We start from the raw sequence: 57,671 nt of genomic DNA, 5'->3' as shown, positions 1-57,671 counted from the left end.
TTGTACCCCTCCATCATGCTGAACTACGACATCCAGCCCGCCGGCGACGCGCTGGATCTCTTTCCGCGTCTGCTGGACCGCCTCACCACGCTGCGCCTCGACACCAAATCCGCCATGCGCTCCGCCGAGGACGAGGAGGTCGAAAGCGAGCTGGATGCGCGACAGTCGTCGTATAAGATCTTAATAAACTCGTTTTACGGGATGCTGGGCTTCAGCCTGGCCGCGTTCAACGACTTTGCGGAGGCCGACCGCGTGGCGCGCATCGGGCAGGACCTTGTGCAGCAGATCATCGATGTGATTCGCGAGCGCGGCGGCACGGTCGTAGAGGTGGATACCGACGGCGTGTTCTTCGTGCCGCCGGAGGACGTGCGCGGGGCGGATACGGAGCGCGACTTCACGATCGGGCTCACCGACGCGATGCCGGAGGGGATTCGCATTGGGTTCGACGGGCGCTACAAGAAGATGCTCTCGTACAAGAAGAAAAACTACGCACTCCTCACCTACGACGGCGATCTCAAGTTCAAGGGCTCCTCGCTCATCTCGCGCTCGAACGAGCCGTTTGGACGCACCTTCGTGCGGCGTGCTATTCGCCGCCTGCTTGACCACGACATTGAGGGGCTGCACCAGCTTTATCTGGATACGCGGCAGCGCATCACCGACCGCACCTGGGAGCAGGGCGTGGACAGCTTTGCCCGCACCGAAACCCTGAAGACCAGCGTCGAAGAGTACGAAGCCGCGGTGGAAGCCGGGGAGCGTCCGCGTGCGGCGACTTACGAGCTGGCGATTCAGCGGGAAGAGGACACCGGGCAGCCCGTCCGTGTGGGCGACCGCATCTCGTACTACATCACCGGCGATTCGGCCAACGTGACGGCGTTTAAGCACTGCGCTCGCGCTGAGCAGTGGGACCCCGACGACCCCAAAGCGCCCAACGAAAACACAGCCTACTACCTGAGGCGCCTCGACGAATTCGCCCGCAAGTTCACGCCCTTCTTCTGCGAGGAAGACTTCGACCTGGTGTTCTCGCCCGAAGATCTATTTGGCTTCTCCGCCGAGGGCATTGAACTGGTGACCGAGGTGCACGAGTCCGAAGAAGACAACGAGACGACCGAGGTGCCGTTTTAGAACTTGGTATCGGGGGCCAGTTTTCGCCAGAAGCGCTGCAACGAGTTAGCTCACCAGCGGTGACTGGCAGAAACCTATCAACAAGATGGCAGAAACGCCACCCGTTCGGGCACATCGAGCCCCCTCCCCCCTTCACCCGCAGTAGCGCAGGGGTATAGCGCTTTCTGTATTCTCTTTCTATTTCTGACGCGGTCGAGAGAAGCGCACCTGCTCTTCGGTAACGACAACAAACCGGTCGTGGAGCCGGTCTGCGTACTCTGACAACAGATTTCGCAGCACGGATATCTTGTTTACACTCCGCTCGTTATCAAGGCGAAGCAAAACAACACCGTGATGCGGATACCTCTGACGGTAAACCTTCTCGCCAAAGTCCTTGTCGTTTGTAATCAGAATCCGACGCTCGTCGTACGCGCGGCGGATCACCTCTTCGTCGGATATGCCGGGCAACTCGTCGAACACCGAAAAGGCATCATGGCCTTGACTGCAAAGCCACTCTGCTACAGCCGGACCGGTACATTCGTCCACAAGAAAACGCATGTGCTATAAAACGCATGTGCTATGCAGCTGTCAGCGGCATGAAGCTCGACTCCGAGAGCGAGCGAGCGCTAAATAGCAAGCATGCCCGGATGTCCTCGCGGGTAAGGCTGGAGTACTCCTCAAGAATCTCTTCTTCGGTGGCCCCATGGGCCAGCACGTTCAGGACGTACTCCACAGTCAGGCGCGTACCTTTGATGACGGGTTTGCCCGTCATCACCTCGGGGTCGAGCGTGATGCGTTCCAAGAGTTGCTGATCATCCATAGCGCTGGGGGCGTTTTTTCCGGAATGAAACTAAACAGCTTGTTGCAAACCGGCACCTTCGCGACAAGTTTGCCCAAAGCGTTATAACGGCAAAGCTCTGTGGTAAAGGCACCGGTAACCTATCAAGCAGACACCAGAAGCGCCACCTATTTCGGGCCCACCGAGAAGCCCCGCGTCCTTCGCCCGCAGCAGCGTAGGGGCGTATGCATTCTATCTGCCTGCCACACACCGTCGAAACGAACTTGTGCCGCAGAATCAGGAGAAGAGAAACAGGAAAAGCGCCGTCAATGCTCCTATCAACGCAAACGTTGCAAGCAAGGCTCGGATGCCATTCCACGGCGTCGCCTCCGCGACCGGATCTCCGGCCTCTGCATCGATGTCCTCCTTGGAGCGCGGCAGCATTTCAGCCTCCTGCAGCGCCTCGTGGGCCTGCTGGGCTACATTGCCGAGCACGACGAGGTGGACCCCGTGGATCCCCTGCAGCTCCGGGTGCATGCCGCCGGCATCATCGACACGGATGGAGGCCGAGATGCCGGCATCGTCGAGGTAATCGCGGGCCATCTCGGCATCGTGGCGTGTTGGGTAGGAGGCAACCACGGTGGACTGCTGCTGTGTGGATTCGTCCTTGGTCATGGCTCTTGGGAGATGGGTATGAAAGGATGAGACATATGCACAAACCCGCCCGGTGCTATGCCAACAAAGTACACATCGCACGTTATGCGGGGCGGATGGCGCACAGAGTACCATGAAAGTATAGCCAAGCGATGGGCCGGGTGCAAGCCTCACATGGGGCGTTCGGGGAGGCGGCGGTGGTTGCCCCGCGAGCTGGAGCGTGTGGACGGGTGTGGATTGCCCGCGCGGGCTGTGCGGCTTTTGGGGCGCATCGGAGTGATGGGGCGCGGTGCGATCTGCACGTTGGGGCGCTGACTGGTGGCTTCCATCTGGCCCTGAATACGCGTCCTTCTGCCTGACGCTACAGCGCGTGGCGTGAGCTGCCGTTCTCTTCTTCATGGGCGGCACGCTGGAACAGTAGGGCGGCGCCTATCCACAGCGCGGCGAAGAACGCGTTTCCGAGAAGAAGCGCTCCCCATCCGCTTGCTGCACCGCCTATGTCAGCGATTATGGCCCCTGTGGTAATGGCCATCTGCGCCAGCGCCGTTGCGAACAGCGTCTGGGCTATGCCGCGTGCGCTGAAGCGCGCACCAAGCGCCCCGATGAGCGCGACAGCCAGTACGCCGCCATACATCAGGTTGGCAGTGTTGCCTGCTGCGTCGATGAGTCCGACCGCACCGTTCGCCCAGATGAGCAGGCATGTGGTGGCAAGGGCCGCTGCGCTGGCAGCGCGATACGCCGTGCTGGTGGTCGTTCGCATGGCACCCTCCAGGACCAATCCGGTGCCAACCAAGAGAACACCGGCGAAGGCGAAGTCACTTCCGGTCCAGTTGACTGTTTCGGTGAACTGCATCGCAATCAGCGGCAGAAGGAGCACGCAGGCAACCGTTGTCCAGGCAATGATCCGCCAGCGGCGCCTGCGCGCACTGCTTCTGCTTTCTGGATCCCCCTTTGCTGCGTTGCGAGCGTGGTCTGTCGTCATTGCTTGTGCATTGTATCTGATTGTGGGAGGCGCGTGAAGCTGCTTGATCGCGTCGGCATGGATAAAGTTCTTCCGGGTAGCCGACATGATGGGCTGCAGCGGAGAATTTGATGGGGCAGATTGATGCAACGCCCCGCGACGGCAGTTGGATGATCGGCTTCTTTGATGCAGGACACTTCCGCCCGCTCGATTCGTTATCCCAATGCTTCCCTCTTGCCTCAATCCCTCCGTATCCCTATGACAACGACCCTTTCGCTCCGCGACATTACGCTGCATGTGCGCGACACTGAGACCAACGGTCCGCCGCTGCTGATGGGACCGAGCTATCTGCTGACGCACCGCGTGTTTGATGCGCTGATTGAGACGCTGCAGGACGACTATCGGTGCATTACGTGGGACTGGCGCGGGCAGGGCGCCTCAGCGGTGCCTGATGACGACTATGGCATCCCGAGTCTGGCGGCGGATGTGACGGCGCTGATGGACACGCTTGATATTGAGCAGGCGACCTACCTGGGCCATTCAATGGGCGGATACGTGGGCTTTCGCCTCTTGCTCGACCACCCGGATCGCATTTCGCGGGCGGTGCTTATGAACACGCAGGCGCAGGCCGAATCGACGTTGCAGCGCATGAAGTACAACGCGCTCCTCAAGATTGTGGAGACGACCGGCTACGCGCCAGTGATTGACCAGGTGGTGCCGCTGCTCTTGGGCGAGCGCTACCGCGCGGAGCATCCTGAAGCGGTGAATGCCTGGCGCGAGCGCATGAAAAGCAACGCGCCCAGCGGTACCGTGCGACTGGGCCACGCGATCTTTGGGCGCGACAGTGTGCTTGCGGAACTGGGACGCGTGGCGCATCCGGTACTCATGCTGGCCGGATCCGACGACGCGGTCGTGCCCCTCGATAATGTACGCGCCACCCACGACGCGCTGCCGAACAGCACCATGGTCATTGCACCCGGAAGCGGACACAGCACGCCCATTGAGCAGCCCGATACCGCAATGAACGCAATCGCACGCTTCTTCGAAGAAACTGCCGAGACGACTACTCCCCAGCCGTAGTGGGTTGTCCGGCGGGAAGCACGGCTACGCGCACGCGGCGGTTTTCGCTGCGGCCCTCGGCGGTTTCGTTGGTCGCAATGGGCTGGTACTGACCGAAGCCAACGACCTCGAAGCGATTGGGGGCCAGTTCGTGCGTCCACTGCAGGTGGCGCACCACAGCGGAGGCGCGGGCAGCGGAGAGCTCCCAGTTACTGGGGAAGCGCTGACTGAGGCGATCGCCAATGGGTTTGTCGTCGGTGTACCCCTCCACGCGCACCACGCGCTCTGCGTACTCGCCCCGCAGACGCTGTGCGACATCCACCAGGCGCTCCACGCCTTCGCTGGTAAGCTGGGCGCTGCCGCTCTCGAAGAAGAGATCGGTAGAGAGCACCTCAATGGTTTCGCCGCGTCGCTGCTCCTGATCGGAGAGGCGGCTGCGCAAGCGCGAGTTTTCCTGACGCAGGTTCGACAGCTCGCGCTCCATCGACGCGATCTGGGTTTCGAGCTCGCTGATCTCGGATTCCAGGCTTTGCATCTCGGCAGGGTCGATGCCAGGCTCCGACGACTTGCAGCCGGTGGCAACGAGCATCACAAGGACCACGCTGACGCATCCAAGCATGCGTGCAAGGCCAGACAATGAAGAAGCAGAGCGGTTCATAGGAGAAGCCGGGTCGAGTATAAAGGCGGATGCAGAAGGTGTATATACGGCATGTGCGTACAACATGCAGATCGGGCGCGTCTTTTGCAATAGATAACACAATACTTTCGCATCCTTCTGGGCTTTCGTGAGCAACCGGGGCACAACACGCTGCTTACGCTGTACAGAACACATCCCCATGAAAAGGCCCTCTGCTGCTATGGCGCTCCCTCCCCGTCCGGCCCGGTCCCGCCCCCCATCGGTGCTGCAAGCCAGCGACATTGTGAACGAGCATCCGTGGACGCTGATGGCATCGTTCGCGTTTCTGACGTTGTTTATCCTGGCGGTGCCTATTGCGCACATCTTGCCCCTGCATCCGACCACCGAAATGATGGTGCTCTGCGGACTCCTGGCGGCCTGCCACATTATGAACTGGCCGATGCTGTCGCTGCGCTGGCGCCTGTGGTTTCGCGGACGCCTTTCGGTGCAAGCTGCGCTGCTGCTCACCTTCACCCTCATGGGTACGTTCGGCTTTCCGTTCTACATCCTGTTCACGAGCCTGACGGCAAGCTGATTCCAACGGGTTGGCCAGGGCCCTCTGTCGTTGCCCCCCCCCTGAGTCGCCGTTCAACGAGTGCGTGCAGTGTAACATCTTTGTCGCTTCAGTGCGTCCTCAAGTCAATATGCGGGGCGCGAAGCAAAGGGGCTACCTGTCCACCTTGCATTTCTGTGCCGCAGATGTAATTATCAAGAAGGAAGACGACACCGTTCTGTCGCCTCTCTTTCGAATCGCCTCTGCTACTTCCCCATGGTTGCCTTGAGCATAGGGGTCTGCACCGGCCTCGTTGTGTTGTACGCATTCTCTTCACTTCTCAGCACCTGTCATAGTACATGCCGACTCGGCGGAACACGCTGCACTGGATTGCCTGTCTTAGCGGCAGCCGTGCTGCTCCTGGCAGGAGGATTTGCCTCCAGCGTGCAGGCCCAGACCGTGTACCACGTCACCGAAGATGGCACAGGCGACGGCTCGTCGTGGAGCAACGCCACCTCGCTTTCGGATGCGCTAAGCACCGCCACGGGCAGCGATGCGATCGTCATTGCCACCGGCCGCTACCTGCCCACGGACGATGCCACCAACCGCAGTGCTCGCTTCACCATTGATGGCAGTCAGGACGGGCTGGCCGTCTACGGCGGCTGGAACGGCTCGGAAACGTTCACAGGGGTGGCTGATGTCGAAAGCCAGCTCGACAGCCGCGACCTGGAGGCCAACCCGACGGTGCTCTCGGGCGATATCGACAACAACGACGCCACCAATAGCGACGGCATCACCGAAACCGCCAGTGACATCAGCGGAGGCAACAGCAACACGGTGCTCTACCTGGACGGCAGTACGGGCGGCACGATTACATCCAGCACCGTGGTAGATGGGGTAACGCTTACCGGAGGACAAGAATCGGGCACGGCGGACCTCCCCACTCCTGAGCGTTCTGGAGGAGGCGCCTACTGCGACGGACAAGGAGCGGGAAACGAATGCAGCCCCACCTTCCAAAACGTCAACTTTATAGGGAACTCTGCTGATTTAGGGGCGGGTCTTCTCAACAACGGATTCGAGAGCGGTACCAGTAGCCCGCAACTGCAGCGTGTCATCTTCCGGCAGAACGACGGCGCAGCAGCGCTTTACAATCTGGGCGCGGAGAGCGGCAGGAGCGCTCCGGTGATCACTGACGGGCTCTTTGACAGTAATTCGGAACGCGCTGTATTTAACAATGCAGATTCGGGAGGAACGTCCAGTCCCACGTTCAGCAGAACAACATTCCGAAATAACTCCACTGATAGCGATGGGGCTGCCCTCTACAATACGAATGATGAGGCGGGCACCGCTCGTCCTGTGCTTACGAACGTCGTGTTTGCCAACAACACGGCCGACTTCAACGGCGGCGCTATTTACAATACCCCTAGCATCGACGGCACCCTCAACTTGCAGATCACCAATGGGCTGTTCGTCAATAACTCCGCACGCAGTGCCGGTGCGATCTTCCTTCGATTTGGTAATCACACCTTCACGAATGTAGCCTTCGTTGGCAATTCTGCTGAGCAAGACGCCGGTGCGATCTATGATGACGGGGCCGAGACCGACATTGTTAACAGCATCTTATGGGGCAATACCGCCTCGGATGAGGGCGCGTCTATTTACACGCTATCCTCCACCACCGAACTTCGCCATACCCTCATTGAGGGCGGCCTGGATGGGCCCAAGGTGGGTGGTTTAAATGATCTTGTTGACGGGGGCAACAATCTGAGCGATGCTCCGCGATTCTCGAATATAAACGATCCAGTAGGCCCCGATAACGTGTTTGGCACCACGGACGATGGGCTGCGCGTCCAGCTGGAGTCACCGGCTCTTGATGTGGGCGATGACAGCGCGCTGCCCAGTGGGGTTACGACCGACCTACTGGGTGCCAATCGCATTCAAGACTCAAACAGCGACGGCACTGCAGCCGTGTCGCTTGGTCCCTACGAGGAGGGCGTACCGGGCGCGAATCTACGCCTTGCAGCCCAGCCCGCTGAGGAAACCGCCCGTTTTACGCTGGCCAACCGGGGCACAGCGGGCGTCACCGACGCTGAGGTCGACCTCGGGCTTCCCGCGGGTGTGTCGGCCTCGTCGCCCAGCGGCGCGGGCACCGTCAGCAGTGGCGCATGGACGGTTGATGTCCCCGCCGAGGACTCGGTTTCGGTGACCGTGTCGCTCACCCGTGATGAAAGCGCCGAGAACGGGCTGCTGACCTCCACCGCCCAGCTTGACCTTGAGAGCTACACGGTCAGCGAGGGCGGCACCGACTCCACACGGCCTGAGGACGCCGAGGCCGACTGGACGCTGCTTGAGCCGCCCTACGGCTCGGGCACGGCCCTTGCGCTTGACCGAGACATCGAGACCTACTTACGTGCAGATGCAGTAAGCAGCGCGCTGGCTGATGAAGCCTTTACCATGGAAGCCTGGGTGCGCCCCACCGGCACCAACGACCAGGCCGAAGGCGTGCTCTCGCTCCACGACACCGATGGCAACGCGCAGCACGTGCTCTTCTACGAACCCAGCGGCACGGGAGACACCAGCACGGGCCGCTTTCGCTACGACGACCCCGATAGCGGCTCCATGTACAGCAGCGATGCCTTTGCGGCTGGAGAGTGGCACCACGTCGCCGTGGTCGTCCGCGATGACGACAGCGGCGCGCTCTACGTCAACGGCACCGAGGAGGCGACTTTCACCACCAGTACGCGCCCCGCCTCCGACGGGCGGTTTACCGTCGGGCAGGCCTGGAACGGCGACACCGCCAGCAATTTCTTCGGCGGATCCGTCGATGAGGTGCGCCTGTGGAGCACAGCCCGCACCGAGACGGAACTCCGCACCACCCAGCACGAAACCGTTGACAACATACAGCCCGGCCTGGCCGCCTACTATCGCCTGGACGCGGCCCAGTCCAACCAGCGCCGAGACGCGGATTTCTCGGGCACCACGGCCTATGACCTGGCTCGCGGACGCAATGCCACGCACGTAAACAGCCCGCAATGGACCGGGGACAGTGCCCCGCTTGGGCAGGAGAGCGTCGTGGTGTCCGCTGGCGAAACGGCATCGGTCGGTCCCACAAGTGCCGAGCTCACAGCGACCAGCACCACAGCCCGCACGACGCTCTACCGCTACGGCGATCCCGGCGCTGCGGTCTTCACCGGCGATGCGGTGCCCTTCCCGGGGGGCGAGCGCACCAACGTGGTGTGGGGCGCGGTGCCCACGGGCGCTGCCGACCTGGAGCTGGCATATGACAACGTCACCGTGCCCAACGCAGCCGAGGTCGGGCTGGGCGCGCGGCGCTCGCCCGCTGATCCGTGGCAGGTGCGTCCCGAGGATCCGGGCGGCGGGTCGGTTACGATCCCCAATCTGGAGGCTCCCGGCGAGTTGACCCTGTACGACAGCCGCCCGCGCCTCCTCTACGTGGATGAAAGTGCGTCGGGAGCGGGCAACGGCTCGTCATGGGACGATGCCTACCCCGAATTGGCCACGGCCTTTCGCCTGTCCACCGGAAACGACGTGATCGTGGTCGCTGAAGGGCGCTACCTACCCACGGATGACGCCACCGACCCCGATGCTGCGTTCGAAATCGAGGGCGCGAAAGACGGGCTTGCCGTCTACGGCGGCTGGGCGGGCACCGAGTCGTTCGATGGGCCCGGTGATGTGGAGAGCCAGCTCGATACGCGTGACATTGACGCCAACCCGGTGGTCCTTTCCGGCGACATCGACGACAACGACACGACCACCGACGGCGTCACCGAAACCGCCAGCGACATCAGCGGCACGAACAGCCACACGGTGCTGCACCTGGACGGGACCACCGGCGGCCCGATCACCGACGCCACGGTACTGGATGGGCTGGTGATCACCGGCGGGCAGGCCAACGGCGCTTCGGGTAGCGCCTCTACGCAGGGCGGCGGCGCGTATTGCGACGGCACTGGGGCCGGCAACGAATGCAGTCCCACCCTGGAGAACCTCACGTTTGCGGGCAACACCGCCTCCGATGCGGGAGGTGCACTGCTGAACAGTGGAACAAGCGGCGGGGTGAGTAGCCCGCGCATTACAAACGCTACCTTTACAGGGAATCAGTCCGGAGGCAACGGCGGCGCACTGCTGAACGACGGCAGCGATGGCGGCACAAGCAGCCCGCCGTTGACCAATGTCACCTTTACGGATAACGAGTCCGAGGGCGATGGCGGCGGTCTGCTGAATGATGGCAGCGAAAACGGCACGAGCAGTCCGGAGATTACAGACGTCACTTTTACGGGGAACCAGTCCGGGGGCGGTGGCGGCGCACTGCTGAATGATGGCAGTGATGACGGCACGAGCAGTCCGGAGATTACAGACGCCACCTTTACGAGTAACGAGTCCGGGAGCGATGGCGGCGCGCTGCTAAACGACGGCCGCGATGGCGGCACAAGCAGCCCGCCGTTGACCAATGTCACCTTTACAGACAACCTCTCTGGAGGCGACGGGGGCGCGATCTACAGCGTGGCTCGTACGGACGGGACCAGCCAGCTGGACATCACCGATGCAGTATTCGCCGACAACATCGCACGCGCAAAGGGCGGAGCCATCTACAGCAACGGCGAGTCGGGAGGCACCGTGCGGCTGCGCATCGACCAGGCACGCTTTACATCGAATGCTGCGGATCGCGGCTCCACCCCCTTTTTTAACACTGGCGGTGCGCTCTCCATCAGCGGCGCCGATGCGACGCTTGAAGTAACCGAAACGGCCTTCCACAACAACTATGCGGTCGGGGGCTTAGGCGGGGCCATTTACATGTCCTATATGGATGGTAGCACCGGACAGCTCCAGGTGGATCGCGTCACGTTTGTCGGAAACGCGACGAACGTTGGAGGCGCTCTGGCGGCCACTGTAGGCACGAACATCAACAGCAACGCCGATATCGACATCGATATTCAAAACGCCGCCTTCACAAGCAACGAAGCAGATTTCTCAGGGGGAGCCGTCCGGCTGGCAGCAACTGGAAGCAACGCAACCGTCACGGCAACAATTGCGAATGCCCTTTTTGCAGACAACGCGGCCATCAATCCCGATGAGGAATCATTGGGAGGCGCTTTTCGAATCAACACCGTTGATGAGGGTACAGTCAGCACCGAACTCATCAACACCACCTTTGCCACCAACAGTGCTGACAAGGGCGGGGCGCTGTATGCCCGGCGTGCAGATGCAAGCGGAGAGTTCGTCAATGTACCGGGCGGCCCGAACGAGGTCACGTTCACCAACAGCATCCTCTGGGGCAATACCGCCTCCACCAGCGGCGGCGCCACTTATAACGAGGGCGGCACCGTTGCTCTGGGGTACACCCTCATCGAGGGCGGTGTCAACGGCCCCAACACCGGTGGCAATGCCAACACCAACAACGGCAACACCCTCGATGCCGACCCGCTGTTTGCCGATGCGACCCGTCCCCCAGGCGCTGACGACTCGCTCCGCACCGTTGACGATGGCCTGCGCCTCCAACCCGGCTCCCCCGCGCTCAACGCCGGCGACACCAGCGCGCTGCCCTCGGGCGCCGATACCGACCTGTTGGGCGAAGACCGGGTGCAGGGCGGCACCGTGAGCCTGGGCGCTTACGAACGTTCGTTGTACGATGGGCCCGTCTACCACGTGGACGCCGACGCCTCGGGCACCGGCGACGGCTCTTCGTTCGACCTGGCGCTTTCGGATCTGCAGACCGCCCTCGACGCGGCCACGGGCGACGATGTCATTGTAGTCGCCGACGGGCGGTACCTGCCGACCAGCGATGCCTCCGGCCGCGACGCGCGCTTTGAAATCAGCGGATCCCAGGACGGCCTTGCTGTCTATGGCGGGTGGACTGGCACGGAGACGTTCACTGATGTATCCGACGTGAAGAGCCAGCTCGATAGCCGAGACCTCCGCGCAAACCCGACCGTTCTCTCCGGCGACATCAACGACAACGACGACACGAACAGCGATGGCGTGACGGAAACCACCGAGGACATTGACGGCGCTACTGATGTCGCCGACGGAGAAAACAGCTATACCGTGCTCTACCTCGACGGCGCTACGGGCGGCAACACAATCACGACCGATACCGTGCTCGACGGGCTGACCATCACCGGCGGGCAGGCCAACATGACCGGAAATCCTGCATCGCTATCGGGCGGCGGCATCTTTTGCGACGGAAACAACTCCGATGCGCCAAGCGCATGCAGCCCCACGATTGCTAACGCCGTCTTTGCGGGCAACTATGCCTCTACGTTTGGAGGAGGCTTGTACAATAATGGGCAATTTGGCACCAGCAGTCCGCATATTGCCAACACAGCCTTCACCCACAACGCGTCCAACTTTTCCGGCGGCGCGATCTACAACGACGGCACCCGCGGCGGCACGGCCAGTCCGCAGATCGAAACCGCGGTGTTCGCTAACAACGTTGCTGACTTCAATGGTGGCGCGATGTATAATTACGGCGGCGATACCACCGTGGAAGGCGGAACGAGTAGTCCATCCATCACAAACACGGTGTTCGTCAACAACACTGCCAACAGTGGAGGCGCACTCTACAGCATCGGACAGACGGGCGTGAGCAGCCCCCAAATCACCAACTCCACGTTCACGGGGAATTATGCCGACCGCGAGGGCGGGGCGCTCCTTAACTTTGGCGATGACGGCACCAGCACACCGGTGCTCACCAACAGCATTCTGTGGGGCAACGGGGCCGACATCAACGAGAAGCGAGACGGCGGCGAGATACGCAACAACAGCGCCTCGGCTATCCTGCAGTACACGCTCATTGAGGGCGGGGTGAATGGAGACGGCGTTGGGGGCGATCCCAACACCGACAGTGGCAACAACCGCGATGCCGATCCGCAGTTTGTGGATGCGAGCAATCCGCCCGGCGATGACGGCCGCTTCGGCACCTCTGATGACGGGCTGCGTCTGGGCGCGGGCTCTCCGGCACTGGCCCGTGGCAGCTTCGCTCCGTTTGCCACCGGTGGGATCGCCGAGGCCCTCACCAAAGACCTCGCGGGCCGATCCCGCATCTTCGGCGCCCGCCCCGACCTGGGCGCCTATGAGCGCACCGAGGTCGAGACTACCGACACGGACATTGCCGATGCCAGTGGACTGCTCGGCTACCTGGACCCCTCAGGATTCGAGGGTCTCGTGCTGCTGCGCGACAATGCCAGCACCACCGGCGGCCTCACGCTCACCCGCAGCAACACCGCTCCCAGCGACCCCGGCGGCGAGCTGCCCGAGAATGTGGCCCCCTTCACATGGACAGTGAACTCGGGACTCGACACCGTCCCCACATATGACCTGGTGATAAACACCGGATCCATCGAGGGCATTGGCGACTTCGACGCGCTCCAGCTCTACAAGTCCGACGACGGCGGCACCACCTGGAACCGCGTGGACAACTTGGGTGGCACAATCGTGCGCGATGCCGACCGGGGCGTCGTCGCCGTCCAAGACCTGACGGGCTTTAGCCAGTTTGCCCTCGCGAGCAGCGAGGACAGCAACCCGCTACCGGTTGAACTGGCCCAGATGGAAGCGACCTACGACGGCGGCGAGCAAGAGCGCGTCACCGTGCAGTGGGAAACTCGCTCCGAGACGAATAATGCGGGTTTCGAAGTGCAACGCCGTGCCGCCGATGGATCTGGGTCCGTAGAGACATCCCACCGGGGCGTCTCTACAGCCGAATCGTGGGAAACCATCGCGCAGGTCGACGGCGCGGGTACCACCGATGAGCCGCAGTCCTACCGCGTCGAGGACACGGACCTGCCCTACGCCGCCGATAGCCTGCGCTACCGCCTCCGCCAGCTCGACGCCGATGGCAGTGCTACACTCAGCGATCCGGTGACCGTAGCCCGGAATGTCGACCAGGCTGAGCTGCTCCCGACGTATCCCAACCCCACGCGCTCACAGGCCACCGTGCGATACGCCGTGCCTGAGCGTCAGGCGGTGGAGATTGCCCTCTACGACGTGCTGGGGCGGCGCGTGCGAACAGTCACTGACGGCCGGGCAGAGGGCCGCACCGAACAGACGATGGACGTGAGCGACCTGGCCAGCGGTACCTACTTCCTGCGCATGCAGACCGAGAGCCACACCGAAACGCAGCGGGTGACGGTGGTGCGGTAGACCGCTTCACGGTAACGTGCAAGGTTGGCCCTTCGCTTTCCCCCAAACAAGCCCCGATGCATAAGGCGCCGGGGCTTGTCTGTGAAGCACTTCCGGTGTGCGCGAGAGGCGCGTGCAAGCTACGCGAACTGGGCTTCTTCAGTAGAACCCTTCATCGCAGCCGTTTCTGACTGACCGCCAGTAATCGTGTTTTTGATTGTATCGAAGTAGCCGGTGCCTACCTCGCGCTGGTGCTTCGTGGCCGTATAGCCATCGGCTTCGCTGGCAAATTCGGACTGCTGAAGCTCCGAGTAGGCGGACATACCACGCTCGTTGTAGCCCTTCGCGAGCGAAAACATGCTGTGGTTCAGCGCATGGAATCCGGCCAGCGTGATGAACTGGAAGGCATAACCCATCGTGCCCAGCTCTTGCTGGAAGTTCGCGATGGTGGCGTCGTCGAGGTGCGCTTTCCAGTTGAACGAGGGTGAGCAGTTGTAGGCCAGCATCTTACCAGGATACTGCTCGTGGATGGCATCGGCGAAGGCCTTGGCCTCCTCCAGGTCGGGCTTCGAGGTTTCAAACCAGAGCAGATCCGCGTACGGTGCGTAGGCCAGGCTGCGGGCAACAGCCATTTCCAGTCCGCCTGAGATGCGGTAGAAGCCCTCACTGGTGCGCGTCTCGCTCGTTATGAACGGACGATCACGCTCGTCGACGTCGCTGGTGAGGAGCGTAGCGCTGTCGGCATCGGTGCGGGCCACAATGAGCGTGGGCACGCCCATCACATCCGCGGCGAGGCGGGCGCTGGTGAGCACCTCCACAAACTGCTGCGTGGGGATGAGCACCTTGCCGCCCAGGTGACCGCATTTCTTCTCGGCGGCCAGTTGGTCTTCGTAGTGAACCCCCGCCGCGCCCGCTTCGATCATGGACTTCATGAGCTCGTAGGCGTGCAGCACGCCGCCGTGTCCGGCTTCGGCATCCGCCATGATGGGCGCCATCCAGTAGGTGTCGTCGCCGTTGCCTTCGGCGTGATGCAGTTCGTCGGCGCGCTTCAGCGTATTGTTGATGCGCCGCACCACGTCGGGCGCACTGTTCGAGGCGTAGAGGCTCTGATCCGGGTACATCTGGCGCGACAGGTTGGCGTCGGCCGCCACCTGCCAGCCGCTCAGATAGATGGCCTTGAGCCCGGCCTTCACCTGCTGCATGGCCTGGTTGCCGGTGAGCGCACCAAGCGCCGCCACGTAGTCGTCGGTGTGGAGCAGATCCCACAGGCGGTTGGCCCCGCGCGCAGCCAGCGTGTACTCCATATCGAAGGAGCCGCGCAGGCGAATCACGTCTTCGGCGGTGTAGGTGCGCTCAATGCCATTCCATCGGGGATTGGTGGCCCAATCTTCCTTGAGCGCTTGTACGCGCTCGGCGTGTGTTGGAGTATTTGCTTGTGTCGTCATAACGAGTACCTCGTTGAGTGTGGTAAACAGCCCCCAATGGGGCGTCGATAGTTGATTTTTGGTGGGGCTCACAACTCGGAGCCAGGAGAGCCAGTGGGTCCGGCCAGACCGTATTGTTTGTGCTATTTGCCTACACGCAGGAGTCTTCTTCAAGCAGTGCTTCGCGGTGCGCCGCGTCGCCGTAGCGCTCGGAGGAGCACGTCAGGAAGGCGCGGAAGTCGTCTTCGAGGAAGATCTGCTCGGCGCAGGCCCGCGCGGTGCGAAAGGAGGCCTTCGTCGCTTCAACCGCGTCGTCGGAGGCGCCCTCCATGGCGTCTTCGACTTCGGATTCGATGACGGCGATCTCCTCGTCAAAGATGCGCGTGACCAGCTCGGGCGTCACCTCGGTGCCGTCGTCCAGCGTAATGCCGTGGTGTAGCCACTGCCACACCTGAGCGCGCGAGATTTCGAAGGTGGCCAGATCTTCCATGCGGTTGTCCCACGCTACGCATCCATAATCATTGCCCCAGCCCTGCATGTAGCCAATCGCCACACGCACATTCACGCGCACGCCGTCGAGGGTTTTGGGACTGGTGGATTTGGGAAGCAGGTCAGGCTGCTCGGGCAGATCCGGAATCACATCGAGCTGATGCGTGGTGCCCTTTGCCTCCAGCTTTTCGTTGAACGGCTGCATGGCCGGACCGATGAAGTATGGGTGCGACACCCAGCATCCATCGTGACCGATTGAGGCTTCGAACTCCTTGTCAGCAACAACCTTCTCAATCTGCTGCTGACGCATTTCTTCGGTGCGTCCCGGCGTTTGCGGCGCCATGCCGCCCATGCCGAACGCGCCGTGGGTGTGGCAGACGCGAATGAGCTGCTTCACATAGTTGGCCATCCACGGGCGATTCATGCCAATGGAGTTTCGGTCGGCCATGACGCGATCGTCGTGCGCCTTAAGCACCTTGATGTCGCTGAAAATCTTGTCCCAGCGTCCGCCATTCAGTCCAGCGGCGTGCGTGCGCATCTCGTAGAGAATCTCCTCCATCTGAAAGGCCGCCTCCAGCGTCTCAATCAGCAGCGTGGTCTTGATGGTGCCCTCGTCGATACCAAGCTCCCGCTCAATAAACGACAGCACCGCATTCCACCAGCGCGCCTCTTTGTAGTGCTCCACTTTGGGGATGTAGTACTTCGGCGTCTTGCCCTGGTCGATGAGCGTCTGCGCCGTGTGGTACGCCGTGAGCACCAGGTCCAGGAGTCCGCCCGAGACCGGGATGTTGTTCACGAGCAGGTTCGACTCGTAAAGATGCAACCCGCGCACCCGCACCATGAGGAGGGGCATGTCGTCGGGGTCGATGGCGTACTCCTTGAGTGCGTTGCCGTCGGCATCAGTTTTGGTGAAGCTAAGTGTCCCCTCGGCAGCTTCTTTCACGTTGTGCACGCCCTGCATCACGTTGGGCCAGGTTGGCTTCATGGCGTCCTCGAAGTCGAGCATGGCGGCGTCGGCGCGGTGGCCGTCGTCGGTGCGGCTGAGCATGTTAATGACCATCTTCGGGTCGTTCACCGGCCCGGTAATCTCCACGCGCCGCTGCAGGATATCGTCAGGCAGCGGGTCGACCTGCCAGTCGGTGTGCGCCTCGGGGTGCTCGTCTTGCGGCAGAAAGCCCGGCACGGCGCCATTGTCATACGCATCCTGACGGGTACGGCGCGCCGCAAGCAGCGTCTGCCGCTCGTGCTCAAAGCGCCGGTGCACTTTGGCCACGAGCGCCACGGCCTCGTCGGTGAGAATAGATTGCGCCTGTGGAGAAAGCGCTTCCTGATTGATTTCAACGCCGTCGGCGAGTTTGGTCCACGTCGTTGTGTTCGGTTGGACGTCGAGCGATGCGGTTGTCATAAGCCCTGTACGATTCTGCCCCTGAGGTTGTCGATCATGAATGCACTGTTATGAATACGAACAGCGAATCTACTTGTCAAGCGAAACTTCGCTACCAGAGGATATTATCTACACTACTTTTGGAGTATTCATGCCCCGTTAAAGAAACTTCGCTATGAGCGAATAATTGGAGCGCTGTCCACCTGCTGCTTCAAACCTGCTGTATCTGTATGGCCATGCGCCCGGAAAACCTGCGCTTCATTCTCGGTCTCAAGCTGCGCACGCTGCGGCAAGAGCAGAACGCATCGCTGAAAGAGGTGTCGGAGCGCTCGGGACTCTCGATGTCGTATCTGAGCGAGATCGAGAAGGGCAAGAAGTACCCGAGCCCGGATAAGCTACTTGGGCTGGCCGAGGCGTTTAACGTGACGTACGACGACCTCGTATCGCTGAACGTGGACGACAAGCTCGACCCGCTCAAAGAGATGTTCAGCTCACCCTTCATCCAGGAGTTTCCGTTCGAGCTGTTCGGACTCGCGCCGCACGACGTGTTCTCGCTTGTGTCGGATGCGCCCACGAAAGCGGGTGCGCTCATCCGCACGTTCCTGGAGGTAGGCCGCACCTACGACATGCAGGTGGAGCACTTCCTGTTTGCGGCGCTGCGTTCATATCAGCAGATGCACGACAACTACTTCCCCGATCTCGAAGACGCCGCCGACGCGTTCCGCCGCCAGCACGATTGGCCGCGCACCGCATCGCTCTCCGATACCACTCTGCGCAGCCTGCTCGAAGACGAGTTCGGTTACACGATTGATGTCGATGTGCTGCCCAACCACGACACGCTGCATCCCTTCCGCTCAGTCTTTGTGGATGGCAACGGCAATCCGCCCACGTTCTACGTAAACGGCGACCTGATGCCCATCCAGCGCGCCTTTATCTATGCCCGCGAAATTGGATACAACGTGCTCGATGTGGAGGAGCGCGCCCGCACCTCGTCTTGGATTCGCGCCGAGTCGTTCGAGCAGGTGCTCAACAACTTCAAGGCCTCGTACTTTGCCGGAGCGCTCATCCTGAATGAGTCGTCGCTCCTTGCGTCCTTGCGCTCCTGGTTCGACGCGTCGGCGTGGGACGACGGCGCGTTCCTGCGCACGCAGATGGATCGCTTTCAGGCCACGCCCGAGATGCTCTACTACCGCCTCACGCAGCTCGTCCCGCACCACTTCGACCTCACCGCCTTCTTTTTCCTGCGCTTCCACCACGAACAGGGCTCGCCCGACTACCACCTCACCAAAATGCTCAACCTGTCGGGCATTCCCGTGCCCCACGGCATCGGGCTGCGCGAGCACTACTGCCAGCGCTGGCCGGCCATCCAACTGCTCAAAGAGCTCTCTGAAGCCCAGGCGCAAGACGATTATACGCACGACCCGTCTAATGCGTCTGCCGCCGTGCGAGCCCAACGGTCGCACTTCATCAACGCCGACGCCGAGTTCTTCACGCTCTCCACCGCCCGTCCGCTTGCGCTCAAAGACACCACCAACTCGTGCGTCTCTATTGGCTTTCTGATGGACGACGCCTTCCGCCGTCAGGTGCAGTTTGCGCACGACCCCGCCATCACGCGGCGCGAGGTCAACCTTACCTGCGAGCGCTGCCCCCTCACCCACGCGCAGTGTCAGGAGCGCGTGGCCCCGCGCACGCTCTACGACAAGGAGCAGCGCGAACAGCAGCAGATTGAGGCCCTGCGCGAACTCACCAACGATACACGTAGCGCATAAGAATGAGCCGATCCCCCTCATCACGCATGCTCGTCGCGGGGCACCACGGGCATGACCTATGGCTCCTCCGCCCCGCTAACTTGGTCTACACACCGCCTGGGACGTACTTCCGACCGCTGTCGGAATACCAGTCCCGGGCTACAAGTCGCTCAACACGTCCCGGGGCTTTGCCTTGTGGCTTTTGTCATTCAGAACCTGTTTCGTCGCCGACAAACAACGTGTTAGGGGAAGAGGGAAGCCCAACGAGCGCCTTCCGTGCGCCATTCCCTTCCGTTCCCCACTACCCACTGCCACGCTGGCAGGAGGTCTCGTCAGTGCAGGTGTAGCGCACGAACACTCAGAATCTGCCAACGCGGCAGGCTGTGCGCCTTGCATCTCCCCTGAAGTGCTTTTTGTGCACTTTATGCGAATCGTTTCCTCCGTTGCAAACAGCGGTACGTCGGTTGCTATGCGGCAAAATGGGAGTAGGCCTGTAGCCTGCTCCTCCCCACAGTATTCCTAACCGTATCTGCAATCGTCTACGTTATGTCTACGTTTAAACCCCTGGGCGACCGCATCGCAGTGCGCCCGCTTCCCGCTGAAGAGAAAACATCGAGCGGACTCTACATTCCCGACACCGCCAAAGAAAAACCGCAGCAAGGCACCGTTGTGGCCGTGGGCCCCGGTCGCACCGAAGACGGTGTGCACGTTGACATGAGCGTGCGCGAAGGCGACCGCGTGCTCTACGGCAAGTACGCCGGTACCGATCTCGTCCTTGACGACGAAGAACTGCTCATCATGAAAGAGTCGGACGTGCTGGGCCGCCTCGATGATTAACGGGCTGTTGCCCGCTGTTGAATCCCCGCGTATCTTATCAACCTAACCCTACGATTCCAAAATCTTATGTCAAAGCAAATTATTTTTGACGCCTCGGCCCGCAACGCCCTGAAACGGGGCGTAGACACGCTGGCCAACGCCGTGAAAGTGACGCTCGGCCCCAAAGGCCGCAACGTACTCATTGAAAAATCCTATGGCGCGCCCACCGTCACGAAAGATGGTGTAACCGTAGCCAAGGAGATTGAACTGGAAGACCGCCTCGAAAACGTGGGCGCCCAGATGGTAAAGGAGGTCGCCTCGAAGACGTCCGACATTGCGGGCGACGGCACCACCACCGCCACCGTGCTCGCGCAAGCTCTCATGACGACGGGACTGCGCAGCGTAACGGCAGGCTCCAACCCTATGGATCTGAAGCGCGGTATCGACCGGGCCGTGGAAGCGGTCGTTGCCGATCTGGCCACGCAGAGCCGCGAAGTTGACGGCAAGCAAGACATCAGCCAGGTGGCCATGATCTCGGCCAACAACGACGCTGCCATTGGCGAGTTGATCGCGGATGCGTTTGATCGCGTTGGCAAAGATGGCGTTATCACTGTCGAAGAGGCCAAGGGCCTGGAGACCGAACTTGATGTGGTCGAGGGTATGCAGTTCGACCGCGGCTACCTCTCGCCCTATTTCGTGACGGATTCGGAGGGCATGGTGGCGGAGCTGGAGGATGCACGCATCCTCATCCACGACAAGAAGATCTCGTCGATGAACGACCTGCTCCCGATTCTGGAGAAGACGGCGCAGACGGGTCACCCGCTGCTCATCATCGCCGAGAACATTGAAGGCGAAGCGCTTGCTACGCTCGTGGTAAATAAGCTACGCGGCACGCTAAAGGTGGCTGCGGTGAAGGCCCCCGGCTTCGGCGATCGCCGCAAGGCTATGCTCGAAGATCTCGCGGTGCTTACCGGCGCCACGGTCGTGAGCGAGGAGAAAGGCTATCGCCTCGAAAACGCCACGCTCGATTACCTGGGCACGGCGGGCCGCATTGCCATCGACAAAGACACGACCACCATCGTGGATGGCGCGGGCAAGGCGTCTGAGATCAAGGCGCGTGTCAACCAGATCCGCCAGCAGGTCGAAAGCTCGACGTCGGACTACGACCGCGACAAGCTGCAAGAACGCCTTGCGAAGCTCTCGGGCGGCGTGGCGGTGCTCAAAGTGGGCGCTGCTACCGAGCCGGAGATGAAAGAGAAGAAAGCGCGCGTCGAAGATGCGCTGCACGCTACGCGGGCGGCCATCGAAGAAGGCGTCCTGCCCGGCGGTGGCGTAGCCTACCTGCGTGCCCTGCATGCGCTTGACACCCTCGATGTCGAAAACCAGGACCAGGAGATTGGCGTCTCGATTGTACGCCGTGCGCTCGAAGAGCCGCTGCGTCAGATCGCGTCGAACGCGGGCCTCGAAGGCTCGCTCGTGGTGGAGCATGTGAAGGACGGCGAAGGCGACTTCGGCTACAACGCGCGCACCGACATCTACGGCCCGCTGCTTGAGCAAGGCGTGCTCGACCCGACCAAGGTCGCGCGCAGTGCGCTCGAAAACGCGGCCTCGGTGGCTGGCCTGCTGCTCACAACGGAGTCGGTCATCACGGACCGCCAGGGCAAGAACAGCGGTTCCAACAACATGCCTAACATGGACGACATGGACTTTTAGGCTGAATCGTCTCTCTTTCGGAGGGATACAGGCTGCGAATCCAACACGAGCGGGACGCTTCCTTTGCGGGAGGCGTCCCGTTTTTTTGTTGGAGGGTTCTGTGCATCACAGCTGGAGGTCCGGGCAGCCACTCGCTACCGATGTGTTGCGGAGGCGCCTGCCCGCGCGCTCGAAAACGAGCCGGTTTTCGCCTTTACGCTTTTCTTCCTATATTGAAAAATCCGTCTGGCCCCCACCCCGAGCGCCAAGGCAGATGCAAGCGGCTCGTGGCGGCCTCGCGTCTTGCAACGCCCCCGGTCCCAGACAATGGCTTGCGTATTCTTCTCCGTTCCCCAACTTCGCTATGCGCGTTTTTCTCTGCTGCATCCTTTCACTGTTTGTTTTTGCTGCCGCGCTCCCCGGCTCATCGGGAGCGCAGTCCGACACCGGAGGCGGAGACCGCCTCACCGGCGCGCCCTATGCCCGCAGTCCGGTCGTGGCTCAGAACGGCATGGCAGCCACAAGCCAGCCGCTTGCGTCTCAGGTGGCCGTCGACGTGCTAAAAAGCGGAGGCAGCGCCGTTGACGCCGCCATCGCTGCCAACGCCATGCTCGGCCTGGTGGAGCCCACGGGCAACGGCATTGGCGGCGACCTCTTCGCGATTGTCTATGACCCTGAAACCGACGAGGTCTATGGACTTAACGCCAGCGGACGGTCCCCCCAAGGGCTCTCATACGATGCCTTGCAGGAAGAGCTGGGCGATGACGACCAGATTCCCTTCTTTGGCCCGCTGCCGGTAAGCGTACCCGGCACCGTGAGCGGATGGGACAGGCTGCATGAGCGGTTTGGTACGATGGACTGGCAGCAGCTCTTTGCGCCGACGGTGCGCTATGCACGAGAAGGGTTCCCGCTCTCGCAGGTCATTGCCTACTACTGGGAAGCCAACGTCGGGGCGTTTCAGCGAGGCGATCTGCCCGATGACAACTGGCGCGACACATATCTTGTAGCGCGCGATGATACGCTTCGGGCTCCGCGAGAGGGCGAGATCTTCCGCAATCCCGACTTGGCTTCCACCCTCGAAACGATTGCGGCTAACGGTGCCGACGCGTTCTACGAAGGAGCAATTGCCCAGACGATCGACCAGTACATGCGCCGCATTGGCGGGCCGCTCCGCGCAGAGGACCTGGCCGCACACCAGGCCAACTGGGTCGACCCGGTCTCGGTCGACTACCGCGGCGTGGACGTCTACGAACTGCCGCCTAACGGACAGGGCATCGCCGCGCTGCAGATGCTGCAGATCCTGGAGGGCTTCGACGTCGCCGACATGGGCCACAACTCGACCGACTACCTGCACGTACAGACCGAAGCCAAGAAGCTGGCCTTCGAAGACCGCGCCCGCTTTTACGCCGACCCCGCGTTTGCCGACATTCCGGTTGATGCGCTCGTTTCTGAGGCGTATGCCGCCGAACGGCGCGAGCAGATTCGCATGGACCGGGTGCTCTCAGAACCAAGTCACGGCGACCCCACTGCTCTTGAAGACGGCGACACGATCTACCTCACAGTCGCCGACTCCACCGGCATGATGGTCTCGCTCATTCAGAGCAACTACACGGGCATGGGCAGCGGCCTGGTGCCCGACGGGCTCGGCTTTATGCTGCAAAATCGCGGTGCGCTCTTTACGATGGAGCAAGGACACCCCAACGTCTATGCGCCTGCGAAGCGGCCCTTTCATACGATTATCCCTGCGTTTGCGATGCGAGATGGCGAGCCGTTCTTAAGCTTTGGCGTTATGGGTGGTGCCATGCAGCCGCAAGGGCATGTGCAGGTGCTTAGCAACATCGTCGACTTTGGGATGAACGTGCAAGAAGCAGGTGATGCGGCCCGCTACCGGCACTCGGGCAGCAGCTCGCCCACTGGCTCCGCTATGGAAGGCCGCGGCACGCTCCGTCTGGAAAGCGGTGTGCCTGCCGCTGTAGTCCAATCCTTACGCGGACGTGGTCATGCCGTGGAGGTGGGCGCTGGCGGCTATGGCGGCTACCAGGCCATCATGTGGGATCCGGAGGAGGGCGTGTACTGGGGAGGCACCGAGATGCGCAAAGACGGCATTGTCATTGGCTATTGAGCGTTGGCTGTGCCCCAGCGGCCTCGCCCCATGAAAAAGCAGCGCCCGCCTCCATTGCTGGAAGCGGGCGCTGGTGTCATGTGGTGAATCCGATACGCCCATGCTGCATCTGTCAGGTCAGTTCAGACATATCACGCCAAACGGCGATGCGTAGATTGGCATGAACGAGGCCGGTTTGAGCCCCGCTGCGTCCGTCTCCGCGTATTCGCTATCGTATCCCATTGCGTCGTTCGACGTGGAGCTGCTCGGTTCGGCCACTGCCGACAGGTCGGGGAGCTGCTCTTTGGTGGGCAAGAACGAGCCGCGTGCTTCCGCAACAACCTCATCATCGTCGCTCAGCAGGAGCACCGTAACGACCGCACGCGGCGGCTGCGTGAGAATGACTTGCGCCATCGCGCGCACCGGACCGGTGTATCCATCTTCTTTCATTTCGACCTCAAACTGGTCTACGCGCACCACATGCTCTTTGTGAAGCGACCCAGCGGCCAGGCGAGCAGCATCGGTCAACAGCTGTTCGGCAGCAGTGGTACCCGGCAGATGGCCCTCAATGTCGCTATGAATGATAGCGCGCCCAAAGGACACTGCAGCCTGGGTCGATGCAGCGTGCGAGCGTCCGTATAACCGTTCCAGTCGTTTAAAGTGCGTGTTCATAAGACGATCACCACATCTTGGAGGAAAGAGTCAACCACCGAGATTGCAAGAGTAATGTCTTGTTGCAACCTCGTGTTGTGCACATATGCGAAAGTGATGCCAGCCGCCTAAGGCGTGTGATTCTGTCAGCCTGCGGCGCTACGGCGCAAAAAGGCCGTAACGGAGTCGATACCCAGCCTGCCAGCCCCGCAGATCATGCCACAACGTCATATGAAGCCCTCGTTCAGAGCGGCAGCAGCGCGCCGCTTCACTCACCCGTTGTGCTGTACGGCGCTGGCGCATTGGGAGCACGCAGCGAATCGGTGAGCAGTTGCCCCCAGACGGCATCGTACGGATGCACATGGTGCGTACGCTTGCCCTGCCGCACTACCGGACGGCCTTCGTTGGCCCAGCGAAAGATGGAGCCTTCTACGTTGACGACATCGGTGTAGCCTTCGTCGCGAAGCGCCTTTACCACCCCCGCTGAGCGATAGCCCACCGAGCAGTACACCGCGATGGGCTGATCGGCAGCCACCGTATCGAGCAGGGCCGTGTTGGGGCGTTCCGGATCGTAATGGCGCGCGCCCTCGATGTGGCTGGTCGCGTACTCCTCGGGCGCACGGGCATCGAGCAGCAGCGGACGCTCGTTTTCGGGCCGATTCAGGCGCTCAGCCAGTGTCTCGGTCGAAATGGTAGGCACCGAACCGTGCGACTGCGCAATCATGCGATCCACCGCCTGCCAGCGCAGGGCCTCGTCGCCGCGTATCCACCATAGCCACGCGCTGCCCGCAAGTCCAACAATAACAGCAATACCCACTCCGACTTTTGTGCGTTGGCTCCACGGCATATGTGACTGGCGTTATAATGCGAATTACAATGGTTACAACGCTGAACGAGTGCCTCCAAACGAAAGTTCGTGGAAACGCCTTGTGCCAGCATGTGCACGCAACGCCTGCGGATCTTTTCGGCAGACGGCTCCTACGTACCTCTCCCTATCGTATCTGCCAACCCAACCCGGCGAATCCCCCGTGAGCGACGACTCTGCCCTGCCGCCCGCCACTAACTTCATCCGCGAAATCATCAACGACGACTTGCGTGCTGGTCGGCACGGCAATCGGGTCGTTACGCGATTTCCGCCCGAGCCCAATGGCTACCCGCACCTGGGTCACGCGAAGTCCATCTGCCTCAATTTCGGCATTGCCGAGGACTACGCTGATGTGGCTGATACGCGCTGCCATCTGCGCTTCGACGACACCAACCCCGAAACCGAGAGTGAGGAATACGTCAACGCCATCAAAGAGGCCGTGCAGTGGCTGGGCTACGACTGGGACGCCCACTGCTACCACGCCGCCGACTACTTCGAGCAGTTCTACGACTTCGCTGTACAGCTGGTTGAGCAGGGGGATGCGTATGTCGATAGCCAGACCGAAGAAGAGATTCGCGAACACCGGGGCACCGTCAACGAGCCGGGCACGCCGAGTCCGTACCGCGACCGCTCGGTCGAAGAGAACCTGGACCTGCTTCAGCGTATGCGCGAGGGCGAGTTCGACGACGGCGAGCACGTACTACGGGCCAAGATCGACATGGCCTCGCCACACATGATTATGCGCGATCCGCTGCTGCTGCGCATCAAACACGCCCACCACTACCGGCGTGGCGACGACTGGTGCCTCTACCCGATGTACGACTTTGCGCATCCGCTGGAGGACGCCATCGAAGACATCACGCACTCGCTCTGCACGCTGGAGTTCGACAACAACCGCCGCGTGTACGACTGGCTCCTGGAGCGCTGCTTGCCTGAGGAGGAGCACGAGAGCCGCCCGCATCAGTACGAGTTTTCGCGGCTGAACGTGGGCTACACCGTCATGAGCAAGCGGAAGCTGCTTCAGCTCGTGGAGCGCGGCGATGTGGCGGGCTGGGACGACCCGCGCCTGCCTACGCTGGCGGGGCTGCGTCGCCGTGGCGTGCCGCCAGCTGCCATTCGGGCATTCTGTGACGATGTGGGCGTAACCCGCACCGAAAGCCGCGTGCAGATTAGCCGCTTCGAGCATGCCATCCGCGACACGCTTAACACCACCGCGCCCCGCGTGATGGCCGTCGTGGATCCACTCAAAGTGGTCCTCACCAACTACTCCGCCGACGATACCACGTGGATGGACCTGCCCTCGTGGCCGCACGACATCGACAACGAAGGCAGCCGCCGCGTGCCCTTTTCGCGGACGCTCTATATTGAGCGCGACGACTTCCGCGAGGATCCGCCCGAAGACTTTTACCGCCTGTCGCCCGGTACGGCCGTGCGCCTCCGCAACAGCTACGTGATCACCTGCGAGCGCGTAGTACGCAATGACGACGGCACCGTCAAAGAACTGCACTGCACCTACGATCCGACCACGAAGGGCAACGTCGACCCTGTTGACGGTCCCACGCCGAAGGGTGTTATCCACTGGGTGGATGCGCAGGCCGGGATTCCTTTTGAGGCGCGCCTCTACGACCGCCTCTTCACGGTGCCCGCCCCCGACGGCGGCGACGAAGACTTTAAGACGCACCTAAATCCCGATTCGCTTCAGGTGCACGAAGGGGTCGTGGAGCCGAGCATCTTAGATAACCCTGATACCCAGCGCTACCAGTTTGAGCGCGTGGGCTACTTCTGGCAAGATCCCGAAGACTCGACCCGCGACGCGCTGGTCTTCAACCAGATTGTGCCGCTGCGCGACCGCTGGGCCGATGACGGCGACACGGTCGATCTGGAGGCGGAACGCAAAGCCAAAGAGAAGGCCAAGCGCAAGCAGCGCGAGCGGTCGATTGCCGCGCAGCGCGACCCCGCCGAGCAGCTCTCTGAGGCTGAGCGCGCGGTGTACGAGCAGTATCACCGCGAACTGGGCCTCACGCGCGACGGCGCTGCCTTGCTCGCTGGCGATGAGCCGCTGCGTACGTTTTTCCAAACAGCACTCGATCATTACGACGCACCGCAGGCCATAGCCAACTGGATCGTGAACGAACTGCAAGCCGCTCGTAAAGACCAGTCGCTGATTGACTTGCCGTTCGATGCAGCACAGTTTGCCGATCTGGTTCGTCTGGTGGATACCGAGGTCATCACCAACCGCGCAGCGCGCGACATCTTCGGACGCATGATGGCCGAGGGCGGCGATCCAGCTGCTATTGTGGAAGAAGAGGGCCTGGAGCAGATCGACGATGCCGATGCGCTACGCGAGGCCGCCCAGCAGGTGATCGACGACAACCCCGACGAAGCGACCCGCTTCCGCAACGGCGAGCAGCAGCTCATGGGCTTCTTCATGGGGCAGATCATGCGCGCCACGAACGGCTCCGCCGATCCGCAAGAGGCCCAGGCGGCGCTGCGCGAGGTGCTGTCGGACGCATAACAGGTTGCTTGACCTGTGTACCATGAATCCTCATGGAGCTTCATGGTATACGCACACGGACCTGATCAAAAGATTTGGCCTGCTATGCCGATCGACACCCTGAAAGCTTCAAAGCGGCTCAAGGCACTTGGCTTCACCGAAGAGCAAGCGGAAGGCATTGCTGAACTCCTAAATGACACGGATGCGGCCTCTGCTACGAAAGACGATCTCTACGCGCTGGAGAGTCGTCTTGATGAGCGCTTCGAGCGCATCGATGAGCGGTTTGGGTTCGTCGATGAGCGGTTCGATCGCATTGATGAGCGGTTCGATCACATTGATAATCACATTGATAAACGCTTCGGGCGCGTCGATGAGCGGTTTGAACAGATTGATTCGCGCTTCGAACAGATTGATGACCGATTCGACGCGCTTCAAGCAGATATCAACGAGCGCTTTGAACTTCAGTCCACTCGTATTGATGAGCGCTTCAACGCCCAGCACGCCGAGTTCAAAAACTACGTTACCTCGCGTGTGGCATGGGCCGCAGGACTGCTTGCACTGTATATCACGCTTGCGAATTATCTGATGGGGTAAACGACTTCGGCATCCCCAAATAGCCCCAACACACACTGCCCCGACGGAGGACTTCCTCCATCGGGGCAGTTTCTATTTTGTAGAAGCGGGATGCACCGCCTCAAGCCGCATGCATCGTTAGCGCACAACGGTGATGCGCTCGGTTTGCCGTACGGAGTCGCCGTTCGCACGCACGAAGTACATGCCACTGGACAGGCGGTCTGTGTCGAGTGTGAGGCGCAGCACGTCATCCGCGCTAACCCGGCCGCTGTGGAGCGTTTCGACGCGCTGCCCCAGTACGTTATAGAGCGCGACCGTCATGTCGCCGGACTGTTCGGGCTGAATCGTGAGTTCGGTCGCCATTCCTGACTGCACCGGGTTCGGGCCCGTAAGGCGCATCAGGTTGCCCTGGTTTACCTCAACAGTTATCGGTTCGTGCAGCGCATCCGTACCATCCAGATCAATTTGGCGGAGGCGGAAGGTGTGCGTGCCTGCGTCGAGCGCATCGGTGCTAAAGCGATAGGACTGTGGCGTATCGGTGGTGCCATGACCCTCCACAAAACCGAGCGTGCGGAAGCTGGACGCCCCAGGCGCTTTGTGCTGGATGTCGAACCCGGCATTGTTGGTCTCCGACAGCGTCTCCCACTGCAGCTGCGCCTGCGTGCCGCTTACCTGGGCGGTGAAGGTGGCCAGTTCGACGGGGAGCGGTGTACCATCAACTTGGCGACCCGGAGAAAACGCATCAGTGCTCACCGTGGTGTGCTGTACGAATGCCCCAGTAAACTCGGGACTACGCACCAACGATTGGTCGTCGCTTCCTTCGCTTCCGTAGTTGTGACTATCAACGGTTCCACCTGATCCATCGCTGAGCGTAACCGTGTCCCCTCCGTTGTTCAGACCAAGCGCGCCGCTGGACGCGGTTTGAACAACGCCGGGAATTCCTGTTGGCGTGCCGCCGCCGAACACCGTCAGCCCTTCACCTGCATCGAGCGTGGTACCGCTTGGGATAGTATGACGTAGACCGGTCTCATCGTCGATTGTATATCCGCTCAGGTCGACTGCCGAACTTCCATTGTTATAGATCTCAACGAATTCGTCATCCGCAAAATCACGGGTTCCATCGCCATTGGCATCGCCCGCAGCCCCGGTAGCGGGATCGGCCAGAATTTCGTTAATCACAATCTGTCCAGACGCAGGCACCGCTATGGTGAATGCAAACACAAAACTCAACACGCTCAGTATCACTTTTCGCATACAAACCACCTTGTTTATTTATTACATGCTTATGAACACGCACTTAAGATCAGAATAGGACCGCACGAAAGCAAATCGAATCTGTTATCTCTCCATTACGAGGCATCTGTGTGCCCGCTTTCCATGCCCACCTGGCCCTCTTTTGACACCCGCGCCGTCCACGAGCCCGAGATCATGGATGACTTTTCGGTGACCGACGAGCGCCTCACGGTCGCGCTGCGCGACATCCGCGTTACGAACCGGCTGCTGGGCGGATACGGCCCCTCGCATCGTGCCATTCGGGCACTGCTCACTGGCAATGGTCCACACCGCGTGTTGGATCTGGGCAGCGGCAGTGCCGACTATCCGGCGCACCTGGTGCAGTGGGCGGATGCCCAGGATCTCGACATCCGCGTGGATGCGCTCGAAGCGAACGTCGTCACCGCTCGCCACGCCCGGTCGTATCTCGCCCGCACGCTGCCGCCCCGGCTCCGCTCCCGCGTGCGGGTCATCTGTGCCGATGTGTTCGATTACGCGCCCCACGACACGGCGTATGACATCGCCCATGCCGGACTCTTCCTGCACCACTTTCCAGATGACGACCTCGTTCGCCTGTTGGGGCGGATACGCACGCTCTGCCCGCACGGACTCGTGATCAACGACCTCCACCGGCACCCGCTGGCGTACGCAAGCATCTGGCTCCTGGCCCGGCTGCTGCCGACCTCGCCGATGTATCAGCACGACGCTCCGCTTTCGGTGCGCCGCGCGTTTACGCAAGACGAACTCATGCGCGTTGTACACGAGGCCGGGTACACGTCGGCTCAGATTCGCTGGCACTGGGCCTTTCGGTGGGTGGTACAGGCGCATCCGACCGCGCCCGAACTACCCGCGTAGTGCTCTGTCAAAGATCAATGGTTGGGTTGCTCACGTGAATGATTGTCATGGAAGGTCACAAAAGATCCCGGATCAGCGGCGCCAGGGGCGCCTTGTCTGGGATGACTATAAAGTGGGAAATCCATACGTTGACACAGCAGTAGCGCCAGGCATTCGTAACAATGTCGGTGCCCCGGAATGCGATGCCGTGCCCTGCATATAACATGCAGCATATGTATTCCCATAGCACACTGCAAAGTAAACTGCGATGATAGATGTTGCCGTTATCGGTGGCGGGCTGGCCGGGTGTAGCGTAGCCGTTCAGATGGCCCAGGCCGGACACGAGGTCATTGTGTTCGAGGCCGGGTCGTATCCGCGCCACAAGCTCTGCGGCGAGTTTCTCTCGCCCGAGGCGCAGTCCTCGCTTGACCGGCTGGGCGTGCGCGCCGATCTGGAAGCGTACCACCCGCCGCGCATCAACCAGTCGGTAGTGACGGCCCCCGGCGGGGCAACCGACACCGTGGCGCTTCCTGCTGCTGCGTGGGGCATTAGCCGATACGTGCTGGATGCGCTGCTGGCCCAGCAGGCCGAATCTGCAGGAGCTACCGTGCGCACCGGCTGCCGCGTCTCTAACATCGAAGGTACGCTCGACACGGGCTTTACAGTGACGCACGCGCAGGGTACGACCGAAGCGCGCACGGTCGTTGGGGCATGGGGAAAACACGGCATCCCCGACCGCACGATGGGCCGCAGCGACCTCACGGAGCCCGACCCCGTGGTGGCATTTAAAGCGCATTACGAAGGCGAGATGCCCCCTGTCATTGACATTCACGCATTTCCAGGGGGATACTGCGGCTGTTCGCCTGTCGAAGAGGGGCGCTTCAACGTCTGCTGGATTGGCCGCCGCGATGCGCTAAAGCATGCCGGCTCCCCCCAAGGCATGATCCAAGCCGCAGCCGATGCCAATCCGCATCTGGCCGGGCGCTTGCAGCAAGGCACGCGCTGCACCGACTTCTGCGCCGTCAGCCAGGTTACGCTGGATACGAAAGGCCCGCTGCACCGAGATGTGTGCATGGTGGGCGACACCGCCGCGATGATCGCCCCACTCTGCGGCGATGGCATGGCCATGGCGCTGCATGCAGCCGATGTGCTGGCTCCGCACCTGCATCGGTTCCTGGCAGGGCAGCAGGCGGCTGCCACGCTCCGCACGCGCTATGCTGCGGACTGGCACGACGCGTTTGATGCACGCTTGCAGTGGGGACGGGTGGTACACCGCGTGGCGTTTCGTCCGGGTGTGGCGCGGGCTGTAGTTACGGGGCTTCGTCTGCTTCCGCCGCTGCATCGCTGGGTGTTTCGCCAGACGCGTGGCCCGCTGCCCGCCTGAGACGATCCATGAGCGCCCGGCCCAGCCCTGTAGGCTCAACCGGTTCGCACACAATGCGCGCCAGATCCTCCGCATCGAACTGACGCAGTGCGGCGTATAGGCGCGCGGCGTAATCGGGGAGGTCGCGCGCCAGCACCACATGGCCCCAGGAGCCGGACTGCGTGGGCGCGTTGAGGCCAAGAAAAGCGGCCTCGGCACCGGGCACAGCTTCTGCAGCGGATGCCAGTTCTACGGTGGCGTCTGGAGCATAGTGGCGGTGGCGCGTGCCGGGGCTTCGCTTCTCCTGCTCGACCGAGTCGGCGATGGTCAGATCCGGCACCACGCGCCGTGCCTCCTCCACCGATACTGCCCCCGGACGCAACACAACCGGCGGACGGGTCGTGGTGTCGATCACGGTCGATTCGATACCGGTAGGCGACTGCGGCCCGATGAGAATGCCGCGAATCCGCCCGTCCAAATCATAACGCACGGCCTCCCACGTCGTGGGGCTGGGTCGTCCCGACTGGTTGGCAGAGGGGGCCGCCACGGGCACCGCACACGCTGTCAAGAATGCCTGGGCTACGGGGAGCGACGGAATGCGCACGCCCACGGTGTCGAGTCCCGCTGTGGTTACCTCGGGCACGTCATCGCGCTTGTGCACCACACAGGTGAGGGGACCGGGACTGAACGCGCGCAGCAGGGCCCATGCCGCACTCGACAGATTTTGCGCGACCTGTTCGACCTGTTCGACCGAAGCCACATGCACAATCAGCGGATTGTCGGCGGGGCGACCTTTGGCTTCGAAGATTTTTGCTACGGCATCGGCATTGAGCGCATTGGCTCCCAGCCCATATACCGTTTCGGTAGGAAACGCTACACAGTCGCCTGCACGGAGCCAGCGGGCGGCTTTTTCGGGATCGTCAGTGCGTTGGGTAATCATACAATGCGGTAGACGTAAGGAAACCGGTGCGAACTCCATTGCAGGCTGTGCATCAAAGATACGAGGCGTTCCCAGATGTTTCGCGGGGCGGCTCTATTCCCATCGTGCGTGCTTTTGTTCTTTGCCTAACCTCATGCTCCATAATGCCTGATCCAACCGAATCGTCCTCGCCCGGCTCCCCATCCAACGGCTCTACTGAAGCATCTGAGACGGCAGAATCGCCCGATACGGATGCAGCGCCTGAATCCGACCACGACGATGCTTCAGACGCCCAATCGTCGCAAACCTCTCAGCAAACATCGGAGCAGCCCTCCCTGACCGATGCCTTTAGCGAAGCAGCCCAAGAGGTGCTCGAAAAGCGCTTGCGCTGGGTGGGCGTGCTGCGCAAGGCCGTGCAGCGGCTGGGCGAAGATGATTCTGTACCCGCTGTGCTCGCACGCGACATCGCAACGCTCTTCCGGATGGTGCGGGCCTGGCGCAAGGGCACGTACGCCCACTTTCCGTGGCGCTCAGTGGGGGTCATCACACTGGCGGTGCTCTACTTCCTGCTGATGGGCCGCTCCTCGGGCGGACGCTCGCTCGCTGGGCTCGGTATTATCGATGACACGGCTATTCTTGCGTTTGTGGTGCGTACAACCCACAACGAGCTTGCGCGCTTTCGTACGTGGGAAAACCAGCACACCGAGACAGATGCCACGGAGTCGCCGTCCGATGACGAGGCGTAGCCGCCTGTCCTCCGCATCCCTCTTAACCCGCAGCATATTGCGTTCGATTTATGGAGATTGCCGACTCGCCGCTCTGGTACGTGTTGATTTTGGTACTTGGTATTGGCACCGGGCTTGTCATTGCCTGGCTACGCCGTAGTAACGGCCAGGCTTGACGCACGCCCTGCCGCTTTGCTACACAAAAACGGCCTCAGTGCCTGGCAGATGCCAGCATTGAGGCCGCTTGTGTTGGGGAAGCGCTTTGTTTACAACTTCTTACGGTACAATTTGCTCATCGCCATCGTACACGAGCAGAGCGTCGACCGGACAGATCTGGCACGACTCCACGAGGCGGCTTGCGTCGATGCTGTCATCGACCTCGTCTTTGAAGTCCACAATCGCATCTTGCCGAATGGTGAAAACCTCGGGAGCCAGGTTCACACAGTTGCCGGAGCCAATGCACAGGCTGCGGTCGATGTGAACCTCCAGCCCATTGATGGTTTGTGTTCGAATGTCTGACATACAGAATGGGAAGCAATGCACAGGATTGATCGGATGGTGCGCGGCGCTCCAGTGATGCGGCGTTGCGGCACGCATTTGAGCACCTGCGCACCGCATAACACCTACCGCGCACTTGGCACGTTCCACCCGAACGGATGCGTAACATAAGGGCTCTGCCAGCATCCGTCTATGACTCAGACGCCGATTTCGAGGCATCACCGGCAATCTTAACGTTGGAGTCGTCAGTACCGTTGGTATCGTCATCGTCGAGCAGGTTATGGGCCACATCCATGAACTCGCGCTCGGTGATGATGCCCACGAGCTGGCCTTCGCGCACGACGGGGAGCGCCCCGATCTGCTTCTCGCGCATCAGGCGCACGGCCTCCAGCGTAGGCATGTCAGGTGCCACTGAAATGGGATCCTGCTTCATAATGGACCCGATGGGCGTATCATCACTCTCGGTACCGTCACGCTCGGCCATGTGGCGCAGCAAACGCCGGTGGCTGATGATGCCTACGAGGTGGTGATTTTCGTCTTCAATGAGCACATGGCGCAGGTGCTGCCAGTCCATCATACACGCTACAAACTCGACCGACTCTTGCTCATGAACGGTCATCAGGTCGGTGTTCATGTAGTCTTCGACCCGTGTTTCGCGGATGTGCCCTGGCGTGTAGGCTTCACCCAGCGAAGCGAGCGTCCAAGTGTGCACCGGTTCGCCCTCAATCTGACGCTGCACCATACCGCGTGTTACACCACTTAGGCGCTCGGTACGCGTGCCGCCGTTCATAGCCGCCAGCGAGTCGAGTTGCCACTGCGAACCCGTCTGCCCGGAGGCCACACGCGCCTCGATAATCCCCAGGTAGCGGTCGATGTCGTCGGTGCTGATCCCCGACTTGTCGAGCCCATCACGAGCCATAGGCAGCAGCGTTTCGAGCAAGAGCGAACGCGCCGGACGCTTCGAGCCGTCGATCCAGCTAAACTGTGAGGCCAGTCCATGGCGGGCGGCCGCAATGAAGTTGTGGTGGGCATCATCAAAGTCCATGACCTCGGCCACATCGTGGTAATGCTCGGCCATGCCGGTCACGAGGCCATACCAGAGCACCGCGTTCGCCATCTCGTCGGCCACGGTTGGCCCCGACGGCAAGATACGGTTTTCGATACGCAAGTGCGGCTTGCCATCCGTAATACCATAGCAGGCGCGGTTCCAGCGGTACACGGTGCCGTTGTGTAGCTGCAGCGCACTCAGGTTGGGGATGCGCCCTTCATCGAGCTGCTGCAGCGGGTTGTCCTCAAACTCGGTGGACAGCAGCACCCGAAAGCGCGAAATGTCCTCCTTGAAAATTTCGGTGACAGACTCTTGCACCCACTGGCTGCCAAAGTGCACGCGCGGACTCATTTCGCGCAGGTAGAGGTTGCTCGACCGCGTGTCTACGGCCTGCTGGAAGAGCGCGATGCGCGTTTCACGCCACAGGCGTTTGCCAAAGAGCAGAGGCGAGTTGGTGGAAGCGGCCAGGCACGGGGCGGCCACCGCCTGCGCAATGTTGTAGAAGCGCGGAAACTCATCGGGGGTCACCTGAAAGTGGGTCTGGAAGCTGGTATTGCAGCCCTCCAGCATGATCGAGTCGTGCTTTACGAAGAGCTCGTCGAGGCCGCGAATCTGATACCGCCCCGCCCCACCGCGCAGCCGCGTAATCGCATCGTTAAGCGCGTAGTAGCGCGGTTTCGGCGTCATGAAGTCCATCGAGAAGTTGGCCAGATGCGCCGTGGGTAAGATGCCCACCAAGATCGGCTCAGCCCCCTCTTCGCGAGCCAGCGTACGCACATCCGCAAGAAGGTCATCGGTGGCGGCTTCCATCGTGCTAAAGCAGTCGCCGCCATACACCAGCGGATCCATGTTAAACTCCGCATTGAACTTCGTAAGCTCCGTTACGATGCGCGGGTCGGTGTTGCGCTCCATGATTCCTTCGATGACGGGCGCTGCCTCGCCCCGATGATCTACGAGAAACAGCTCCTGCTCAGCGCCAATGCGCCGCGTATCCGTTTCGAACATCTCCTCATCGAGCATGCGTTCCAGCGCACGCACATCGTGGATAAGGCGCCGCGCAAAGTCGCGTAAGCGGCGGGGATCGCGCTCTTCACTCACATTCTGTTCGCCCATAACATTAATGTACTTGGTGTACTGCGGGTATAAGGAGTTATACATGAAGATTTAGTATACGAACGACACATGCCTTGCGCAAGCAGTCCGGCAGGCGCAAGGTCCACGTATGCGGGTACGGAACACCAGGGGCCGTGCGTTATGCCTGTGCCGCACGCCCACCCCGGCGCTATCTGCCAGGGTGCTATGCCGTTCATATATTGCTCACACGTTGTTCGCCGCCATGCGTAGTGCACTCCAGTGTTCCCCATTCCGTGGGGTTGGTATCGTAATCGGAATACTCGCCAGCCTGCTGCTGCTTTCGGCATGTGGCAGTAGCGCCCCCGTTGTTGAGGAAACCGCTATGCCCGATGCCTTTCCCAACCATACACATGCCGACATCCAACGCGCCGTGCAGGGCCATACCGACACGCTCACCGCATTTGAGGGCGACCTCCGCATGAACCTGAACAGCCCCATGCGCGATGAGCGCTTTCGTGCTACGCTGCGCCAGCGGCGGGCCGACTCGCTCTGGATGAACGTACGGGGGCCGCTTGGCATTAATGCAGCGCGCATGCTCGTTACCCGCGACAGCTTCTACGTGCACAACCGTATCGACAACGAGTTAGCTGCGGGTCCGGTCGAGGCGGCGCAGCAGGTGCTGCCTGTTCCCATGTCGAGCGAGCGGCTGTTTCAGAACCTGCTGGGTCTGCTTGTGCCTCCGAACGGCCCCGACTGGTCGATGCGGGCCGATAGTACCCTGTACCACATAGAAGATGAGGCAGGGCGCTACACCTATTCGGTGGATCCCTCTATTTGGCGCGTGGTTCGGTATGTTGAGCGCGCCGAAGACGGTACCGTTGTGGATGAGCGCACATTTACCGATCATACACGGGTAGCGGGCGTACTGCTTCCTACCCGCATCGTGCTGCGCCGTCCGAATGAGGGGGTGCATGCACTCATGACATACCGCTCGATCACGCTCACGCCCAAATCGCTTTCGTTTCCGTTCGATGTACCTGCCGATGTGCAACGCGTTGCGCTTCCATAGCTCTCCTGGCTCCTCGTTGGACCTCGCGTACTGGGTTGCGGGGATGGCCGCTCTCTTGCTACTGGCCGCCCTGACCGCGCCCGCACATGCGCAGTCGGCTCAGGAAGAGCGTGAAGAGACCGAGGCACGCCTTGAAGCCCTCCGCACGCAGATCAACCGCGACCAAGAGCGGCTCCGCACTACCGAGCGCGAGGCCAACGTCACCCGTGAGCGTCTCGACGAACTGAATCGCGAAATTGCACTACGTCAGGAGCTTGTGGATACCTATGAGCGCCGCCTTCGGCAATTGCAGCAGCAACAGCGGCAGGCTCGCGACACACTCCAAACGCTCGATGCAGCGCGCTCAGAACTCGTTGCCGAATACAAATCCCGCGCCGACCACGCCTACCGCTACGGGCGCCTGCACGACCTGGCGCTCATCCTGTCGTCGAAGTCCATCAACCAGATGATTGTACGCGTGCGATACCTGCGCCAGTTCGCAGCCCAGCGACGCTCGCGGCGTAGCGCCATTCAGGATGCCCAGGCCACCATTGAGGCGCAACAAGAAGAACTGGCGGCCTCGCAACGCGAAACACAGCAGCTCCTTACCGACGCCCGCTCCGAACGCAACCGCCTGCAAGGCCTGCGCCGCGACCGTCGCCAGGTCGTTAACGAGCTACGTGCGGAGCAGTCGGCCCTGCGCGAGGAGATTGAGCGCAAGCAGGAATCGGTACAAGAGCTGCAAGACCAAATCGAAGCGCTCATTGCTGAGGCCGATGCCGAATCACAGGGCACGGGCCGCACGGGCACGCTCTCGGACGCCGCCTACGAGCGGCTGTCTGAGTCGTTTGCCGAGAATGAGGGGCGGTTGCCATGGCCGGTAGAGGGCGCAATCACCGAAGGCTACGGCAACCAGGTGGACCCCGTGCACGGCACCACGACCAACAACCCCGGCATCACCATTGCCACCAATCCGCGCGATCCGGTACACAGCGTGTTCGACGGCAGCGTGAGCGGCATCGACTTCGTACCCGGCTTTGGCACGTACCTGGTCATCCGTCACGGCGACTTCCTGTCGGTGTACAGTAACCTGTCGGAGCTTGACGTATCAATGGGCGAGTCCGTCAGCGCGGGAGAACGGGTGGGGTGGGCCGGCACCGAAAACGAACCGCGCGGGGCCGGGGTGTTCTTCGCTATTTTCGACATGGAATCGAACGCCTCCAACGATCCGACGCAGTGGCTCCGCAGCCGGTAGATCCTCCCCTCCCCAATTCACACAAGATTGGGCCCTGTTGTCTGCGCACTGGTGGGAACGGAGCCCACCGTCTCGTATGTTGAACGTGTTGGCCCGATGGGCTGCGCTATCGACCTTGGAATGTTTCGCATACTGTTTCGCATCAATCTTTTATTGTGTCCATGGCTACCCATTATGATTGCATTGTGATCGGGACCGGACCGGGCGGCTACGAAACCGCCATCCGCGCCTCGCAACTCGACATGAAAACAGCGGTGATTGAGAAAAACAAACTCGGCGGCGTGTGTCTCAACGTCGGCTGCATCCCGACCAAAGCGCTGCTAAAAAGCGCCGAGGTCATGGCGCAGGCCGAGCATCTGTCGGACTATGGCCTGGAGCTCGACGGCACCGTGACGCCCAACTTTGCCAAGGTCATCGAGCGGAGCCGCAACACGGCCAACAAGATGAACAAGGGCGTGCAGTATCTCATGAACAAGAACAACATCGACGTTATCCAGGGGCACGGACGCCTCACCGATCCGAATACGGTGGAGGTCTCCCCGTCGGTCACGATGGATGGCGAAGAAGTGGGCGAGGAAACGACGGTTACGGGCGATACGGTGATTATTGCCACCGGGGCCCGCGCTCGCGAAATTCCCCCGCTGCCCATTGATGGCGAGAAGGTCATCTCGTACAAAGAGGCCATGCTCCAAACCGAGCAGCCCGACCGCCTGCTCGTAGTTGGCGCGGGCGCCATCGGCGTGGAGTTTGCCTACTTCTATCATCACATGGGCACTGAGGTCACCATCGTAGAGGTTGAAGACCACCTCGTACCGGTGGAAGATGAGGAGGTCTCGCGCGTACTGGAGCGCTCGTACAAGAAGAAAGGCATCAACGTAATGACCGGCGCCATGCTGCAAGGCGTTGAAGAGCACAACGGGGAGCTGCGGGCCGAAATCCAGGTCGGCGACGACACCGAATATGTTGAGTGCGATCAGGTGCTCTCGGCAGTAGGCGTAACGGGTAACATTGAGGATCTTGGCCTCGAAGAGCTCGGCATCGAAACCGAAAACTCGTACATTACGATCGACGAGTACGGCGAAACGACCGTTGACGGCGTCTACGCTATTGGCGACGTGGCGGGCGGCCCCTGGCTTGCCCACAAGGCCAGCCACGAAGGCACCACCTGCGTGGAGCACATTGCCGGGCACGACGTGCAGCCGATCAACTTCGACAACATTCCGGGCTGTACTTACTGCCAGCCACAGATCGCGTCGGTAGGATACACCGAGGCCGAAGCCAAAGAAGCCGGCTACGACATCCGCGTCGGCAAATTCCCGTTCTCGGCCTCAGGTAAAGCCGCTGCGCTGGGCCACACCGAAGGATTTGCCAAAGTCATCTTCGACAAGAAGTATGGCGAATTCTTAGGCTGTCACATTGTGGGCAACGAAGCCACCGAGCTTATTGCGGAAGTGGTGGTAGCACGCAAGCTCGAAACCACTGGGCACGAGATCATGGAGGCGATCCATCCGCACCCCACGCTCTCCGAAGCCATCATGGAGGCCACGCATGTTGCATACGACCAGCCCATGAACATATAGGCGCCCCGCTGCGCTTCTCCTGTTCTATGCAACGCCCGTTTCCGTGCGGCGTGTGTCTCCTGTAAATGAAGACGCACACTGCGGAGGCGGGCGTTTTGCGTTCCCCCGCTTGCTCGTGTCCCTTCGCTTATGTTGCCTTCCGCATGCTTACCATAGACCGCTCGGCGTCCACCTCTGTACACGACCAGCTTGTGAAGCAGCTGCGCTACCAGATTGCTCGCGGCGAGTATGCGGTCGACGATGCGCTTCCGTCTACGCGCCGCCTGGCCGACCAGCTCGACATCTCGTTCCACACCGTCCGCAAAGCCTACAACACGCTCAAAGAAGACGGCCTGCTCACCTCTAAGGTCGGCAGCGGATACACCGTTCAAGAGCGACGCCCGCTCGACAAGGCCGAACGTATGGAGCGTGGCGCCCACGTCATGCACAGCGCACTGCAGCAGCTCATTGGACTGGGCTGCACCGAGCCCGAAATCGAGGCCATTATGCAGGAACAGGTGGCCCAGCTCGACTATGTCGGGTTCGACCGCAAGCTGCTCGTGGCCGGTCCGCATCCCGAAATCAACGCGCTCTGGGCCGATCAGGTGAGCAAGCGCATCCAGCAGCCGGTGCGCGCCTGTACGCTCGACGCACTCGCCCGCCATGCCGATGCCGACTTCGTGTTTACGCCCTACGACCACCTGCATGAGGCGCGCGCCCAGGTGCCCCGGGCCGATGTGCTTGGCTTCGTCACCCATCTTCCGCAAGATGTGCTCGATCGCGTTACCCGGTTGGCGGAGCGGAGCACCGTCGGACTCGTTACACAGCGTCCCAGCAGCATCAGCCCGCTTGCCACGCTGCTCCGCCAGCATCCGGCCTTTCACGGCCAGGTCATTGCGGCTTCGATCGACGCGGGCACCGATCACCTACGCAGCTTCCTTGACGAGGTCGACTGCGTGCTCTACACGCCTGCAAGCAAACGCCGCGTGCGCAGCCACCTGGGTCCTCACCAATCGAACGGCCTGCTGCGCGTGCTAATTAGCACCGATTCGTTGGATGCAATAGCAGCGGCGGTTCCGGCGTAATCGGTTCCGCGCCGCCCTACTGATGCCCTATTCAGGCTTGCCGGGCGTCTCGGAGGCACCGGCTGTGCCTGCTCCATCATTCGACTCGGCCCCCGACGGCTCTGATGCCGAGTCTGCATTTTCTTCAGCAGGGTTGTCCGTCTCTGGGTCGGCCTCGGCGCGGCTGGTGGGTACCACCACCGGCATCCCGCTCAAGTCGGGCGCCCCGTTGCCTCCGTTGTAGGCCGAGGCCTCCTCCGTTTCAGGACGCAGCATGAGCGAGCGCCGTTCGCCCGGAAGCAAGGGAAGCGGCTTAGCATCGACACTGGCTTCGAACCAGCCGTCTTCGCTCCACACGACCGACACGTCGGCAGGCACGTTAAAGTCGATCGGAGCAATCCACGGCTCTTCGGGCGGAGCGCCCCCCTCCTCTTCCTGGCCGGGATACTTCACGCGGCTGTGGTACACTCCCACCAACAGCGACATAAACTTGTCTTTGATAGCTCCAATCTCCTTAAACGTAAGATTGGTATCATCCAGCTGCCCCGTTTCGATGTGACGCTGAAAGATGCTTTCCACCAGCTTCCGCAGATTATTCTCGGTGGGCTCGTCGAGACTGCGGCACGCGGCTTCGACCGAGTCGGCCAGTAGGAGAATACCAGTTTCCTTGGAGAACGGACGCGGCCCCGGATAGCGGTAATCTGCTGCGTTCACCTGCGACTCATCGCCATCGGCATTTTTGAGCGCCTGCTGATAGAAGTACTCTACGCGTGCCGTCCCATGATGCGTAGCAATGAACTGCAGCACGCGGTCGGGCAGGTTTTCCTCTTTACCCATCTTCAGGCCCTGCTTTACGTGCCGTGTAATGAACATCGCGCTGATGCGAGGCGTCTGGTTGTCATGTGGATTCTGCCCGCCGCGCTGGTTCTCCACAAACTGTGCAGGCTTAATCATTTTGCCAATGTCGTGGTAGAACGCCCCTACGCGCACCAGCAGCCCATTGGCTCCGACTTTCTCGGCGGCGGCCTCCGCCAAGTTCGCCACCTGCATCGAGTGGTTGAATGTACCGGGTGCCTCCAGGCTCAGCCGCTTCAAGAGCGGGCGGTTCGTATCCGACAGCTCCAGCAATGTCAGGTCGGTGGTGATGCCAAAGGTGCGCTCAATGACCCACAGCACCGGCTGCACCACGATTGTGAAGGATGCCCCAACGGCGGCAAAGATAAGGTCATCGCCCAAACGGGTCGAAGGCGTGCCCAGAAACAGCCAGGTGCCGCAAATAATCAACGCGTATCCGACCAACACCAGCGCCGCACTCAGGAAAAACTGTCCGCGATTTTTGATGTCGCGCACACTAAAGATGCCCAGCATGCCGCCAATAAACGCGGCCATGGCATACTGCAGGTTCATGCCCATCATCTGCCCCCCTAAAAACGCAAGCACCAGGGTGGCAAAAAGAGCCGTGCGGGCGCTGAATACAATAGCAAGCGTAACCGAGATAAGCGCCACCGGTACGGCATACAGGTCCAGCCATGGCGCTCGAATTGCAACACCGAACAGCCCAACCACTACGCCAAAGAGAATGACCATGAGCGCAATGAGCCCGTTCTCGGCCCAGATGTCGGGGCGGATAAGGTAGATATAGAAGAAGAAAAAGAAGAAGGTGACGAGCACCAGAATGAGTTCGCCTGAGATCTGCCGCCACATGATGGTCGTAGCAGCCCGCTGATTCTTCTCGCGCTCCAGCGACGTTAGCTTCTGCTTGATCTCTGAGGTAACGCGCTCGCCCTGCTGCACCACCACCTCGCCACGCTCTACACCGCCTGAAATAGGCGACACGTTCTGGGCCCGCTGCGTACGCCGCTCGCGCGTTTCCTGGGCCATGTGCTCGTAGACCGGCTGAAACGTATCGCGGAAGAACGCAAAGGCGATCTGCGCCGCGTCGGGGCGGTCCTCGAACCGGTCACGCAACTGCTCATCGGCCCGGCGAAAGGCTTCAGGCATCCCCACAAGTCGGTCTACCGAAATGCGGCGCTGGATGCGCTCCTCCTCGTTGCGCACAATGACATGATCGGTGTAGACCGAGTCGAGCGGAATATCGATGACGCCACGGCGTTGCAGCACTTCGGTAACCTCGGCGACGGCCTGCATAATTCGCCGGTCGAGCCGCTCGGTGGCAGGCGGCGCCCGTGTGGTATCCGACAGACTCGGAATCTGCGCAATCGCGTTTTCAGTGAGCACGTCCCACTGCTCTGGACTCAGCGTAACGCGCGTGTTACGGCGCAGCTGAATGTAGCGCAGTGAGTCGGCTTCGGCTTGTTCATCATTCCCGCGTATGCGTTGGTAGCGCGAAGTGGTGTAGGCGTCGAGCACCTTGTTCACCTGCTGCTGCACCGTATCGCGATAGGCTCGGCTAACCTGCTCCGGATTTAGAATTTCCTCAAAGTACGGGGGGGTGGTGCGGCGGGCCTGCTCACGTTCACGCTCTACACTATCAGTGTCCTTGTAAATGGGAAAGTTAAACGGGGCCACCAGCGTGGGCTGGCGCCACGTATCGCCCACCTGCACCGTGTACTCAAACACCTCACCTCGCGGAAACGCAGCGAGCGTAGCGGCCACCAACACCACAAACAGCACCGTACGTACGGTCACGTCCCGCCAGTACGTGTCTTCGGCGACGTTGCGCTTGCCGCTTTCCAAGTCGGTGCCTACAGGGGTCGCACCTTTGGGACGCAACCCGAGCCGTTCCAGCCACTTTTTCATACCAATACGAGGAAACCGGTCAAATAGAGCCAGGCAGCGTTGTACGGCCTGCGTTCTGCATCAGTCCGATGCAGCCCCTGAACGAGACGCATCGCCCAACAGATCCAACAGCCCCGATTCATCCAGAACAGGCACGCCACGCGCCTCGGCATCGTCGTACTTCGAGCCGGGGTTCTCGCCCGCCACCAGGTAGTCGGTGTTGCCGCTTACACTCGACGTAACGCGCCCGCCGGCCTGCTCAATACGCTTGGTGGCCTCGCGGCGCGTAAGGGAGGGCAGCGCCCCTGTGAGCACGAACGTGAGGCCGTCGAGCGGCTGCTCATCGGCAGGCTCTTCTTCAGGTAGCCGCTCGGTGTTCACGCCCACCTCACGCAACGCATCCACCAGTGCACGGTTGTCGTTGACCGCAAACCAGTCGTAGATGCTCTCGGCAATCACCGGCCCAATGCCGTCGATGGCTTCCAGTTCTTCGACCGACTGCTCGGCCAGCACCTCCATCGAGGGCACGGCGGATACGACTTGCTCTGCCACCGTGCGGCCCACATGCCGAATCCCTAACGCAAACACCAGACGACTGAGCGGACGCTCTTTCGAGGCGGCAATGGCATCCACAAGATTCTGGGCACTTTTTTCGGCAAAGCCCTCCAGCGAGATCAGGTCATCTGTGGTGAGGCGGTATAGGTCGTCAAGCTGCTGTACGCGCTCGGTATCCACCAACTGCGCTGCCACACGCTCGCCCAGCCCCTCAATGTCCATTGCGTTACGGCTTACGAAGTGCTCCACCAGCCGCTTGAATTGCGCCGGGCATTCGGTATTCAGGCAATAGACATCGGCCTCGTCGGGCAGGCGCACCAGCTCCGAATTGCACACCGGGCAGCGCTCGGGAAACGTCCACGGCTCATTCTGCCCGGTGCGCGCTTCGACCACGGGACGTACCACCTGCGGAATGACGTCGCCCGCGCGCTTCACCACCACGGTATCGCCAATGCGGATGTCGCGCTCGGCAATGTAGTCTTCGTTATGCAGCGTAGCCTGCGACACGGTGACGCCACCGATTCCCACCGGCTCAAGCACCGCTTCAGGCTTCACCACGCCCGTGCGTCCTACGTTGACCTCAATGTCGATCAGGGTGGTGGTGGCCTCACGGGCTGGAAACTTGAAGGCCACGGCCCAGCGCGGGGCATTGGCAATCGCACCCAATTCCTCCTGGTAGTCGTGCCGGTCGATTTTGAGCACCACGCCGTCGATCTCGTAGTCAAGCGACTCGCGCTGCTCCACCCAGCCGGTGCAGAAGTCTACAGCTGCTTCAATGTCGTCAAACCGCGTCCAGTGCGGGTTCATGGGCAGACCGTAGGACTCCAGCTGCTCCAACACCGTGCTGTGGGTATCGGGCACGGGGCCGTTGGTAGGGCCCTGGCCGTAGGTAAAGAAGCTCAGCGGACGCCGGGCTGTTACGCTCGGGTCGAGCTGGCGCAGGCTCCCAGCGGCAGCGTTGCGCGGATTGGCAAACGGCTGTTCGTCTTCGTTGCGCAGCCGGTCGTTGAGCGCCTCAAACTCGCTCTTGCGCATGAACACCTCGCCGCGCACTTCCATCGACGCAGGCGCCTCATGCTCGCCGTTCAGTGCAAGCGGGATGCGGCGGATGGTGCGCACGTTGCGGGTAATGTTCTCGCCCTGCTCACCGTTGCCCCGCGTGGCGGCCAGGGTCAGCTCGCCGTCGGTATAAGTCAGCGCCACGGCCAGCCCATCAATCTTGAGTTCGGCTACGACAGCCGGCGTGGTATCACCAAACGCATCCGCCAGGCCCCGCTGGCAGCGGGCGTACCACTCGCGCACATCGCCTGCGTCGAAGGCGTTCGAGAGCGAAAGAAGGGGTTCGGGATGCGTGTGCTTCTCAAACGCATCGAGCGGGTCGAACCCAACACGCTGCGTAGGTGAATCGTCGCGCTGCAGGGCCGGAAAGCGCGCCTCGATGCGCTGTAGCGCCTGAAACAGACGGTCGTACTCGGAGTCGGGAATGAGCGGGTCGTCGTGGCGGTAGTAGCGCTCGTCGTGGGCGCGCACCACCGGAACGAGCGCTTCATAGAGCGCTTCGGCAGTCTCGCGGGTCAGATTATCCCACGACAGGTTGTCGAGCCGCTCTTGCACAGAGCGCGTAGAGGCAAGGGTATCCATGAAGCAAGACAGAAAACGAGTTGGGGGATGCGATGGGGCCCTCCGGTACCAGATGTGCATGCGCACCATAAACGATGCGCAGCTTGTACGTAGAAGAGCTACGTGTGCGCAAGGAGTTAGGGAATGCGAAGCGTGTCCGCCGCGGCCGGAAGGTTGTTTGCGGGCGTTTCGCGCGTGGTATCGGCCCACGCCTCCAGGCTGCTGCGCGTGAGCACGCGCTGTCCCTGATCGTTGAGAGGCTCGACCGGCATCGGATACTCGTTGACGAAGAACTGGAACTGATCCAGCTCCTCTTCGATGACAATGCGGTCAGCGAACGGCAGCACAACCGCGTCTCCTTCTTCAATCCAGTACGGACGGCGCAAGTCATCGTCGCGCTGTACACGCACACCGTTTACATTACCGTTGGCCGCATAGAACGTGGCGTAGAGGGTATCGCCCAGTACAGGTGGAGGCGGCCCAGCCGGCTCCTCGTTGGCAGCAGTGGTGTCGGGCGGCGGGGCAGGCGCTTCCGTTTCGTCGGCTGGAGGCATAGGCTCTTCCGCAGCCCCATTCCACTGCATCACCCCCCAAACCACCCCGCCGAGCAGGAGCACCAGAACGCCCGCGAGCACAAGCAGCGGCGTCATCGTGCTTCCGTCTGATGCTGCCGTCGAAGCCTGGTCCGATGATGTGGCCTCGTCTGATTCGGCATCGGTGGTATCCTCAATCCCCGACCAGCGGCGTCCAGCGTTTTCGGGAAGGGTAGACGAGGACGCTTCCTCGTCAAAGGCCGACGTACCAAGCGGAGCAGACGCCTTGTCCGTAGCTTCGCCCCCCTCGTCGTCATCGGGCCAAGCAATGGAACGCGGCTCTTCGCCAAGCTCCTCAACTGCAAGCTCATTCGTATAACGGTTGGCCTGGGCCAGCTTGATACACTCCAACACGCGGCTCGCGGGCGTAATGCCCACGTGGCGCGCATACGACTTTGCCAGAGAACGCAGGTAAACCGGATTAAATGATTCCCGGTCGAACAGCGCGCCCGACTCAAAGTCTGCGAGCACGTCTTTTGACACACGGGTGGCTTCGCGAATGTCGGCCAGCGACACGTCGCGAGTTTCGCGGATGCGCTTCAGATCCGCCAGGAATCGCTGCATGGAAGCTTCGGGCGAAGTGTCGTTCATGCGACGGCAGCTCAGGGATACGTCAGCGGGTGGGGGAACGGGTGTCTCTATCCGAAGACTTCTGTCGGAGGCTGTGCCCACTCAGTCGGGTCAGCGTCTGATTGGAACGAAGCTCTGGAAGTCCAGGATTCATGAAGTCTGGGACTCATTGGGATCATAAAAAACGTCGCCTCCAGCACAAATGCCAGAAACGACGTGGGCCGAACACAATATTTCAGATGCGTGGGCGCTGGCCATGGCCAGCGTGTTACGGCATACTCATTCTCAACAGTAAATGGTCGGGACACCCGGATTTGAACCGGGGACCTCCGCTCCCCCAGAGCGGCGCGCTAACCGGGCTGCGCCATGTCCCGAATGCTATGCCCTCATAGTAAAAGGAGTAGCTGTAGGTTCCGCAAGTCATTCACGGAAAACGGACGCGAATGCCGGTGTATGCGTGTCGATGCGCATCTCTCCCCACCCCAACAACGCATCCGCGTAGTTTTCACAGGTCCATAGTTCTTACAAGGCACGCTGGTGCTACGAAGCTCGCAGTTCGCTCTGCATCTCAACCAGGAAGGCTCGAAGCTTACGCAAGCGCTGGGCCAGTGCCCTCCGTTGTTCATCATGCTGCAAGGCTTGCCGGGCCCCCGCAATGGTGTACTTTTCGTCTTTAAGGAGCTCCTGAATGCGCCGTGCTGTAGCTACGTCGCTTGCACGATAGCGGCGCTGCCCACCTTCGTCTTTAACAGGCTGCAAAGCGTCGAATTCGGTTTCCCAGTATCGAAGGACATGCTCCTCAACGCCAAGTTCGCTGCTTACCTCGGACAAGGCGTATGTGGGTTGCTCGTTATCCATAAAGATAAAGCCTTTAACAGACGAAGCGCGGAAGTGTACTGGTTCTCAACGATTGTTCAAGCCTATGCATCAACGGTTTGCAAGTTGCGAGGTACGATCACATGTTCGTCTTCTCCGACTCTCCTGCTGGTTATGGCTCCCTCGTCCGATACCCGCTCTTGGCTTGCTGATGCATCGCTGATCAGCGTGGTGTTCATCTGGGGAGCCAACTTTCCCATCTTGAAAGCTGCACTGACGGTTATGCATCCGTTTGTGCTGAACATTTTTCGGTTTAGTATTTCAGTGGCGTTGCTGGGCGGCATCTACCTGTGGCGCCGTGGCGACCGCTCGTTCTGGGCGCCCATGCGCTCGCACGGCTGGTCTATTGTGGGGCTGGGGCTGGCGGGCTATTTCGTCTACCAGGTGCTATTCATTGTCAGTGTGAACAACACAACCGCCGGAAGCGCAGCCCTCATTATGGCGGGCGCTCCGCTGTGGACCGCGCTCATTGGCCGCCTTTCGGGACTGGAGGTGCTCCGGGGTCTGGCCTGGGTTGGGCTGTTTATCTCGTTGGCAGGCACCGCGCTCGTTATCTTGGATGGGGCCACCAACACCGCGCTTACCGAAAGTTCGCTCTTTGGCAATACAATGATGCTCATTGGAGCCGTGGTATGGGGCGGATTTACCACATATAACAAGGCGATTGTCCACGACGTGTCGCCGCTGGGCGTTACGTTCTTTGGCCTCCTTGTGGCGCTACCCTTACTCGTTGGGCTGGGCATTCCGTACTGGAGCACGGTGCAGTGGACCGAGGTAGATGCCTGGGTCTGGTGGGCCATCTTGTACTCAGGAGCGCTCTCTACGGGCATCGCCTTCTTAATCTGGAACAACGCGGTGAAGACCGTAGGTCCCTCCAACACAGCTGTCTACAATAACCTGGTGCCGTTTGTGGCGGTATTGGGCGGCGCCTGGTTTCTCGGAGAGTCGGTTACTACGCTTCAACTCCTGGGCGGTGCGCTCATCATCGGCGGGGTGGTGTGGATGCGTAGGGTCCGCCAGCGGCGCACTGTGTAGCATAGCTACGGGTGGAGCTCAAACCGACTTGTAACGCGGTGGGCCTCAATATCGGCAGGCTGCTCAGGGCGCGCCTGTACGTAATAGGCGCCCTCCAGGTACGGATCCACAAACATATCGTAGTGCGTAGGCGCAAACGGGTGCTCCCGCTGCCCGCCCGGGTACACGACATGCGCCTCGGGGCGCGGCCCCGAAAAGTCAATCACCGCTCGCTGGCTGGCGGTATGGGTAACGCGTAGCCCGGGCGCTTGCAGGAGCGTGGAGGCAAATCCTGGAAACGGATACGGGCCTCGGCCCAACGCTTCGAACGGCCCTGCCGGAAGCAGAAATCCCATCTCTACCTGATGATGATCGCCCCATCTCCAGGACTCCGGCGTCCATCCGTAACGCGTAGCCAGCGTGTCGGCAGTGGCGTTCAGAGCATCGCGGAGCACATCGGGGCCGGCTTCGGTGGGGTCGGTGGCGGTGCGGTCGAACCAGGGGGATGCGGGGGCTTCTTCCAACTGCTGAATAAGCACCGCATCTTCAGGACGCGGCACATCGGTGAATGCTTCTTCATCCCACACCAGATCGCGCAGGGTGCGCAGCCAGGTATGCATGATGAGCGGCTCGGGACGGTCGACCGTCGCGTGCCCACTCCAGTCCAAGAGCCAACGGCGTACCTGCTGTCCGCGGTCGGTAAGCGTGGTCGTATCTACCGCTGCAATGAATGGCGCAAACGCGGCTCGCTCTTGCACATACACGTCGGTCTGATACGCCTTCATGTCGTTGAGGCTGTGCGTTGGCGTCTGGCGAAGCAGCGTGTCCAGGCGCACCGAGCGATAGCCATCGCCCCAGTCGTGGCCTACGTAGTGCGGATACGACGGCTCAACCGGCACCTGATTGGCGGATCCAACCACGCCGCGTTCGGGATTGATAACATGGGGCATCTCATCGTGGGGCACCCAGCCGGTCCAGGCGTGCGCGTCGGTATTGCCGGGAAGGAGCCCGGCACTGGAGGCGGCATTGCGCATAGGAAGCCGCCCTGCCATGCGCATCCCGATGGACCCGTCCGCATCCGCCATAGCGATGTTCTGCATCGGGGCTGTCCAGTCGGCCAGGGCCCGGTCGACCTCGTGGACCGAGGTGGCGCGGTTCATTTTCCAGAGTGCGTGCAGCGTGGTGTTGTCGTGATGGGCCACCCATTGCAGCGCCACCGCCTGGGTGTCGGGCACCGACGCGGGCGTCTCGTTCAGCAGCGGCCCCCAGTGGCTGATGCGCAGCGTATCGAGCACGGGCGTGTTGTCTTGCATGTAGAGCGTGTCAACCTGCAGTTCCAGGTCGCGCCACTCGTCGTTATGGCGATACCGCGTGCGCTCCTCGTTGACTGTAATGGCGTAGTGGTCCACAACATCCGCTCCGGCGTTCGTGAGCCCCCACGCTACGTGGTCGTTAGTGCCTTGCACAATGACCGGCGCTCCTGGAATGGTGAGTCCTGAGATGTGCGTGGTCGGCGTATGCAGGTGCACCTCGTACCAGATGGGCGGCAGCGACAGCCCCAGGTGCATGTCGTTCGCCAGCAGCGCACCGCCTGTAGCACTGCGCTCTGGGGCCACGGCCCAGTTGTTCGATCCTTTGCCAAAGCGATATCCTTCCAACACGCTCCCCTGCAATGCCCGATGCGCAGTATGATGCGCTTCCAAAATGGTTCGCGCATGGTGCTGCGTCGTCGCGTCTACGCTTGCTTGGTCTGTGCGGGATGTGAGTCGGGAGGTGGCAGTGCGGTGCGTCGCCTCGGCGGGACCCTCTGGATACATCGTGGCGTATTGCCCCGGCGGATGGCTGAGATAGAGCGTATCATATTCGCTGGGCGCCAAACGCTCGTGAAGCACGTCGTAAACCGGGGCGTCGCTGCGGTAGGTGAGGTCGTACGTCATGTACTGCAGCAGGCGCAGCCCGTCGATGGGGGCGCGACGGCTGGGCGCAGCGTCAAGCACGCGGTACGCGAGCGGACGCTCGTGGGGTGCCAGTTCGTCAATGTAGGCATTGGCTCCGGTGCTGTACCATTGCAGCGCATCCCACTCCGTGCCCTTTGCCTCCCGAATGCGCTCCATATTCTGCTGGGCTCCCCACTCCATGCCCGTGGCACGCAGAAAGCGGTCGCTCTCGGCCATGTCGGGACCGAGTAGTTCTGACAGTTTTCCTTGCGCCACGCGCGAGGTAAAGTCCATTTGGAAGAGCCGGTCTTGCGCCACGGCATAGCCCATGGCAATAACCGCATCACGATCGCTCTGGGCGTAGATGTGCGGAACGCCGCGTTCATCGCGCACCACAGTTACGCTATCGCGCAGGGCAGGCAGCCTCAGCGTATGCGATCCACCTGGCGCGGGAGCGGTGCGGGCGGTGTGCCAAAGTCCACGTGCCGGATCTACAAACCGCTCGATGGGGGGCAGCCCGCCCCACGGTGTCGTGAGCCCTACGTACAATCCAATAAGAACGGCCAGAGCAAGCCCGGCGTGAACAGCAGCACGGCGACGCGTACTCATGAGAGCGAGGGGGTTTCGGGGGGCGATGTGGACGAAACCAGCTGGCCGTTCGAGGGTGTGGTAGCGTTTCCCTCTTCGTATGCCTCAACGCGGCGCAACAGATCGTCGGTGGCGTTGGCATAGTTGCGAGCGCCCTTTGACTGCGGATCGGTGTCGAATACCGTTTCGCCGTCTTCGGAGGCTTCAGTGAGCGAGGTGCTCGTGCGAATAATGGTGTCGAGCACGCGGTGTGTATATTTCTTCCGCATGTAGCTCCGGTAGGCGCTGTGCAAGCGCTTACGCTCATCGACCTGCGTAAAGAGAAACATTGAGGGGTGAAGTTCAGGATTGAGGCGCTTGCGCACCATCGCTACGGTCTGATAGGTCTGCTCGGCGCCTACGACCGACTGGTACTCGGGCAGTACCGGAATGACGGCATACTGGCTGGCCACCAAGGCATTTAGACTGTAAACGGTAACGGCCGCGGCCGTATCGAAGAGCACGGTGTCGTAAGCGGCTTCGTCGGCCTTACGTTCAATGGCTTCACGAATCCACAGCACGTCGGTCGGCTTGTTCAGGTCGCGCATCTCGCGGGTAAGCCGGTTCGACGACGGCAGCAGATCGAACCCGTTCATTTCCACGGTGTCGCAGTCCCATAAGCTGGCATCGGGATCGAAGAGTGAAAGGGCGGTATCGGAGCATGTGTCGGGATTAACGCCCATGGTGCGCGTTAGAAACCCCTGCGGATCGAGGTCAATCACCAGCGTACGGTGGCCCGAAAGCCCCATCGCCGCAGCGATGTGAATGACCGTTGTGGTCTTTCCAGTGCCTCCTTTATGGTTGCATATGGTAAATACACGCATGAACGGTGCCGTGTCTGCAGAAGAATCAGTTGTAAAGTAGCCGTAGAGATGGCGCCTGTCAAATCATTTTATTGATTTGTTGATACGATTTCTCTAAAGCCATGTCGATTCTGGCATCCTGCGTCTGCCAACGCTTGCCGCAGCCTTATACGCATCAGGCCGTTGGCGCTTCGCATCGTACCCTCGTTGTTGCTCCCTGTCCCGATGTCACGTTCGCTTGTGTACACGTATGCCGCAGCCCTCGTTAGTGCCAGCGCATGGGGATTCGCGTTGGGGTACGGCATATGGTCGCTTGGATGGATCGCGTTTCTACCGCTGTGGGGGGTGTGGATCTACCGCCCGGTGCCACTCCATGCGGTACTCAAGCACACCACCGGTCCCTCGTTACTTGTCTATGCGGGAGCGTTTCTCCTTGCATACCCGTGGGTTGGTGCCCACGCTACCGATGCAGGGATCCAGGCGGGCATCTCGGCGCTGGTCATATTGGCTCTCCTCTACAGCTTGCCGCTCATGGCCGGGGCACAGGTTGCCCTCCGTGGTCGGCGCGGCACAGGTGTGGCGGTCTGGGTCGGCGGGTGGATGCTCGTGGACCTCCTCCTCCAGTATGGATCGTGGGCGTTTCCGTGGGCGCTCGGGGCGCATGCTATCGTCGACAGCCCCGGCACCTACACGCTCATCCGATTCGGCGGTCCGGTAGCAGGCACCGCAGCAATTGGCGGCCTGCACGCAGGACTCTTGGCGGTGCTGCAGATGACTACACTGGAATCTGTGGGGAAGCAAAGCGTGCGTGCCGGAGTCGCTGGGCTCGTTGTGGTGCTCCTTGGCCTGCTCGTCGTATCGTATGGCACCTCTTCGTCCTCGTCAACATCAGCCCCGGTACCGCCTGCACATGCCTGGGCCGTGCAGCCGGATGTAGCGCCTACGACCTGGGCCAACGCCGATGACCCAATGCGCAAGGCCCGCTTGCTTGCCCTCACACAGACCGCGCTCGACACGACATCGGCCCCGCCTTCCCTCATTGTGTGGCCGGAAACCGCTCTGCATCCGGCCGACACCACCGGTATGCAAGCGGCCGTAGACCGCTGGGGCGTAGCGGTGCTTACCGGCGCCGTGCTGCCTGCTGGGGATCCGCAACAGACGTCGCAGACGAACTCAGCGCTGCTGTATCGCCCCCACCGCACGATGCAACGCTACGACAAGCACCACCTGGTCCCGTTTGCCGAGGCCGTGCCCGGAGCCCGGGGCTGGCAAGCGCTGCGTCGCTTTGCATTGGCTGCGTCTAACGAGCGGGCGTACGTGCCGGGTCCGGGGCCGGTCACGTTCTCGCACAGCGATTTTTCGTTTGTGCCGCTGATCTGCTTCGAGAGTCTGGCCGCGCCGCTCCTGGCCCGGCTGGATACGGATCTCCCTCCAACCCATGCGCTCATTACCCTCGGACAAACCGGATGGTGGCGGCGTGCGCTCCCTGCGCAGCAACACGTACAGTACAGTCGCCTGCGTGCCATGGAGACGGGGCGCCCACTGCTTGTGGCCTCAGTCAGTGGGCCCACCACGCTCGTGGCACCGTCGGGAGCAGCCACCGTGCTGGCGCCTTTTGGAGAAGCCACTGTCGCGTCGGTCCGCTGGCCCGCTCCGCATCCCCCCGGCTGGTACATGCGCACAGCCCCATACACCGACATTGCATGGACCGCGATTGCCCTGCTGCTCGTAAGCGTGCCGCTTCGTTGGTTGTCTTGACCCGCCCCCCCGTGCCGATGCCGCCCTTGCTTGAGTTTCACGCGCCACTTATTTTAGCCTCGCAGTCGCCGCGGCGGAAGGCGCTGCTCGAACAGGTGGAGTGGCCCTTTACCGTGCAGGCCAGCCCGGCCGAGGAGCACCTGCCGCCCAATGCTACACCGGCCGAAGCCGTGCGGGCCGTTGCGCATCAGAAAGCTACACCAGTGGCAACCGAACATCCTGAAGCCCTCACGCTGGCCGCTGATACGATTGTGGTTTTTGAGGGAGAGATTCAGGGCAAGCCGGCCTCGCCCAATGCTGCTCGTGCGCTACTCCAGCGCATGCAAGACCGCAGCCACCACGTGCTCACCGGCATGGCGTTACACCATCCCACAACCAACCAGCGCGTGGCCACCGTTACGCGCACGACCGTGTTCATGGCGCCGCTCTCCAATACCGAGATCGACGCATACGTGCGCTCGAAACTGCCCATGGACAAGGCCGGCAGCTATGGCATCCAAGACGCGATCGCTTCGCTGTTTGTGCATCGCCTACACGGCGACTACTACAACGTGATGGGGCTGCCGCTGCGCACGCTCTATGCCACCCTTCGCACCCGCTTTGCTGACCTTGTTTCCCTCCCCAAATGAACGACTCGCCCTCGTCATCGCCCCTTGACTCGGTCAAGGTCCTGCTGCTGCAGGCACGTACCTCGGCCCAGATGGAGCGCCAGGAGCGCCTCTGCTTTCTGGAGCGCGCCCGCCTGCGCTCCGATCAGCTTGCGGCGCTGAGCGTACTGCGTGACCCGCTCCCGCCCCGTTTGCTCGACAGGGTGGATGCCGTGTTTATTGGAGGCGCTGGCGAATACTCGGCCTACGACGACTTTCCGTGGATGCCGGGCCTGCTCGACTTCGTGCGCCACATTGCCGATACGCAGCGTCCGCTGTTTGGCTCGTGCTGGGGCCACCAGGTCATGGCGCGTGCCTTTGGTGGACGCGTGGTTCACGACTCGGAACGCTCCGAACTGGGCTGCCGCAGCGTGTCTCTCACCGAATCAGGTGCAAGCGATCCCCTGTTTGGCACCCTTCCCGAGACGTTCAAAGCCAACATGGGCCACCATGACCGCGTGACCAAGCTACCAGATGGTGCCATCGAGCTGGCACACAACGAGCAGCCCAACCAGGCCTTTCGGATGCGCGACTGGCCCTGCTACGGCACGCAGTTTCACAGCGAGTTGGATGCAGAGCGTGAGCGCGAGCGCCTCATCGAGTACCGCGATTACTACCGCGATGACCTGCCCAGCGACAAGGACTTCCAGGCGGTCCTCAACAACCTGACTGAAACCCCCGAGGTCGATGACCTCTTGCATCGCTTCCTGAAGATGTACGCGACATAGCCTCCCACTGGCTCACGCGGCAGACTACGGCTCGTGGCGCAGCGTGACTTCTGAACGGTCGGCGAGACCGCCTACGGGCGGACCGATCTTGCGCACGGTTACCTCAACCGCATCGAGCGCGGGGTAGGCCGCAGCTACCTCCTGCACGATCAGCCCGGCCAGCCGCTCAATGAGCGCGTACTCGTGCTCGGTGACCTGGGCCTTCACAATGTCGTAGATTGCCTCGTAGTTGATGGTGTCGTGCAGGTCGTCGGAGGCAACGGCATCAGCCAGATCCAGGTCGGCCTCTACGTCAACTTCGTAGCGTCCGCCCAGGTGGTTTTCCTCCTCCATCACGCCGTGGTGACCGTAGAAGACCGCGTTGATAAGCCGAACGGTTCCATGCATAGCGTGCTGCGGTGTATCCAAAAGAGATGGTATTGCAGATAAATACAGGGGGATGCAGCGCCCTTCGCCTCCCCCTGTACCATTTTACGCGGCCTGAAGCGGTGCCAGCTTGGGAATGGCCGCCAGCTCGCGGAAGGCACGGGCCCGCTCCACAATAAGCTCGCGGTTCAAGTGATACAGCCGCTCCGGCCCAAAGCGCTCCACTACAAATGAGGCCATGGCACTGCCGTAGATGATACCCCGGCGCAGATCATCGGCCCCGTAGCGTCCGACTTGCGCCAGATGCCCGGCGAGTCCGCCCGCAAACGTATCGCCCGCCCCTGTGGGGTCTTCGATCGCCTCCAGCGGATAGGCGGGGGCGCTGAACACCGTGTCGCCGTTAAAGAGAAGCGCCCCGTGCTCGCCCTTTTTGATGATAAGCGTCTCCGGCCCCATGTCGCGGATGATGTCGGCGGCCTGCACCAGATTCGGCTCATTGGCCAGCTCGCGTGCCTCCGAGTCGTTGATAACGAGGCAATCCACGCGCTGTAGCGTTTCGCGGAGGCTGTCAGGGGTGTGCTCGATCCAGTAGTTCATCGTATCGCAGAGCACGTACTCCGGGTCGTCGACCTGGTCGAGGACGTGGCGCTGCACGGCAGGATCGAGGTTGCCCAGGCACACGATCTGGCTGGAGCGGTAGTCCTCGGGCAGCGTCGGCTCAAAGTCGACGAGCACGTTGAGCTGCGTGTCGAGCGTGTCGCGTTCGTTGAGGTCGTAGTGGTAGCGGCCCTTCCAGTGGAAGGTATCGCCGCTCTCGTCCGTCTCCAGCCCGCGCAGGTCGATTCCGCTATCGCGAAAGCGCTGCACATAATCGTCAGGAAAGTCGCGTCCCACCACGCCCACCAGGCGTACGTCGGGGCAGAAGTAGCGGGCAGCAAGGGTGAGATATGAGGCACTGCCGCCCAGGACGCGGGGCGCGGTGCCAAACGGCGTTTCGATGGAGTCGAACGCAACGGTTCCTACAGCAAGTATACTCACAGATCGGCAAGTAAAAATGATCAGCGACGAACAGACCAACGTACCCAGCGGGCCCAACAATCGTTGAGCCCGCTGTTCGAATTCTACGCAAAGGAACGATCCATGTACAGAGCACGGGTGCTATCGCGACAGCACGCCCACAAACACACCGGCTGCAAAGGCGCCGAGCAGCGTAGCCGTCTGGCGCTCACGCACCCAGTCGCGTGCCATATCTACTGCAATGGAGGCCGGAATCGTAACCGTGCTCCAGTCATCACCCACCGACATAGGCGGCGCGCCAAACGGATCGCCTCCCGCCGATGGCCCTGCTGCCCCCCCCATCTGCCCTCCTGTAGGTGGAAACGGCCCCTCGAATCCCTCGGACGGCGAGGTGTCGAATGGCGAGTCGGGCGCGGGCCCGTTCGACGGGCGACCCGACGGCGGGTTGGGCGACGGGCTTGATGGCTCGTTACCAGACTCGTTGTCGGGAGCGTTCGGCGGCGTATCCATAGCAGTTTTTCGGAGACCGATGTGGTGTGTCTGCGTTATGCATTGTAGGTTGGAGTGTGTAGGGTAGGAAATGCCGGTAGCATTCGCAACTCTACGCGCTGCATGCGTAGGTTCAGGTGTAGGTTCGCATGTAGGATTCATGCTCGGCTGAGCCTGCCGTTTTTTTCGAGTGCTCGTTGTTAGATTCCTCATCAATCTCTGTCTATGCGTTGGTTTCGTTTCGTGTGTGTGGGATGCCTGGTGGCGCTGCTTGGTGCAGGAGCGCCTCAGAGCAACGCCCAGTCGCTGTCGTCCTCGGTGTCGTCCTTTGAGCGCGGACAGCAGCTCTTTGATCGCGGGCTGTATGCCACTGCTGCACACGACCTCTCCGACTTTCGGCATGCCCATCCACGCCACAGCGCCGCTCCCGAAGCCCTCTACCTGGAGATCCGCGCTATGCAGGCGCTCGACCGGACCGACGAGGCCATCCGGCTCACCAGCGTACTGCAGCGGGAGTACCCCGGGCACCCCGAGTCCAGCACGCTGCTGCTCTCGATTAGTGAAGACGCACTGGCCCG

45 protein-coding genes and 1 tRNA gene (2 of these 46 only partly in view) are annotated in these 57,671 nt (G+C 61.4%); 22 read left to right on the top strand and 24 right to left on the bottom strand.

The window, feature by feature from the left end:
- On the top strand, nucleotides 1-1,122 hold the end of the coding sequence (locus CRI93_RS08185; RefSeq protein ID WP_098062132.1) for a DNA polymerase domain-containing protein. It extends 1,263 nt beyond the left edge of the window; 1,122 of the gene's 2,385 nt are visible here — the last part of the coding sequence; the start codon falls outside the window, past its left edge; it ends in the stop codon at nucleotides 1,120-1,122.
- Nucleotides 1,123-1,299: 177 nt separating this feature from the next.
- On the opposite strand, the gene CRI93_RS08180 is transcribed toward CRI93_RS08185, so the two are convergent.
- From CRI93_RS08180 to CRI93_RS08165, 5 genes are all read right to left on the bottom strand, one after another.
- On the bottom strand, nucleotides 1,300-1,659 hold the full coding sequence (locus CRI93_RS08180; RefSeq protein WP_098062131.1) for a DUF5615 family PIN-like protein: 360 nt from the start codon (nucleotides 1,657-1,659) through the stop codon (nucleotides 1,300-1,302).
- Between the two features lie 19 nt (nucleotides 1,660-1,678).
- Nucleotides 1,679-1,921, bottom strand: coding sequence for a DUF433 domain-containing protein (locus tag CRI93_RS08175; protein ID WP_098062130.1), 243 nt, complete (start codon nucleotides 1,919-1,921; stop codon nucleotides 1,679-1,681).
- A gap of 255 nt (nucleotides 1,922-2,176) precedes the next feature.
- Nucleotides 2,177-2,554 (bottom strand): hypothetical protein, encoded by a 378-nt coding sequence (locus CRI93_RS08170; RefSeq protein ID WP_098062129.1) that lies wholly within the window; start codon nucleotides 2,552-2,554, stop codon nucleotides 2,177-2,179.
- 149 nt (nucleotides 2,555-2,703) lie between these two features.
- Entirely contained in the window at nucleotides 2,704-2,862 is a 159-nt protein-coding gene (locus tag CRI93_RS15370) for a hypothetical protein (protein WP_176521783.1), read from the bottom strand.
- 32 nt (nucleotides 2,863-2,894) lie between these two features.
- Nucleotides 2,895-3,410 (bottom strand): hypothetical protein, encoded by a 516-nt coding sequence (locus CRI93_RS08165; protein WP_217992513.1) that lies wholly within the window; start codon nucleotides 3,408-3,410, stop codon nucleotides 2,895-2,897.
- Nucleotides 3,411-3,752: 342 nt separating this feature from the next.
- Between CRI93_RS08165 and CRI93_RS08160 the strand changes: the two genes are divergently transcribed.
- The gene (locus CRI93_RS08160; protein WP_176521782.1) at nucleotides 3,753-4,574 is read left to right on the top strand and encodes an alpha/beta fold hydrolase; all 822 of its coding nucleotides are present in this window, start codon (nucleotides 3,753-3,755) and stop codon (nucleotides 4,572-4,574) included.
- On the opposite strand, the gene CRI93_RS15365 is transcribed toward CRI93_RS08160, so the two are convergent.
- Nucleotides 4,558-5,211 (bottom strand): OmpA/MotB family protein, encoded by a 654-nt coding sequence (locus tag CRI93_RS15365; RefSeq protein WP_176521781.1) that lies wholly within the window; start codon nucleotides 5,209-5,211, stop codon nucleotides 4,558-4,560. The two genes, CRI93_RS08160 and CRI93_RS15365, sit on opposite strands and share 17 nt — an antisense overlap.
- A gap of 199 nt (nucleotides 5,212-5,410) precedes the next feature.
- On the opposite strand from CRI93_RS15365, the gene CRI93_RS15360 reads away from it, so the two are divergent.
- Together CRI93_RS15360 and CRI93_RS08150 are read left to right on the top strand one after the other, a co-directional pair.
- The gene (locus CRI93_RS15360) at nucleotides 5,411-5,764 is read left to right on the top strand and encodes a hypothetical protein (protein ID WP_176521780.1); all 354 of its coding nucleotides are present in this window, start codon (nucleotides 5,411-5,413) and stop codon (nucleotides 5,762-5,764) included.
- Nucleotides 5,765-6,112: 348 nt separating this feature from the next.
- Nucleotides 6,113-13,879 (top strand): LamG-like jellyroll fold domain-containing protein, encoded by a 7,767-nt coding sequence (locus tag CRI93_RS08150; RefSeq protein ID WP_176521779.1) that lies wholly within the window; start codon nucleotides 6,113-6,115, stop codon nucleotides 13,877-13,879.
- Nucleotides 13,880-13,998: 119 nt separating this feature from the next.
- Here CRI93_RS08150 and aceA read toward each other — a convergent pair whose 3' ends face one another.
- Nucleotides 13,999-15,303: an isocitrate lyase gene (aceA, locus tag CRI93_RS08145; RefSeq protein WP_098062125.1), complete on the bottom strand. Its 1,305-nt coding sequence runs from the start codon at nucleotides 15,301-15,303 to the stop codon at nucleotides 13,999-14,001.
- Between the two features lie 130 nt (nucleotides 15,304-15,433).
- Nucleotides 15,434-17,176, bottom strand: a complete 1,743-nt coding sequence (locus CRI93_RS08140; protein WP_098062124.1) for a malate synthase — start codon at nucleotides 17,174-17,176, stop codon at nucleotides 15,434-15,436.
- 209 nt (nucleotides 17,177-17,385) lie between these two features.
- Between CRI93_RS08140 and CRI93_RS08135 the strand changes: the two genes are divergently transcribed.
- The 4 genes from CRI93_RS08135 (at nucleotide 17,386) to ggt (ending at nucleotide 23,533) form a co-directional block, all read left to right on the top strand.
- Entirely contained in the window at nucleotides 17,386-18,924 is a 1,539-nt protein-coding gene (locus CRI93_RS08135) for a helix-turn-helix transcriptional regulator (RefSeq protein ID WP_098062123.1), read from the top strand.
- Between the two features lie 525 nt (nucleotides 18,925-19,449).
- A complete protein-coding gene (locus CRI93_RS08130) occupies nucleotides 19,450-19,740 on the top strand; it encodes a co-chaperone GroES (protein WP_098062122.1) in 291 nt (96 codons plus the stop codon).
- A 66-nt stretch (nucleotides 19,741-19,806) separates the two neighbouring features.
- A complete protein-coding gene (groL, locus tag CRI93_RS08125; protein WP_098062121.1) occupies nucleotides 19,807-21,432 on the top strand; it encodes a chaperonin GroEL in 1,626 nt (541 codons plus the stop codon).
- 343 nt (nucleotides 21,433-21,775) lie between these two features.
- Entirely contained in the window at nucleotides 21,776-23,533 is a 1,758-nt protein-coding gene (ggt, locus tag CRI93_RS08120; protein ID WP_098062120.1) for a gamma-glutamyltransferase, read from the top strand.
- A gap of 117 nt (nucleotides 23,534-23,650) precedes the next feature.
- On the opposite strand, the gene CRI93_RS08115 is transcribed toward ggt, so the two are convergent.
- Complete coding sequence (locus CRI93_RS08115) at nucleotides 23,651-24,184, bottom strand: hypothetical protein (RefSeq protein WP_098062119.1); 534 nt, start codon at nucleotides 24,182-24,184, stop codon at nucleotides 23,651-23,653.
- 247 nt (nucleotides 24,185-24,431) lie between these two features.
- Nucleotides 24,432-25,010: a rhodanese-like domain-containing protein gene (locus tag CRI93_RS08110; RefSeq protein WP_098062156.1), complete on the bottom strand. Its 579-nt coding sequence runs from the start codon at nucleotides 25,008-25,010 to the stop codon at nucleotides 24,432-24,434.
- A 181-nt stretch (nucleotides 25,011-25,191) separates the two neighbouring features.
- On the opposite strand from CRI93_RS08110, the gene CRI93_RS08105 reads away from it, so the two are divergent.
- Nucleotides 25,192-27,543, top strand: coding sequence for a glutamine--tRNA ligase/YqeY domain fusion protein (locus tag CRI93_RS08105; RefSeq protein WP_176521762.1), 2,352 nt, complete (start codon nucleotides 25,192-25,194; stop codon nucleotides 27,541-27,543).
- 84 nt (nucleotides 27,544-27,627) lie between these two features.
- On the top strand, nucleotides 27,628-28,116 hold the full coding sequence (locus CRI93_RS08100; protein WP_141491624.1) for a hypothetical protein: 489 nt from the start codon (nucleotides 27,628-27,630) through the stop codon (nucleotides 28,114-28,116).
- A 117-nt stretch (nucleotides 28,117-28,233) separates the two neighbouring features.
- Here the strand turns inward: CRI93_RS08100 and CRI93_RS08095 are convergent, their stop codons facing one another.
- Nucleotides 28,234-29,349, bottom strand: a complete 1,116-nt coding sequence (locus CRI93_RS08095; protein WP_098062117.1) for a lamin tail domain-containing protein — start codon at nucleotides 29,347-29,349, stop codon at nucleotides 28,234-28,236.
- 123 nt (nucleotides 29,350-29,472) lie between these two features.
- Here CRI93_RS08095 and CRI93_RS08090 point away from each other — a divergent pair, with 123 nt between their 5' ends.
- A complete protein-coding gene (locus CRI93_RS08090) occupies nucleotides 29,473-30,222 on the top strand; it encodes a methyltransferase domain-containing protein (protein WP_098062116.1) in 750 nt (249 codons plus the stop codon).
- A gap of 247 nt (nucleotides 30,223-30,469) precedes the next feature.
- On the top strand, nucleotides 30,470-31,585 hold the full coding sequence (locus CRI93_RS08085; protein WP_098062115.1) for an NAD(P)/FAD-dependent oxidoreductase: 1,116 nt from the start codon (nucleotides 30,470-30,472) through the stop codon (nucleotides 31,583-31,585).
- Here the strand turns inward: CRI93_RS08085 and CRI93_RS08080 are convergent.
- Entirely contained in the window at nucleotides 31,512-32,504 is a 993-nt protein-coding gene (locus tag CRI93_RS08080) for an L-threonylcarbamoyladenylate synthase (protein ID WP_098062114.1), read from the bottom strand. The two genes, CRI93_RS08085 and CRI93_RS08080, sit on opposite strands and share 74 nt — an antisense overlap.
- A 143-nt stretch (nucleotides 32,505-32,647) precedes the next feature.
- On the opposite strand from CRI93_RS08080, the gene CRI93_RS08075 reads away from it, so the two are divergent.
- Complete coding sequence (locus CRI93_RS08075) at nucleotides 32,648-33,229, top strand: YkvA family protein (RefSeq protein ID WP_098062113.1); 582 nt, start codon at nucleotides 32,648-32,650, stop codon at nucleotides 33,227-33,229.
- Between the two features lie 255 nt (nucleotides 33,230-33,484).
- On the opposite strand, the gene CRI93_RS08070 is transcribed toward CRI93_RS08075, so the two are convergent.
- Nucleotides 33,485-33,730 (bottom strand): ferredoxin, encoded by a 246-nt coding sequence (locus CRI93_RS08070; RefSeq protein WP_098062112.1) that lies wholly within the window; start codon nucleotides 33,728-33,730, stop codon nucleotides 33,485-33,487.
- A 166-nt stretch (nucleotides 33,731-33,896) separates the two neighbouring features.
- A complete protein-coding gene (locus tag CRI93_RS08065; protein ID WP_245850405.1) occupies nucleotides 33,897-35,912 on the bottom strand; it encodes a CBS domain-containing protein in 2,016 nt (671 codons plus the stop codon).
- 64 nt (nucleotides 35,913-35,976) lie between these two features.
- Here CRI93_RS08065 and lolB1 point away from each other — a divergent pair, with 64 nt between their 5' ends.
- From lolB1 to CRI93_RS08045, 4 genes are all read left to right on the top strand, one after another.
- Nucleotides 35,977-36,897, top strand: coding sequence for a lipoprotein insertase outer membrane protein LolB1 (gene lolB1, locus CRI93_RS08060; protein ID WP_098062111.1), 921 nt, complete (start codon nucleotides 35,977-35,979; stop codon nucleotides 36,895-36,897).
- Nucleotides 36,898-36,940: 43 nt separating this feature from the next.
- On the top strand, nucleotides 36,941-38,131 hold the full coding sequence (locus CRI93_RS08055; protein WP_245850403.1) for a murein hydrolase activator EnvC family protein: 1,191 nt from the start codon (nucleotides 36,941-36,943) through the stop codon (nucleotides 38,129-38,131).
- 161 nt (nucleotides 38,132-38,292) lie between these two features.
- Nucleotides 38,293-39,711: a dihydrolipoyl dehydrogenase gene (gene lpdA / locus CRI93_RS08050; RefSeq protein WP_098062109.1), complete on the top strand. Its 1,419-nt coding sequence runs from the start codon at nucleotides 38,293-38,295 to the stop codon at nucleotides 39,709-39,711.
- A gap of 143 nt (nucleotides 39,712-39,854) precedes the next feature.
- Entirely contained in the window at nucleotides 39,855-40,775 is a 921-nt protein-coding gene (locus tag CRI93_RS08045; RefSeq protein WP_098062108.1) for a GntR family transcriptional regulator, read from the top strand.
- Between the two features lie 27 nt (nucleotides 40,776-40,802).
- On the opposite strand, the gene CRI93_RS08040 is transcribed toward CRI93_RS08045, so the two are convergent.
- The 5 genes from CRI93_RS08040 to CRI93_RS08020 all read right to left on the bottom strand — a co-directional run bounded on the left by CRI93_RS08040 (nucleotide 40,803) and on the right by CRI93_RS08020 (nucleotide 47,689).
- Nucleotides 40,803-43,514 (bottom strand): HD family phosphohydrolase, encoded by a 2,712-nt coding sequence (locus CRI93_RS08040; protein WP_098062107.1) that lies wholly within the window; start codon nucleotides 43,512-43,514, stop codon nucleotides 40,803-40,805.
- 60 nt (nucleotides 43,515-43,574) lie between these two features.
- The gene (gene ligA / locus CRI93_RS08035) at nucleotides 43,575-45,689 is read right to left on the bottom strand and encodes an NAD-dependent DNA ligase LigA (RefSeq protein WP_098062106.1); all 2,115 of its coding nucleotides are present in this window, start codon (nucleotides 45,687-45,689) and stop codon (nucleotides 43,575-43,577) included.
- A 116-nt stretch (nucleotides 45,690-45,805) separates the two neighbouring features.
- Nucleotides 45,806-46,852 (bottom strand): helix-turn-helix domain-containing protein, encoded by a 1,047-nt coding sequence (locus CRI93_RS08030; RefSeq protein WP_098062105.1) that lies wholly within the window; start codon nucleotides 46,850-46,852, stop codon nucleotides 45,806-45,808.
- A gap of 275 nt (nucleotides 46,853-47,127) precedes the next feature.
- A tRNA-Pro gene (locus tag CRI93_RS08025) sits at nucleotides 47,128-47,205 on the bottom strand.
- A gap of 166 nt (nucleotides 47,206-47,371) precedes the next feature.
- Complete coding sequence (locus CRI93_RS08020) at nucleotides 47,372-47,689, bottom strand: MerR family transcriptional regulator (RefSeq protein ID WP_098062104.1); 318 nt, start codon at nucleotides 47,687-47,689, stop codon at nucleotides 47,372-47,374.
- 132 nt (nucleotides 47,690-47,821) lie between these two features.
- Between CRI93_RS08020 and CRI93_RS08015 the strand changes: the two genes are divergently transcribed.
- Entirely contained in the window at nucleotides 47,822-48,742 is a 921-nt protein-coding gene (locus CRI93_RS08015) for a DMT family transporter (protein WP_098062103.1), read from the top strand.
- A 5-nt stretch (nucleotides 48,743-48,747) separates the two neighbouring features.
- On the opposite strand, the gene CRI93_RS08010 is transcribed toward CRI93_RS08015, so the two are convergent.
- Nucleotides 48,748-51,267, bottom strand: a complete 2,520-nt coding sequence (locus tag CRI93_RS08010) for a penicillin acylase family protein (RefSeq protein WP_098062102.1) — start codon at nucleotides 51,265-51,267, stop codon at nucleotides 48,748-48,750.
- A complete protein-coding gene (locus CRI93_RS08005) occupies nucleotides 51,264-52,109 on the bottom strand; it encodes a ParA family protein (protein WP_098062101.1) in 846 nt (281 codons plus the stop codon). The genes CRI93_RS08010 and CRI93_RS08005 overlap by 4 nt, the downstream gene beginning before the upstream one ends.
- Nucleotides 52,110-52,313: 204 nt before the next feature.
- Here CRI93_RS08005 and lnt point away from each other — a divergent pair, with 204 nt between their 5' ends.
- The 3 genes from lnt to CRI93_RS07990 are packed head-to-tail and all read left to right on the top strand — an operon-like array spanning nucleotide 52,314 to nucleotide 55,221.
- Nucleotides 52,314-53,846, top strand: coding sequence for an apolipoprotein N-acyltransferase (gene lnt / locus CRI93_RS08000; RefSeq protein WP_098062100.1), 1,533 nt, complete (start codon nucleotides 52,314-52,316; stop codon nucleotides 53,844-53,846).
- Between the two features lie 17 nt (nucleotides 53,847-53,863).
- Complete coding sequence (locus tag CRI93_RS07995; RefSeq protein WP_098062099.1) at nucleotides 53,864-54,475, top strand: Maf family protein; 612 nt, start codon at nucleotides 53,864-53,866, stop codon at nucleotides 54,473-54,475.
- A complete protein-coding gene (locus tag CRI93_RS07990) occupies nucleotides 54,472-55,221 on the top strand; it encodes a type 1 glutamine amidotransferase (RefSeq protein WP_098062098.1) in 750 nt (249 codons plus the stop codon). Before CRI93_RS07995 ends, CRI93_RS07990 begins: the two co-directional genes overlap by 4 nt.
- A 24-nt stretch (nucleotides 55,222-55,245) precedes the next feature.
- On the opposite strand, the gene folB is transcribed toward CRI93_RS07990, so the two are convergent.
- The 3 genes from folB to CRI93_RS07975 form a co-directional block, all read right to left on the bottom strand.
- Nucleotides 55,246-55,608: a dihydroneopterin aldolase gene (gene folB / locus CRI93_RS07985; RefSeq protein ID WP_098062153.1), complete on the bottom strand. Its 363-nt coding sequence runs from the start codon at nucleotides 55,606-55,608 to the stop codon at nucleotides 55,246-55,248.
- 84 nt (nucleotides 55,609-55,692) lie between these two features.
- On the bottom strand, nucleotides 55,693-56,625 hold the full coding sequence (locus tag CRI93_RS07980; protein ID WP_098062097.1) for a PfkB family carbohydrate kinase: 933 nt from the start codon (nucleotides 56,623-56,625) through the stop codon (nucleotides 55,693-55,695).
- Between the two features lie 120 nt (nucleotides 56,626-56,745).
- The gene (locus CRI93_RS07975) at nucleotides 56,746-57,114 is read right to left on the bottom strand and encodes a hypothetical protein (RefSeq protein ID WP_098062096.1); all 369 of its coding nucleotides are present in this window, start codon (nucleotides 57,112-57,114) and stop codon (nucleotides 56,746-56,748) included.
- 204 nt (nucleotides 57,115-57,318) lie between these two features.
- On the opposite strand from CRI93_RS07975, the gene CRI93_RS07970 reads away from it, so the two are divergent.
- Nucleotides 57,319-57,671: the 5' portion of a tetratricopeptide repeat protein gene (locus CRI93_RS07970; RefSeq protein ID WP_098062095.1), read on the top strand. 2,620 nt of this gene lie beyond the right edge of the window; 353 of the gene's 2,973 nt are visible here — the first part of the coding sequence; its start codon is at nucleotides 57,319-57,321; the stop codon falls past the right edge of the window.

Source organism: Longimonas halophila, from assembly GCF_002554705.1.
GTDB lineage: Bacteria > Bacteroidota > Rhodothermia > Rhodothermales > Salinibacteraceae > Longimonas > Longimonas halophila.
The sequence above is the reverse complement of the archived record's forward strand: the minus strand, read 5'-3'. Positions and strand labels throughout refer to the sequence as shown.

Coding starts and splice junctions, on each gene's coding strand:
- CRI93_RS08180 (WP_098062131.1), bottom strand. CDS start 1,659: ATGCGTTTTCTTGTGGACGAATGTACCGGTCCGGCTGTAGCAGAGTGG.
- CRI93_RS08175 (WP_098062130.1), bottom strand. CDS start 1,921: ATGGATGATCAGCAACTCTTGGAACGCATCACGCTCGACCCCGAGGTG.
- CRI93_RS08170 (WP_098062129.1), bottom strand. CDS start 2,554: ATGACCAAGGACGAATCCACACAGCAGCAGTCCACCGTGGTTGCCTCC.
- CRI93_RS15370 (WP_176521783.1), bottom strand. CDS start 2,862: ATGGAAGCCACCAGTCAGCGCCCCAACGTGCAGATCGCACCGCGCCCC.
- CRI93_RS08160 (WP_176521782.1), top strand. CDS start 3,753: ATGACAACGACCCTTTCGCTCCGCGACATTACGCTGCATGTGCGCGAC.
- CRI93_RS15365 (WP_176521781.1), bottom strand. CDS start 5,211: ATGAACCGCTCTGCTTCTTCATTGTCTGGCCTTGCACGCATGCTTGGA.
- CRI93_RS15360 (WP_176521780.1), top strand. CDS start 5,411: ATGGCGCTCCCTCCCCGTCCGGCCCGGTCCCGCCCCCCATCGGTGCTG.
- aceA (WP_098062125.1), bottom strand. CDS start 15,303: ATGACGACACAAGCAAATACTCCAACACACGCCGAGCGCGTACAAGCG.
- CRI93_RS08140 (WP_098062124.1), bottom strand. CDS start 17,176: ATGACAACCGCATCGCTCGACGTCCAACCGAACACAACGACGTGGACC.
- CRI93_RS08135 (WP_098062123.1), top strand. CDS start 17,386: ATGGCCATGCGCCCGGAAAACCTGCGCTTCATTCTCGGTCTCAAGCTG.
- CRI93_RS08130 (WP_098062122.1), top strand. CDS start 19,450: ATGTCTACGTTTAAACCCCTGGGCGACCGCATCGCAGTGCGCCCGCTT.
- groL (WP_098062121.1), top strand. CDS start 19,807: ATGTCAAAGCAAATTATTTTTGACGCCTCGGCCCGCAACGCCCTGAAA.
- ggt (WP_098062120.1), top strand. CDS start 21,776: ATGCGCGTTTTTCTCTGCTGCATCCTTTCACTGTTTGTTTTTGCTGCC.
- CRI93_RS08115 (WP_098062119.1), bottom strand. CDS start 24,184: ATGAACACGCACTTTAAACGACTGGAACGGTTATACGGACGCTCGCAC.
- CRI93_RS08110 (WP_098062156.1), bottom strand. CDS start 25,010: ATGCCGTGGAGCCAACGCACAAAAGTCGGAGTGGGTATTGCTGTTATT.
- CRI93_RS08100 (WP_141491624.1), top strand. CDS start 27,628: ATGCCGATCGACACCCTGAAAGCTTCAAAGCGGCTCAAGGCACTTGGC.
- CRI93_RS08095 (WP_098062117.1), bottom strand. CDS start 29,349: ATGCGAAAAGTGATACTGAGCGTGTTGAGTTTTGTGTTTGCATTCACC.
- CRI93_RS08090 (WP_098062116.1), top strand. CDS start 29,473: ATGCCCACCTGGCCCTCTTTTGACACCCGCGCCGTCCACGAGCCCGAG.
- CRI93_RS08085 (WP_098062115.1), top strand. CDS start 30,470: ATGATAGATGTTGCCGTTATCGGTGGCGGGCTGGCCGGGTGTAGCGTA.
- CRI93_RS08080 (WP_098062114.1), bottom strand. CDS start 32,504: ATGATTACCCAACGCACTGACGATCCCGAAAAAGCCGCCCGCTGGCTC.
- CRI93_RS08075 (WP_098062113.1), top strand. CDS start 32,648: ATGCCTGATCCAACCGAATCGTCCTCGCCCGGCTCCCCATCCAACGGC.
- CRI93_RS08070 (WP_098062112.1), bottom strand. CDS start 33,730: ATGTCAGACATTCGAACACAAACCATCAATGGGCTGGAGGTTCACATC.
- CRI93_RS08065 (WP_245850405.1), bottom strand. CDS start 35,912: ATGTATAACTCCTTATACCCGCAGTACACCAAGTACATTAATGTTATG.
- lolB1 (WP_098062111.1), top strand. CDS start 35,977: ATGCGGGTACGGAACACCAGGGGCCGTGCGTTATGCCTGTGCCGCACG.
- CRI93_RS08055 (WP_245850403.1), top strand. CDS start 36,941: ATGGCCGCTCTCTTGCTACTGGCCGCCCTGACCGCGCCCGCACATGCG.
- lpdA (WP_098062109.1), top strand. CDS start 38,293: ATGGCTACCCATTATGATTGCATTGTGATCGGGACCGGACCGGGCGGC.
- CRI93_RS08045 (WP_098062108.1), top strand. CDS start 39,855: ATGCTTACCATAGACCGCTCGGCGTCCACCTCTGTACACGACCAGCTT.
- CRI93_RS08040 (WP_098062107.1), bottom strand. CDS start 43,514: ATGAAAAAGTGGCTGGAACGGCTCGGGTTGCGTCCCAAAGGTGCGACC.
- ligA (WP_098062106.1), bottom strand. CDS start 45,689: ATGGATACCCTTGCCTCTACGCGCTCTGTGCAAGAGCGGCTCGACAAC.
- CRI93_RS08030 (WP_098062105.1), bottom strand. CDS start 46,852: ATGAACGACACTTCGCCCGAAGCTTCCATGCAGCGATTCCTGGCGGAT.
- CRI93_RS08020 (WP_098062104.1), bottom strand. CDS start 47,689: ATGGATAACGAGCAACCCACATACGCCTTGTCCGAGGTAAGCAGCGAA.
- CRI93_RS08015 (WP_098062103.1), top strand. CDS start 47,822: ATGGCTCCCTCGTCCGATACCCGCTCTTGGCTTGCTGATGCATCGCTG.
- CRI93_RS08010 (WP_098062102.1), bottom strand. CDS start 51,267: ATGAGTACGCGTCGCCGTGCTGCTGTTCACGCCGGGCTTGCTCTGGCC.
- CRI93_RS08005 (WP_098062101.1), bottom strand. CDS start 52,109: ATGCGTGTATTTACCATATGCAACCATAAAGGAGGCACTGGAAAGACC.
- lnt (WP_098062100.1), top strand. CDS start 52,314: ATGTCACGTTCGCTTGTGTACACGTATGCCGCAGCCCTCGTTAGTGCC.
- CRI93_RS07995 (WP_098062099.1), top strand. CDS start 53,864: ATGCCGCCCTTGCTTGAGTTTCACGCGCCACTTATTTTAGCCTCGCAG.
- CRI93_RS07990 (WP_098062098.1), top strand. CDS start 54,472: ATGAACGACTCGCCCTCGTCATCGCCCCTTGACTCGGTCAAGGTCCTG.
- folB (WP_098062153.1), bottom strand. CDS start 55,608: ATGCATGGAACCGTTCGGCTTATCAACGCGGTCTTCTACGGTCACCAC.
- CRI93_RS07975 (WP_098062096.1), bottom strand. CDS start 57,114: ATGGATACGCCGCCGAACGCTCCCGACAACGAGTCTGGTAACGAGCCA.